This is a genomic window from Stenotrophomonas sp. YJH_SMC_48-3 (assembly GCF_059369375.1).
On record NZ_JCAFSQ010000004.1, the window covers coordinates 112,302 to 167,631 of the forward strand.

A 55,330-nucleotide genomic window follows, 5' to 3' on the forward strand; every position below is an offset into this window, starting at 1 on the left:
CCGATGCGGCGTTGGCCGATGCCGCTGCGGATCTGGCCCTTCCCGAGCCTCCGCCAACGGTCACCCGCAGCGCCGCACCCGGCAGTCGTCCGGCATGCTGGGCGCGCATCATCGAAGGCACGCTGGACGGTCGCATCATCGCGGTGGACGCGGACAGCGGCCGTCCCTGCGCGAATTTCGGTAACAACGGCCAGGTCGACATCACCCTGGGCATGGGCGAGGTGCCACCGGGCTATGTTTCGATCACCTCGCCACCGGCCATCGTGCGTGGGGTGATCGTCACGGGTCACCAGGTGCTGGATGGGCAGCGCCGCGATGCGCCGTCGGGCGTGATCCAGGCCTACGACGCGGTCACCGGCAAGCTGCGCTGGGCGTGGGACATGGACCAGCCCGAGCGCAGCGGACTGCCGCCACGCGAGCAGACCTATACGCGTGGCACCCCGAACATGTGGACCACGGCCACCGGTGATGAGGCGCTCGGGCTGGTCTACCTGCCGCTGGGCAATTCAGCCGGTGACTACTGGAGTGGCTCACGCACTGAAAACCAGAACCGCTACTCGACCTCGCTGGTGGCGATCGAGGTTAGCACTGGCAAGCCGGCCTGGCATTTCCAGGCCGTGCGCAAGGATGTGTGGGACTACGACCTCGGTTCGCAGGCCAGCCTGATCGACTACCCGACGGCTGCAGGCAAGGTGCCGGCGATCCTGCTGCCGACCAAGCAGGGTGACATCTACATTCTCGACCGCCGCAACGGCCAGCTGCTGACTGCTGCCGAAGAGCGCAAGGTACCGGTGGGTGGCGTCGAGCCCGAGCAGCGTTCACCCACCCAGCTGTTCTCGCTGTACCACACGCTGCGTCGCGAGCATGACCTGACCGAGCGTGACATGTGGGGCATCACCCCGATCGACCAGCTGGTCTGCCGCATCCAGTTCCGCAAGGCGTACTACGAAGGCTTCTACACGCCGCCGAGCAGCGAGCGCCATTCCATCGAATACCCCGGCTACAACGGCGGCTCGGACTGGGGCAGCGTGTCCATCGACACGCGACGCGGCGTGATCGTAGCCAACTACAACGACATGCCCAACTACAACCGGCTGGTGCCACGCGCGGAGGCCGACCGGCTGGGCTGGTTGCCGCGCGAGAAGATCCGCGCCGACAAGGGCGGTGGCGAGGGCGCCGGCGATCCGCAGGTCGGCACGCCGTATGCCATCGACGTCAACGCCGGTTGGCGCCTGCCATTCACCGGCCTGCTGTGCAAGCAGCCGCCCTATGGCGGCATCCGTGCCATCGACCTGCGCACCGGCAAGCTGCTGTGGGACCGCCCGTTCGGCAGTGCGCGCGGCAATGGTCCGTTCGGCATCCGTTCCGGCCTGCCGATCGAGATCGGCACGCCGAACAATGGTGGTTCGGTAGTGACCGCCAGCGGCCTGATCTTCATCGCCGCCGCCACAGATGACCTGCTGCGCGCCATCGACCTGAAGACCGGCAAGGAGCTTTGGCATGCCAAGCTGCCTGCCGGCGGCCAGGCCAACCCGATGGTGTACGAGCAGGGTGGGCGCCAGTACGTGGTAATCATGGCCGGGGGCCACCATTTCATGGAAACCCCGAACGGCGATTACGTGATGGCATTTGCGCTGCCCAGGTAGTGCCGACAGGGTATAACCGATTGGGTAGAGTCGACCGGGTAGAGTCGACTGTTAGTCGACTGCTCTTTTCTCCCGCGCTGGAAAGCCCCAGCTTCGCGCGACAGTCGACGCTACCCGGGCGACTCCACATCCCCGGACGCTGTATCGAGATGATCCCTGATCCTGGCGTTGGCAATGAACCGATGTCGGGAATCCATCCTGGCGGGCATTCTCGAACTCATGCCCAGCCCTCAACTGCTTGCCGGCCGCCGATCCATCGTCGGCAACGTCTACACCATCACCATGGTGTGCAGGAACCGCCATCGCGTCTTCGATTGCCCTGCCAATGCCGACCTTGCCATGCAGCTCCTTGGATCGATGGATCGGGAAGGCCTGACTGCGTCGCTTGCCTGGGTGATCATGCCGGATCACATCCACTGGCTGGCTCAACTACGTGGCCATTCGCTGGGCTACTGCGTGCAGCGCTTCAAGGCGCGCAGCAGTTTTCTGATCAACCGGCGGCGAGGGAAGCAGGGTGCAATCTGGCAGGCGGGTTATCACGACCATGCGATCCGCAGTGACGCATCGCTGCAGCGGCACGCCGGCTACATTCTGGCAAATCCCGTTCGAGCGGGTCTTGCCGAGCAGGTGGGTGACCATCCGTACGGATGGTGCCGCTGGCCGCTGAGCGAGCTGGAGTCGCCCTCCGAGGGTGAATGCTGATACAGCCAACCCGGTAGATCCGACCGGATAGGGTCGACTGGTTCTCTCGATCACGCTGGGAGGCCCGCGCTACGCGCGATAGTCGACTAACAGTCGACTCTACCTTGCCGGTCTACCGAGGGGCTACACCGTCACCACCACGTTGTGACGCTTCAGCGAAGAGAGCATGGCGCGGCGATAGCGCAGACATCGGTTAGCATTCCGGCGACTCTCTGCGAAGGATCGCCCCGTGATGTCTAATCCGATGTTCCATCCTGCCCTCTACGTTCTGCTGCTGGCGTCGTTGTCCGGCGACCGCGCTCCTGCGCAGGCGCTGGCCGACTGGGAGCTGCAGGGTCGTGCCGACGGCCTGGCGCGACCAGACACCCCCTGCCAGGATTTCCTGCAGGCAATGGGGCGGAAGCCGGCAGGGCTGGAATACCTGGGCTGCAGCCAGGACGACGCGTCCTATATCAAGCCCATGCAAGCCCACTACCGCGTCGCCGGCGCACGCGCCGAGCAGGTCGAAGCGTATCTGCACACGACGTTCGGAATGCCGAAGTTACGTTACACCTGCTGTGGCTGGAGCAGTGGCGGGCCCTACAGCTGGCGCGAAGGTGCAGGCACGGTGAGGTACCAGATCGGGATGGGGGTGGAATCGCTGCCGCATCCGCGCAGCGATTGGCGCCGCATCGAAGCATTCAACGTCACCGTGGAGGTGACGCGGCAGAGCCCGTAGCGTGGATGCGGCAGGCGCATGCTTGCTCTAGGATGCGTGCAGGGATCCCTGCAAAGGAACTGCGATGAAGGCTGTTGGACGTCTGCTGCTGTGCGCTGCGCTGGCCTGTCCGCTTCTGACGGCCGTGCCGGTTTCTCCTGCGATTGGCGCAACCACCTCCGAGCCTGCACATCCGCATGCGCAGGACGCCATCGATGACTGGCTTGCGGCCTTCAACGCAGGCAGCCTCGATGCGTTGCAGGCCTTCGCCGACAGGTATGCGAAGAAGGAAGGCAGTGCTCCCAAGGACTATCTTGAGTTCCGCGAGAGTACCGGCCCGATGCGCGTGCTGGAAACGCGCGAGGGCACGCCTGGTCAAGCGAAGCTGCTGGTGATGGGCCAGCTGAACGAGCGTGCGATGTGGGTGACGGCGGAGATGGACCCGGACCACCCAGCGCACTTGAAGCTGTTCCACATCGAAGGCACCGAAACACCGGACAAGTACAAGCCGGAGCGTGTTGCGTTGCCGGCCCTGATGGCTGACGCCAGGACGAAGCTGGACGCGCTGCGTACACAGGACGCGCTGTCGGGAGCGCTGCTGGTGGCGCGCAACGGCCAGGTGCTGCTGGATTGGTGGGGCGGCGAGGCGGATCGCGAAGGCGGCATTCCGGTGCGGGCGGATACACGCTTCCGGTTGGCCTCGTCCAACAAGATGTTCACCTCGGTGGCCATCCTGCAGCTGGTGCAGGCCGGCAGGCTGGGGCTGGACGATACGATCGGCAAGCACCTGCCCGACTACCCGAACAAGGCTGTCGCCAATGTGGTGACGGTTCGCCAGTTGTTGACCCACACCAGTGGCCTTGGCGATTTTTTCGGCGATGATTTCGATCAGTATTCGGCCTCGCTGAAGACGCTGGATGACTACGTGCAGCGCTTCGCCAAGGATGCACCGCAGTTCGCGCCCGGTAGCCAGGACAGCTACTCCAACTACGGTTTCATCGTGCTTGGGCGCATCATCGAGGCCGTTTCAGGGCAGTCGTACTACGCCTACGTGGACGACCACATCCTGCGACCGGCTGGCATGACCGGCACCGGCTTCGAACCGGAAACGGTGAAGGTGCCACAGCGTGCCGTTGCCTACACGAAGACGAACGGGCAATGGACGCGTGAAACGAAGTCGCTGCCCTGGCGCGGCATGTCTGCCGGAGGCGGCTACAGCACGGCCACCGACATGCTGAGGTTTGCCGAGGCGTTGCGCGGCGGAAAGCTGGTCTCGCCGGCAGTGCTGCAGCAGGCCACCACGGCACAGAATCACAAGCGATGGTATGGCTTTGGCTTCGTGGTGCAAGGCGAGGGCAGGGAACACCAGTACGGCCACGAGGGCGGTGCGCCGGGGTCGAACAGTGCCATCGTGGTGATGCCTGCGCAGGGGTATGTGATCGTTGGCTTGGCCAATGTTGATCCGGACGGAATTGGCAACGTGGTCAATTACATCGCGCGGCGGTTGCCGTTGCAGTGAGCGCGGGGCGATACGTGTAGAGTCGACCGTTGGTCGACTATCGCGCGAAGCGCGGGCGTTTCGATCTTTCCGCGAACGGCAGTCGACTAACAGTCGACTCTACCCAGTCGACGTCACCCAATCGACGTCACCCGGTCGCTGCCGGCACCCGCACCATCTTCGTCATCAGATGCTCCACCACACCGGCCGGATCGGCGGTACGACCCACATGCGTGCTCGACATCTGCACGATCGAGCTGCGCTTGGCGGTGAGGAAGTGGAACCGTGCACGCGCGGGCAGCTGTGCGATCGGCCCGGCGCTGGCGTCGCCGCGGCAGATCGCCACGATCGCATCCAGCCACGGCTGCAGCGCCTCCTGGTCCAGCGCCGGCGCGAAGGCGCGCAGGCGCGCAGGATCGATCTCGATGGCCGCCTCCAGATGACGCGCGCCAGGACAGGAGACGATCACCCCGACGTTGATGAATTCCTCGCGTTCCACCCGCGGTACCACGCGGATGACCGCGTAGTCATACGTGTGCAGCGTGGGCACGGATGGCCTCCTGCACGAACACCGCACGCACTTTCAGGCGATGATTGAGATAGTCGATGTAGCCTTGGCGATAGGCCTGCGGGCTGTCGAATGCCGGCTCGTTGACCAGCCAGCTGTCCGGCACCAGGCCGACGATGCGCTCGATCTCGGCATCGGTCAGGCGCGCGGCCAGTTCGGCATCCACCTCGGCGATGCGGCTGGCGAACGACAGCAGCACGTGGTCGCGGATCAGCACGAACGGCTTTTCGCAGGCATCGCCGGCGTTGGCCCAGTCGTGATGGAAGTACATGGCCGCACCGTGATCGATCAGGTACAGCTTTCGATGCCACACCATCAGGTTCGGATTGCGCGTGGTGCGATCGACATTGCTGGTGAGCGCATCGAACCAGACGATGCGCGAGGCCAGATCGGCATCCACCGGCATCGCCGCCGGGTCGTAGTTGATCGCACCGGGCAGGTAGTCCAAGCCCAGGTTCAGGCCCTCGCTGGCACGGATCAGTTCCTGGATTTCCGGGTCCGGCTCGGTGCGGGCGAATTCGCGGTCCAGTTCCACGAAAAGGATCTCCGGAATCGGCAGGCCCAGCGTGCGCGCCATCTCGCCAGCGATCAGCTCGGCGATCAACGCCTTCGGTCCCTGGCCGGCACCACGGAATTTCAGCACGGCCATGCCGTCGTCGTCGGTCTCGACCACGGCGGGCAGGGAGCCACCTTCCCGCAGCGGGGTGATGTAGCGGAGGGCATGTACGGTGCGCATGCGTGCATTCTAGCGTGGGTGCAGGTGCAACCCTCTGATCGGCGGGGACCGATTTCGGCCTTCACCTGTCCCTTCTGCCTGCGATGGCAGCATCGTGCTCCAGGAACCCTTGGGTTCATGGGCGTACTGGCACTCTCGATGCAGAGGCTCCAGGCTGGGTACCTGCTCGGCTGCCAGCGACGCGCACTGCGAAGCGGAAACCTCATCCACGATGTCCTGCAGGCTACGGAGGTGCACCGATGAGCGACGAATTCACTCCCATTCTGCCGGCCTTGGACGATGCCAAGGCGGAAGAAATGATCGGCAAGGTCGTACTGGTCGGGGTCACCCGCTATGGTGGCGACGGCCAGGTGAAGGGGCTGGAGCAGTACGCCGGCACGGTGTTGCGCATCAGCGCCGACGAGGGCGTGGTGCTGGCCGACGAGAATGATGGCCACGAGCGCTACCTGCCGCCGATGCTGGACCAGTACCAGCCAGCCGAGCCTGGGGAATACCGCATGCGCACCAGCGGCATGATCGTGGTCGATCCCGATTACCTGGCCACCTGGGACCTGCACGCGCAGCAGTAGTGCCAGGCCACGCCCGGCAGGTGCCGGCAGTTCCGCGGCACCTGCCGGGGCTGCACTTTGCCCCATCCGGCCACTAGCCCTTCCGGCCCATTCACGACAACCCCTGCGGTGCTAGATTCGGGTTCATGCCCGATTCCGGGTACCCATTCACACCCAGGGGATAAGGATGCTCATCCGTCGAACCTCTCTGGCGGCGGCCGTTGCCGTTGCCACCGTCGGCCTGCTGGCCGCTGGCCCGGCGCTTGCCGATTACGCGAAGCCGCCGGAACACCTGCTCAAGGTGTTGAAGGCACCGCCGCCGCCGGCGCCGAACGTGGCCCCGGGCGGCCAGCGCCTGCTGCTGACCACCGCGCAGACCTACCCTTCGATCAGCCGTGTCGCCCAGCCGTATCTGAAGCTGGCCGGCGTGCGCCTGGAGCCGAAGAACCGCAGTCGCCATGACACCCCCGGTGGCTACGGCATTCCGGCCTGCGTGGCCGACTTCACCCTGGTCGACATCGGCAGCGGCAAGGAGACCAAGGTCAACCTGCCGCAGGGCTGCGCCACCGGCGCGTTGTGGTCGGCCGATGGCAGCCACTTCGCCTTCCAGAATGCGGTCGATACCAGCGTGCAGCTGTGGGTGGGCGATGCGGCCACCGGCCAGGTGAAGCAGGTGCCGAACGTGCAGCTGAACCCGATTTTCGGCTATACCGTGCAGTGGCTGGGCGGCAGCCAGAACCTGCTGGTGAAGCTGGTGCCGGCCAACCAGGGCCCGGCGCCGTCCAATGGCGGCGTGCCGACCGGTCCGGACGCGCAGGAGTCGCTGGGCAGCAGCGGCGAAAGCAGCACCTACGAAGCCCGCGACACGCTGACCAGCGTCCATGACGAGAAGCTGTTCGCTTATTACGGCGCCTCGCAGCTGGCCGTGGTCGATACCGTCGCCAACAGCGTGCGCCCGGTCGGGCAACCGGCGCTGTTCAACGAAGTCAGCGCCGCGCCCGATGGCGTGCACGTGCTGACCGAATCGATCAAGGCACCGTATTCGCATGCGGTGACCTACCAGCGTTTCGCCAACGACGTGGCCGTGCTGGATATCGCCAGCGGCAAATCCACGCCGATTGCCAGCCTGCCGCTGGCCGACCGCGTGCCGGTGCACGGCGTACCGGAGGGCCCGCGCGGTTTCGACTGGCGTGCCACCGATCCGGCCACCCTGGTCTATGCCGAAGCGCTGGACAAGGGCAACTGGAAGGTCAACGTGCCGCACCGCGACCGCGTGCTGATGCTGAAGGCCCCGTTCAACGGCAAGCCGACCGAAATCACCCGTACCGCGCAGCGATTTGAGGGCTTCGCATGGACTGCCGATCCGGCCGTGGCGTTCCAGTTCGAGAACGACGAGAACCGCCACTGGATGCAGACCCGCATCGTCGATGTGGACCAGCCGAAGAAGGAAGGCCGCCTGCTGTGGGACATGTCCAGCGATGAGCTGTACGGCAATCCCGGCAACCTGGTCTTCACCCGCCTGCCGAATGGCGCGCAGGTCGTGCGCCGTGAGGGCAACCATGTGTTCCTCAGCGGCCGTGGCGCGTCGCCGCAGGGCGACCGTCCGTTCCTGGACCGCCTGGACCTGGGCACGCTGAAGAGCGAGCGCCTGTTCCGCAGCAGTGCCGATGCCTACGAACAGTTCCTCGGTTTCAGCAACACGCCGGGGCGCTACCTGACCTGGCACCAGTCGGTGATCGATCCTCCGAACGCCTTCATCCGCCAGCAGGGTGAGGCAGTGGCTGATGCGAAGACCGGCGAGGCGCAGTTCGCGTCCACCGCGACCGCGCTGACCAAGCTGGTCGACCCGACCCCGGAGGTGCGCCAGATCAAGAAGCAGCTGGTGACCTACAAGCGTGCCGACGGCGTGGACCTGTCGTTCACCCTGTACACGCCGCCGGGCTACAAGGAAGGCCAGCGCGTGCCGGCGATCCTGTATGCGTACCCGGCCGACTTCGCCAATGCCGCGCAGGCCGGCCAGGTGTCCGGTTCGCAGCAGACCTTCACCCGCCTGCAGCCGTACCGCCTGATGCTGCTGGCCGGCTACGCGATCATCGACAACGCCTCGTTCCCGATCGTGGGTGACCCGAAGAACGCCTACGACACCTACCTGGAGCAGCTGGAAGCCGACGCCAAGGCGGCGGTGGACAAGGCCGTGGACATGGGCGTGGTCGACCGCAACCGCATCGGCGTGACCGGTCACAGCCATGGTGGCCTGATGACCGCCAACCTGATTGCGCACACCAACCTGTTCAAGGCCGGCGTGGCGACCAGCGGTTCGTACAACAAGACCTTTACCCCGTTCGGCTTCCAGAACGAACGCCGCTCGGTCTGGCAGGCGCAGGACGTGTACCTGAAGGCCTCGCCGTTCTTCTATGCCGACAAGATCAAGCTGCCGCTGCTGCTGGTCCACGGCGAGGACGACGCCAACCCGGGCACCGAGCCGTTCCAGTCGCGCAAGCTGTACCAGGCGATCCGCGGCAACGGCGGCACCACCCGCCTGGTGATGCTGCCGAACGAACCGCACTGGTACACCGCATTGGAATCGAACGAGCAGCTGGTGGCGGAAATGCTGAACTGGTTCGACACCTACGTGAAGAACGCCAAGTAAGGGAACAGAAAGGCCACCTCCGGGTGGCCTTTCTGTCTCGGGATGTGAGTGGGCAGACGGCCTGGATCCGGATGCGCAATCGGGAATCGGGAAGCCACCTGCCATGCGGCATGCGGGGCCACCCGGGCTGCTAAGCTGGGAATGGAAACGGACCAGGAGACATCGATGCATCGCAATGGAATGCGCGCCATCACTTTTGTCATCGCGACGCTGTTGGCCGGGATGACACACGGAGTGGAAGCGCAGGCTCTGCGGGCAGATGACCGCAGCTACTTTGGCAGCGCCTCCCTTGAACGTGAGGCATGGCAGAACCTCGAGCGCAGCACCGATGCCCTCAAGGCCCTTCAGGCGCCGCCAGACGTGCGGTTCCAGCAGGCCGAGCAGCTGTATGGCGAGTGCCTCCGGCACCATGGCTACCTGCATCTTCAGGCAGCGCGCAATGCTGATGATGCCCGGCTGGCCAACACCCAGGGCGAAGTGGCCGGCACATGTGGACGCATCGCGGCGATTGCCAAGCAGGCATTACGTGATGCGCCCGCGCAGGCTGCCTGGATCGAGCCGCATGCCGACCTGCGTGAACGGGCGTTGCGGGAGGGTGTGCAGCCGGCCAATGCCGCGCTGGTGGATGCGGTCGACACGTTGGCCGACCCGGCGCTGGACAGCTTCGGGCGACTGCACCGGCAGCTGCTGCAATCGGCGCCCTTTGCGCGCTTCGAACATGAAGGCGGCACGTTTGACAGCCGCACCGATGCGCGAGCCCTTTCCCGCCTGCCGGACCGTTCACTGCGCGAAGCGGCATGGCGTGCTTACTGGCAGGGAATGGCGTCGCGGCGCCGCGAAATGGCAACGGTGCTGCTGGGCCTGGTCCGCCTCAACGAGCAAGCGTCGGAACTGCAGGGCGATGGAACTGCGCCTGACCGCAGCTACCGGCACATGGGCCTGGATCAGGCCGCCGTCGACGCGACACTGGCGGCAGTAGCGCGCCACGCGCCGCTGCGACGCAACTATCAACAGATGCAGTTGACCCATCTTGAGCGCATGGGCCAGGCCTCCCCAAGGATCTGGGACATGGGCCTGCCTGATGCGGGCTATATCCCTCCGCCGCTTGACCTGGCGCAATTGCGTGATGCGGCAGCGGCATCGATGCAGGTGCTGGGGCCGGACTACGTGACAGGGCTGCGCGGGCTGCTCGATCCTGCGGGCGGACACATGGATCTGGGTGGATCGGCAGGGCGGCGCGCGATGGATGCGTTTTCGATCAGCGCCCCTGGCGCGCCTTCGCTGCTGTTCGTTGGTCATCGACAGGGCGATCTGGAGGGGGATGTCCAGATCGCTCACGAAGCCGGCCATGCCATGCATGGGCAGTGGATGCAGCGCGGTGGCGCATCCTCGTTCCAGCGCAACGGCAACAAGTGGTTGACCGAGGCCTTCGCCATCTACAACGAACTGAAGTTCCGCGATCAGCTCTATCGGCAGGCCAGCGATCCACGTGCCAAGGCGTATTACCTGAAGTCGTTGCTCGATGACATCATCCTGCAGCTGTTCGTATCGTCTGAAGAGGCCGATCTGGAACAGTCCATCTATCAGCAAGTGGCCGCCGATGAGGTTGGCAACGCAGACGCGCTTGATGCGATGACGGTGAAGGTACTGGGCCGGTATGGCGGCGCATCGGAGCAGTATCCCGAGCTGCGCAGCACCTGGGTATCCAAGCGGCTGATGTATGAGGATCCGCTTTACCTGGCCAATTACCTGTATGCCGGATTGATTGCGGTGCAGCTCTTCGCACAGGACCAGCAGGATCCGGAGGGATTCAGGGAGCGCTACCTGGCCGTCCTGGGCGAAGGGTTTGATCGCCCGCCGCAGCAGCAGGTCGAGCAGTTGCTGAATGCGAAGCCCGACTGGCCACGCCTGGTCGAGGAGGATCTGGGCCTCTTCCAGCAGTACCTGGCGCAGCTGCAGGTACTGCACGCGGAAATCGAGCGCCAGCGCGGTCGCTGAACAGGCGACAGCCTGCTGCTGACCGGCACCCGGGTGATGTACGCGGTGCGCAGCGAGCCGGACGCGCTTTCCGCGGTCCTCGACTCGGCCAGCAATGCGCCGGCCGCGCGCGAAGCGAACCGGATGGTGCCCCAGGGTGACCTCGTGTCATTGGCCGTTGCGATCGCGTAACCGTATGTGATGCGGGTGCAATGGCGTGCGGAAGCTGCGATACGCTGCAGGCCTGTTGCTGTCTGCCAGGGGTTTCACCAATGAAGTCCAAACGTATAGCCGCAGTGTTGGCGCTGGTGATGACGCCGATCCTGCATGCGCAATCACTCCCCTCCGAACTGGCGCAGCTGGGCATTGTTGCCGGCATGCCTTATGCCAAGGCCAAGCGCTTGATGGATGCGGCAGGGTGGCAGGCGAGTCCGGTCCAGGGCGCGCCTGAGTCACTCGAGGGCTTTCCGGAAGTTGGATGCCAGAAGGGCGCCAAGCAATGCGCAACAACCTTCGAAAAGGGCGGGCAGCAGGTCGCGATGCGGCTGGGCACTACCCTGGCAGGGCAGCCGTTCGTACAGGGCGCTGATTGAGCGCCTGCTGCGCTCACGCCAGCGGCAGACGGTCCTGCGCGTGCGACAGGCGGTCGTGCAGCGCACGCACGTGCTCGGCCTTGGCATGGATGCGCGCGGTATCACCGAAACTGCGCAGGTAGGTGCACGCGGCAAAGCCAGCGCTCTTCTTTTCGTATTCGGCAATCCAGGCCAGACGGTCCGGGTTGTTGGCCTGTTCGGCTGACCACGCGGCCACCGGTGGGCGGATGCGGTATTTCAGGCCGACGCGCCAGGGCTTCGGTGTCAGTCGCGCACGGAAGCAATGCTGCAGCCGGCACATGCGCGCGTACAGGGCGTCGGTACCCAGCGCCTTGAAGAAGGCCTGCAGTTGCTCGTCCTCGGGCGAGAACGTGGCATGCATGACCAGCACGCGTAGTCCGGCTGGCGTGCGGTAGGCGCGCAGATGCCAGTCCGGATGCTGTTCGCTGAAGGCCGCGACCCGCTGCAGCGCCACACCTTCGGCGCCACCGGCGGCGGCCAGCCGCCGCCTGCGCTGCATCAGCATCGCGGCATTCACCAGCACTACGGCCGCCACGCCCAATACCAGTCCCACCAGCCAGTGCCACAGCAGGGTGCCGACGATAGCGCCAGCAAACAGCAGCGCTGCGGCGATGACAGCGGGCATCACGCAACCCGCCGGTGGCTGCGCATGGTCGATGTCGGCGAACAGCACGTCCGGGCTGTTGAGGCACAGTGCGCCATAGCTGTTGCGGGTGATGATGACGTCGCCGTCGCGCTGCACGATCTGCTCGCGGATCGGCACGCCCTCCACGCCGTAGTTGCTGCGCACTTCGCGGCGCGGCAGCGCCTGCCCGGCGAGGATGGCATTGAGGGCTTCGTTGGCGCGGCGGTCGGCGTGCACCTGCGCCTCTGCAGGGCCTTCGTCGGACCAGCCGAAGCGGCGCACCACCACCGGCCGGCCACGGAAACGGGCCTGCAGGCGGGCTTCGGCCCAGTACGCGGGAACGATCATCATCGTGCGGTGCTCCATCTTCCATGGCAGGTGCCGAAGCGAGTCTGGCACAGCGCCGGTGCGCCCGCATCCGCCTGCTGCAGTGGGCCGGGCGGAGTGATAGATTGCGCGCTTCGCATGCACTCCACCAAGGACGGAGCGATGTTCATGATCCTGCGCGGCCTGTTGGCCCTGGCCTGTGCCGGGGCGGTAGGCGTGGCCACCGCAGCGGTACCGGCAGGGCCGCAGATCCTCACCGAGGATGTCAGCCGTTTCTATGCACTTTATGACAGCGCTGGCGGCAAGCCCAGCGTTGCGCAGCTGCGTGGATACCTGGCCGAGGGTTCGGCGGGCCTGGCCGAACTGGCGAAGGTGCGCCGGGTCACCCCCGAGCGCATTGCCGAGTCCATCGCCAAGCAGCCGGAACTGTATGCGCAGGGACGAAGCTGCCTGGCCGAACTGCCAGCGGTGAAGCAACGCCTGACGCAGGTGTTTTCCAACCTGCAGGCGATCTACCCACAGGCCGCGTTTCCGCCGGTGACCATCGCGGTGGGCCGTGGCCGTCCGGTCGGGCTGACCTCGAAAAGCGGGGTGATCATCGGCCTGGAAGCGCTGTGCGCAGCCGATTTCATGAATCCCAATGTGCAGGACCGCTTCGTGCATGTGATCGCACACGAATACGTGCACATCCAGCAGACCGGCCTGATCGACTTCGAGCCGGGTGACCCGCGCGCGACAGTGCTGCGTGTTTCGCTGGGCGAGGGCATCGCCGAGTTCATCGCCGAACTGATTTCCGGCAACGTCGGCAATGGGCGTCACGCGGCCTGGACCCGTGGCCGGGAAGTGCATATCGAAAGCGCCTTCGCGCTGGATCTGGACAGCACCGATCTGTCGCCATGGCTGTACAACTACAAGCCGGGCTCGCAGGAGCCCTATGACCTGGGCTACTGGGTGGGCTACCGCATCGCCAAAGCCTACTACCTGCAGGCCAAGGACAAGCGTGATGCGGTGCGTGCGCTGATCCAGCAGGACAACCCGAAGCCGATCCTGGCTGCCAGTGGCTGGACGCCCGGCATGTGGATGCCGGCGAAAGTCACGGGTGTAGCGGCGCGTACGGCTGCACGCTGAGCACAGGGCAGGGCGTTAGACTGCGCAAGATGATTTCAGGAGTACCCGCATGCGTGGACCTGTTGAGCTTGCCGCTGCAACCGTCGTGACGTTGGGCCTCGCGTTGGCTTCTCCGCTGGGTGCCGCCGAAGTCGTCGCAGTCAATCCGCTGCTGCAGACGCCCATCGACCAGTTGCGCCCAGACGAGGTTCGTTTCATGCAGCAGCGCCTGGCCGATTTTCCGCAGCTGCAGCACTATCGTGATGCCAACGCGCGACTGCCCGCGGCGGCGCCGGGCCAGCCACGCGTGGTCTTCTTCGGCGACTCCATCACCGAAGGCTGGGGCAGGGAAGGCAGCGCGGCTTTCTTCCCCGGCAAGGGCTGGCTCAACCGCGGTATCAGCGGCCAGACCACGGCACAGATGCTGGTGCGCTTCCCGCAAGACGTGCTGGCGCTGAAGCCACAGGTGGTGGTGATCCTGGCCGGTACCAACGATATTGCAGGCAACACCGGTCCATCCACGCAGGCGATGATCGAAGACAACCTGCACGCGATGGTGGACCTGGCGCGTGCACATGGCATCGCCGTGGTGCTGGCATCGGTGCTGCCAGTCAGCGATTACCCATGGATGCCCGGGATCGCGCCTGCGCCCAAGGTGCGTGCGCTGAACACGGCGTTGAAGCGCCATGCCGATGCACAGCAGCTGGTCTATCTGGACTACCACACGCCGATGGCCAATGCCGCCGGAGGGCTCGATCCGCAGCTGGCCGAGGATGGCGTGCATCCCACGGCGAAGGGCTATGCGGTGATGGCGCCGTTGGCCGAGGCGGCGATTGGCCGAGCTCTCAAGGACATGAATGCTGGAGCACGATAGTCAGGCTGGAACGTCAGACACTGACGCATACGCCGCAATGGCTGGCGCTTGTTTGCTGCAGAATGGCTGATTTGGATCGGGAGGGACGATGGGTGCTGTTTCGCTCACGGTAGTAGAGATTGTGGCGCGCGCAATTTTCAAGCGCGCACCGTCGTTGGTTACCGAAATCTACTCCACACCGGGCGAGACCCTCCAGCGATTCGGTAGCGCAGAGGATCTATGCAGCTACGCGGAATTGCTCCGGCAGGTAAAAGGAGGAGCGGTTTTTGTCGGAGTGAGATATCCCGATATGGACGGTGACGTCACCATCCGAGAATTTGAGCTGACCAAGGGGCCAGATCGCGGGAAGATGCGCTCGAGCGTTGCAGGATGGGGGCTAATACACGTTTTTCTGCCGGTGAATCAAGACGCCAGTAGCTTGGCAAGTATCTATCGCATGTCCGAACGCGGCGCCTTCGCCAGAGAGCGCGGTGGAATCGATCTTCCTCCCGTGAGGGATTGGAATTGGAAAGCGGTTGAATCGCACTCGCGCAGATTGAAGCGTGTTCTGAAGGATGCAATCTAAAGTCGCGTGAAGTCTGTGCTTACAGGTGGCGGGGTACTACTTGAGCGACATTGTTGCCAGCAGCCACTTACAGAAACTGATCACCAGCGGATCGGCTGCGCTGTCCTCATGCACCAGCCAGCTCCAGCGCGGGCCGCGCACGCGTGCCTCATCCAGCGGCTGCAGCAGCCCCTGATCGCAGGCGCGTGCCGCCAGCAGCTCGCTGACCAGGGCGATACCCAGCCCTTGGCAGGCAGCATCCAGCAGCTGCCCGGGTTCGGAGAAGTTCATGCCTTCGCGGCGCTGGCCGACATCGGCGCCCCCCTGCACCTGCCACTGGCTCCAGTCCATTTCGCGCTCGCCATGCAGGGTGAGGCGTTCGTGCACAGGCGTGGCGAGCAGGGCCGGATGGCAGGCCGGAAAGAGGCGATCCTGCAGCAGCACGCGATGCTGGCACTGCGCCTGTGAGTCGAGGTCATCGCGTACCGCCACGTCCAGCGTCTGCGTGGTCATATCCGGTGCCTCCTCGCTGGTCAGCAGCCACAGGTCGGCGTCGGGATGCAGGCGGTGGAAGCTGGCCAGGCGCGGCACCAGCCAATGCCGGGCAAAGGCTGGACTGGTGTTGACGATCAGTTGATTCGGCTTGCAGTACTGATCGAGCCGGCGGATGCCGCTGGCCAGCTGCCGCAGCAGGGACTGGGTGGTTTCCAGCAGGTCGATGCCGGCGTCGGTGAGGGTGACGCTGCGGCCCTGCCGGAAGAACAACGGCTGCTGCAGCGAGGCTTCCAGGCCCCGGATCTGCTGGCTGATGGCCGACTGGTCAGATGCAGTTCCTCGGCCGCCCTGTGGAAACTACCCAGGCGGGCGGCGGCCTCGAAACCACGCAGCGCGTTCAGCGGTGGCCAATGCTTCAGCATTTCAGATAAGTAAAACTGTTCAATTGATGGCTGAATCTATCGTTTGTTCTTATCGATACGCAAGCGCAGCATAGGTCCATCCCACACCGGCCCTGGAGCCCGTCATGAGCAGCCGTCGTCGCTTCCTCACCCAGCTGGCGGGCGCCGCTGGCCTTGGCGGCCTGGCCGCCCTCGGGCTGGCGGGGCTGCCGACGCGCGTATCCGCAGCGGGGCCGGGTGCGGGTATCTGGCGCATGCCGGACGAGCACGGGCCGCAGGAACGCGTTTTCCTGGCCTTCGCCGCGCAACCGCGGGTGTGGGGCGCGCAGGCCGATGCGGTGAACACCGCCGTGGCACGCCTGGCCCGCACCATCGCCCGCCACCAGCCCGTTAGTGTGCTGTGCCGGCCGGCGCAGCGGAAGCAGGCGCAGGACCGCTGCGGCCGCGACAACATCGAGTTCCTCGAGGCGCCGCTGGATGACATCTGGGTGCGCGATTACGGCGGTTGCTTCGTCACCGATGGCCAGGGCGGACTGGGGCTGGTCGACTTCAACTTCAATGGCTGGGGCGGCAAGCAGAGCGCGCGCAACGATGGTGCGGTGGCACCGTGGCTGGCGCAGGTGACCGGTGCCACGCTGCTGGAAAGCGATCTGGTGGGCGAGGGTGGCGGCATCGAAGTCGATGGCCATGGCACGGCCATCCTCACCGAAAGCTGCTGGGTGAACCGCAATCGCAATCCCGGCTGGTCGCGCGCGGATATCGAGGCCGAGCTGATGCACCACCTCGGCCTGCGCAAGGTGATCTGGCTGCCCGGCATCGCCGGCGAGGACATCACTGACGCACACGTGGATTTCTATGCGCGCTTCGTGCGTCCGGGCGTGGTGATCGCCAATCTGGACGACGATCCGCAGTCCTACGACTACGATCTGACCCGCGAGCACCTGGAGATTCTGCGCGTCGCCACCGATGCCGATGGCCGTCGTCTGCAGGTGCACACGCTGCCGCCGCCGCTGGACGGGCGCGACAACGTGCATACCCGCGACAACGACGATCTGGCGACGGGCTATATCAACTACCTGCCGATCAACGGCGCGGTGGTTGCGCCGCAGTTCGGTGACGACGCAGCCGATGGCTACTGCCGTGAACTGCTGGAGGACATGTATCCCGGCCGCGTGATCGAACAGGTGGATATCGATGCGATCGCCGGCGGCGGAGGTGGCATCCATTGCGTGACCAAGAACATGCCGAACGTAGGGTGACGTGCCTCAGGCATCGTCCTGCTTCAACGCCGCATCGGCCGCCAGCAGCGCCTCGGCGGCTGCACTGAGCGACGGCGACGGTGGGGCGACCACGCCGATCGCTTCCATCATCTTCGGCATGCCCAGGAACTGGCGCGCGCGACGGTCGTAGATGCCGGTGACCAGCAGCGCACGTGTGGCGATCTTCTGCTCGGGCCCGATCAGCACGCGCTGCTCCATGATGCCGCGCGAGCCGACCCAGCCCACCAGGCGCGTTTCCAGGGTGAAGCGCTGGAACGGCTTGAGTTCGCGGCGGAACTGGATGGTGCCGGCACCAACAATCGGCGCCCACTTCTCGCGCAGCGCCACCCGCCCCAGGCCCATGCGCAGGATCAGGTCCAGCCGGCCCAGATCGAAGATGTTCCAGTAGCGGCCGTTGGTCATGTGCAGGTTGCTGTCCAGATCGTTGGGCAGCACACGGAGCTGCAGGCGCGAGACCCCGAACGGGGCCTCCAGCTTCGGCCGGGACAGGCTGCAAAGCAGCAGATGGAGCAGGCGGAACCAGAGATTCATGGCTATGACGACTGTTATAGAACGGCCGGTACGCTAATCTATGACGACTGTCTTAGCAAGGCGATCGCCGTGAGTCCACGACCCTCTGATGCCCCGCAACGGGTGATTGATGCCGCAGCACTGATGCTGGCGCGGGTAGGCCTCAATGCCACCAGCATCCGTGAGGTGACCAAGCTGGCCGAGGCCCCATTGGGCTCGACCTACCACCATTTTCCCGGCGGCAAGCAGGAGCTGCTGGCGCGTGCCACTCACATGGCTGGCGACAAGGTGGAAGCGCTGCTGGTGGAGTTGCTGAAGGGCGGGGCGGTGCAGGGTCTGCAGCAGTTTCTGGCAATGTGGCGCGAGCGCCTGCTGCGCTCCGGGTTCCGCGCCGGCTGCCCGGTGCTGGCCGCCGCGGTCGAGGAACCGGTCGAGGCGGTTCCCAGCCAACCGCGCGCGGCCGCCGCAGAGGTGTTCATGCGCTGGCAGGGGCATCTGGCCGCAGCCTTCATTGCCGACGGCCACCAACCTGCTGTGGCGGATGGGTTGGCCAGCCTGGTGATCGCCAGCGTGGAAGGCGCCGTGGCGATGTGCCGCGCACTGCAGGACATCGCCCCGTTCGACCAGGTCGCAGCGCAGTTGCTGAAGGCCGCCGCGCCACCTGAGCGCTAGAATGCACCCAAACGCGCTACTGCGTGCCCGGCAAGGATGTCCGCATGTTGCACCACCTTTCCCTCGGCGTTCGTGACCTTGATATCGCAGGCCGCTTTTATGACGCCGCGCTCGCCGCACTCGGGTACCGCCGGGTGTTCGAGGACGAGACCGCGATCGGCTATGGGGTGGCCGATGATGAAGACGCGTTGTGCCTGAAGCTGCGTGATGACGCCGCAGCGCCGGGCCCCGGCTTCCACCTGGCGTTCGCTGCAGCGTCCGCAGCGGCGGTGGATGCCTTCCACGCAGCAGCCATCGCCAACGGAGGCGCTGACAATGGAGCGCCCGGACTGCGCCCCGATTACGGTGACTTCTACTACGCCGCGTTCGTGGTCGACCCCGAGGGCCATCGCATCGAGGCGGTGACCAAGGCGCGGCCGGCGTGAAGCAGCCGGGCATTCCGGCGCCAGCCCGCTGAAGCTGCCAATCGCATGCCGTAGCCCGGCATGGCCCATACCAGGCCGACGATCGGCCAGCGCCCGTCCGCCCCTGGTACTCCCCAAGCCGTAGAGGCACGCGCAGTTTTCGATCCTGCCCGACTCTGCGCTATTATCCGCCGGGGGCCTCGGAACGTGGCCCGGCTTCAACCAACCCTGACAAGGACAAGCGCATGGATGTCGCTGCACGCAGGAACAGGACGTTGTTTCGTTGGATCATGGTGGCACTGCTGGCGGTACTGATGCCGTTTGCAGCGCTGGCGCAGCCCGCAGCCGGGCAGGCCGATGGCGCCGAAGCCGCCACTGCCACGGAAGAGGCGCAATGCCGCGCCTGCAGCTATGAACGCATCGGGCCCAAAGTCGATATCGGGCTGGTTGCATTAGTGTCGCTGCTGGTGGTGGGTCTGCTGATCGCAGCGTCGCGGGAATGGGGCAGCACGTCGCAGCGCTGGACCTGCCGCACGCTGGCTCTGTTGCTGGTGGGCATCGGCCTGGCGTTGTTGTGGTGGGCTGGCAGCGTCGTCTACCTGGGCTACAACCCGTGGCAGGAAATGGCCGCCCCCGTCGGTGGCTCGCTCACCTCGACACTGCTCACTACCTCACCGAAGTGGCTGGCGGCGCTGGTGTTGATTGGTTTCGCGCCTTCCATCTGGAAGCGCAGCGAACGCCTGCCGGCCTGGCGTATCGGCTGACCCTGGAACGACGGCGCCGGGTCAGACCCGGCGCCGCCTGCGGCCATCAGTCAAAGCGCCAGTGCACGCCCGCATAGACGCCACGGCCTTCGCCTGGCGTCGAGCGCGCGACATCCTTGCCGGCGTCGTCGTAGCCCGGCGTGACCGTGGCCGCGTAGTGGCGGTTGCCGATGTTGCGCATCTCCGCCCAGGCCTGCCAGCGACCACCGGGTGCCTCGTAGCCGATGCGGCTGCCGAAGATCACGTGGCTATCGGCCCAGTAGCTGTTGGCGTAGTCCACCGCGATGCGCGAGGCGTATTCGCTGTTCAGCGCGGCGTACAGGCCGGAGGCATGATCGAAGCGCAGCTCGGCCTGGTAGCTGTGGCGCGGCAGGCCCGGCAGGCGGTTGCTGCCGAAGCGCGCATCGTGGCGGTAACCGAAATCACTGAAGGTGTACGCCTGGCGCAACGACAGGCGCCCCGGCGCGGCCCGCCACAGTGTGCTGTCCAATCCGGCTTCGATGCCACGGTGCACGGTGGGGCTGGCGTTGTTCTCTGCGATGAACAGGTTCGGTACCGGCTGCAGCTCCACGCTCAACAATTCATGGTTCACGTGGGCGTAGTAGCCGGTCAGTTCCCAGCGACCCAGCGCCGCGTCACCGCGCGCGCCCAGTTCCAGCGTGGTGGCGGTCTGGTTCTGCATCGGCACCGGCGCGCGCTGGCGGCCGCTGGACGGGCCATTGCCTGGCCCGAAGTACTGGTTCGAGCCCCAGATCATCGACCACGGGTGCGGCGCCTCCACCGAGCGGCTGAGGTTGCCGAACCACTGCGTCTGCGCGCTGTGCTGCCAGGTGAAGCCCAGTCGCGGCGCGTAGTCCCAGTCGTGGTCGCGCAGGCGGCCGCCGCTGCTCGGCCAGGTCACCTGCACGTCGCGGCGGGTGCTGATCAGTGCCAGCCCGGTCTGCATGCGCAGGCGGTCGTTGAAGGTGAGGGTATTGCCGACGTGCAGCGTGCTGTCGGTGCCGTGGTGGCGGAAGTCACGCGTGCGCGTACCGGCGGCATAGCCGTTGCTGGCAAAGCGCAGCGACTCGCGCACATCGGCGTCCAGATCGTGGGTGACGCGCAGACCGATCGTGGTTTGGCTGTCCAGGCCGAACAGCCGGTGGCGGTGGTGGTAGTCCAGCGTGGCGTTGAGGTTGGCGTAGTCCAGCTGCTGGCGGTACAGGCTCTCGTTCAAGTCCATCGGGTACGTGTGGTAGACCAGCCCGGCCTGCAGCGAAGAATCCTCGTCGATCTGCAGCGTGGTGACATTGCCCACCCAGGTACTGCCCGGCTGCGGGCGGCGCGCATCGATGGCCAGGTTGGCCGCGTTTGCCGCATGCGGATCGTTGCGGATCTGATCGCGGGTCAAGCGACCGGGCGTTTCGTGATTGGTTTCGCGGTAGCGCACGAAGAAACGTGTCTGCAGGTCGGGCGTGATCTGCCAGCCGATGTTGGCCATCGCGCCCTTGCCGTCGCCGCGCGCATGGCGCTGATAACCATCGAACTCGGTATCGGTGTAAGCCAGGAAGTAGTCGACATCACCACTGGCGCCGCCCCAACTGATGCCGCGCTTCTGGTAGCCACGGCTGCCGGCTTCGTAGTGCAGCTGCACGCCCGCCGAATCACGTCCGCTGCGGCTGACGTAGTCGATGGCGCCGCCCAACGCGAGCGCGCCGCGTTCGAAGCCGTTGGCGCCGCGGAGCACTTCCACGCGCGACAACCACAGCGGTTCCAGCAGCTCGTAGGGCGTGCCGCCCGGGCCGGTCAGTGGCAGGCCGTCGATCGACACCGCAATGCCTGAGGCATGCGCGCCGGGGCCCCGGTTGATGCCCGAACCGCGGATCGAGATCCTGGTGCCCTCGTTGCCCGGCGACTGCGCGCTGATGCCGGGCTGGTAGGCCAGCACATCGGCGCTGCTGGAAAGGCGGCTGTCGGCCTTGGCCACGTCGATGACGTTGCTGGCGCCGGGTACACGCTTCAATGCCTCGCGCGCCTGGGCACTGGCATCAGTGGCAGCGGTGACGTGCACGGCATCCAGCGTGGTGGCCTGTGGGGCCGCAGCGGCGGTGGAAGCTAGGCCGAGGGAAACGGCCAGGACCAGCGGTGATCGGGTGGGGCGGTACAACGAGAGCGACATGCGGGAATGCTGTAAACCACGAAAGTTGCGCGCAAGTTAACAGGTCGACGGCGCCACGTCACCCATCGGCGGCGTATGGCCGCCCGCCGCGTTCCTGTAGAGCCGAGCCCGCGCTCGGCTAATCGCGCAGCGCCGGTTGTCTGCCATCGCGACGAAGAGCAGCCGAGCATGGGCTCGGCTCTACAGCAGGGTTTATGGCGAGGGTTTCGTCAGCGTCTTCGACTTTGCGTAGAACTGATCAGCTGCTTCCTTCTCGCCCAATGCCGCATGACACTCGGCCAGGCTGTCCCACACATTGGCCGAATCCGGATACAGCTCGGTGTTGAGGGCGAATACCTTCAACGCCCTGCGTGCACCAAGGCTCTCGCGGATGGCATAGCCACTGGCGTTGATCGCACGTTCCAGCTCGCTGCCCGTCACCCGGTTGTCATCGCGCAACCAGCTGCGTATCGCCTGGGCAGCGCCTGCGTCATCGTCCAGCGCATACGCGATCAGCCGCTCGGACAGTACCGCATGCGGAAACTCCTGCGGCGCGGCCACCGCCATCGTGCTTTCCACCAGCGTGCTCGACCAGACATTGCGGGCGCTGCCGTTGGTCAGGTAAACGAATACCCAGTAGCCGCTGGCCAGCGTGCCCTTGTAGGCCAATCGCGTACGTACACGGGTGCCGCCATCATGGCCGACCTGGGTGTAGCCGTCACTGCGGGTGGTGTCCCAGCCGGTGGAGAAGAAATTGCTGCCGCCACCGCTCAGTTTCTGCGGCTGCCAGAGTTCTTCCAAGGTCGCCGTGCGCACCAGCTTGCCGGTGGCCAGTGCTTGCAGGAAGCGGTTCATGTCGCCCACGGTGGTCTGCAGGTCGGCATGGCCCCAGCCGTAGTCCGGCCAAGGGTCTTCATTGGCCGGCTGCAGTTGGCCGTCCTTGCCGATGTACGGCACCGCCGCGCGCGTGGCTGGCACGCTGGTGACACCCCACGAGGTGCTGGCCATCTTCAAAGGCTGCAGGATGCGTTCGCGTGCGATGGCCGGGTAGGGCTTGCGATAGTGCGCTTCCAGCAACGCCGTCAGCACCAGGTAGTTCGCCTGGGTGTACTGCACGCGGCTGCCGGTGGCGGACTGCATCGGTGCCGCGCCGGCCACCTTCAGTGCAGCGCCAAGGTCAGGGGCTACCCCAGGGTAGCCCTTGCTGACCCAACGGTTGTCGACACGATCGTAGTACTCGCCGATGCCCGAGCTGTGGTTGAGAAAGTCGCGTACGTGGATCGCCTGCCATGCGGTCGGCAGGTCCGGCACATAGCGGCTGGCCGGCGCATCAAGATCCACCTTGCCCTGATCGACCAGTTGCATCACCAGCGTGCTGGTCAGCAGCTTGGCCATCGACTGCGCGGCGAAGATGGTCTCGACGGTGGCGGGCGCATGGGTAGCGGGATCACGTTCACCGCTGGCGCCCTGGTACAGCACCTGACTGTTGTGAGCGACCAGTACGGCTTGGCCGGCGATGCCGTAGCGTTCGCGGTTGGCCTGCAGTTGGGCGTCGAGCCGGGTAGAGAGAGCGGTGGGGACGTCACGCGCCGAAGCAGGCGGAATCACCCATAGCGTGCAGAGCAATGCGGCAGCGAGCGTGCGGTACATCGCGGTGATCCATCAGCGGTGATGGCGCATGTTGGTCACGACGGAAGAGCGGGTCAAGTCAGGCCGGATCTTTGTTCCACTCAGGCACATAGGTGAGCAGGGATGAAGCAAGGCGGAAGCCTTTGGTAGCAGGTCTGTCGCGATTGCCCCTTCTGGCGCGCGGGGCCTTCAGATACAACGTCGGACCGGAGCGCGGCGATCTTGGATCAGGCCCCAGCCGGATAGACCTGTCCATTGAAGGTCTGTTGACCACGTCGCCACCTCGTAACACTGTGACTGCCGGATCGAGTAAATCTGCGGTCGCCCGCAACTGGAAGCAAATAATGGCCAAGCCCCGTGAATTCAAAAAACTGGTGGCATACCTGCAGAAGATTCCTGCGATGTCCGAGCCCATCCACTGGCAGCGCTGCGACGATGGAACTTGGTCTGTCGGCTTTTCGCTTGCCTTGGAGCACCCGCTGGCGTGGAGCGCGGTGCAGGAGTTGGCGTATGTGCTCAACACGCTTTCTGTGTCTGAGCTTCTCCCCACTCGTTTCCTGCCCACGGCGCCACCGCCCTATCTCAATGGTCCAGCATGCTGGTATCTGGGCTGGCGCATCGAATCGACGCTACCCGGCATCAAGCCTGATGAGGTGCTTGAGTGGCTTGAAGGGCGATTGCCGCAGCCAGTAGACGACGAATCGAAGTGGATCCCATCCATTGTTGAAGACTGCGAATCGCCTGACGATGAGGAGTGAGCCGGGCGTGCCGATCTCTTGCTGCTGTTGGTTCAGTGGGATACTACTCCGCTGATGCACCGGTGCAAGTAATGCCAGGTTCCGCCAACGAAGCTGTGATGAAAGACCAACTTCTGGACGAGCTGCTGCGGGCTTCGCGAATGCTTACTTCAGAAGAGGTTGCCACATTTGACCGGACGGTTCAGGCGCTATCAGGTCTGGAGTTCTCCGGTCGGGAGCTGGGAGTTCTCTTCTCGATGTTCGCCGATGACACTCCGCATCATGAAGTCATGTGGGGCCTTCTTCATCTTGTCGAGGCAAGTGACGGCGACAGCATGGTTTCCGCGCTTGTCCAATCAGCTCCGTACATGCGTCGCGTGGCACCAGAATGGTTGGAGACTTTCGTCTGCAGATTGCTTAATAGTGATCTACACAGAAATATGTTGATTGCTTACTTGAAGAGCATGGCCTCGACGAAGGGTGCAGCAGAAGTCGTCTCCTTGATCGAAGCGCTCAAGGCTGATACGTCGGACAGTATTCGAGCAAAGGCATCGGTGGTCGCTTCGGCACTGATGTAGCGGAGTGAGCGCCGACCAAGGTCGGCATCTACCAGAGCGTCCCCGCACCAGGGGGGAGCGGACGGCGGCCGGCGGCACGGGCAATGCATGGGCGGTGCCGGCCAGCGGCCGGCACTACCCAGACCTTGATCAGCCCAGGATCCCCGGCAGATCCAGTCCCTTTTCCTTCGCGCAGTCGATCGCGATTTCATACCCCGCATCGGCATGGCGCATCACGCCGGTGGCCGGGTCGTTCCACAGCACGCGGCCAATCCGCTTGGCGGCCGCCTCGGTGCCGTCGCAGACGATCACCATGCCGGCGTGCTGCGAGAAGCCCATGCCGACGCCGCCACCGTGGTGCAGCGACACCCAGGTCGCGCCACTGGCGGTGTTGAGCAGGGCGTTCAGCAGCGGCCAGTCGGAGACCGCGTCGGAGCCGTCGGCCATCGCTTCGGTTTCGCGGTTCGGCGAGGCGACGCTGCCACTGTCCAGGTGGTCACGGCCGATCACCACCGGCGCCTTCAGTTCGCCGTTGGCCACCATCTCGTTGAAGGCCAGGCCCAGGCGGTCGCGGTCACCCAGGCCGACCCAGCAGATGCGTGCCGGCAGGCCCTGGAACTTGATCTTCTCGGCCGCCATGTCCAGCCAGCGGTGCAGGTGCGGGTTGTCCGGAATCAGTTCCTTCACCTTGGCATCGGTCCTGGCGATGTCTTCCGGGTCGCCGCTCAGCGCCGCCCAACGGAACGGGCCGATGCCACGGCAGAACAACGGGCGGATGTAGGCCGGCACGAAACCGGGGAAGTCGAAGGCATTGGCCACGCCTTCTTCCAGCGCCATCTGCCGCAGGTTGTTGCCGTAGTCCACGGTCGGCACGCCCAGCGCGTGGAAGCCGAGCATGGCGCGGATGTGGTTGGCCATCGAGGCACGCGCAGCCTTTTCCACTTCCTTGGGGGCGGAGACACGCTTTTCATCCCACTGCTCGACCGTCCAGCCCTGCGGCAGGTAGCCGTTCACCGGGTCATGCGCGGAGGTCTGGTCGGTCAGCAGGTCCGGCTTCACGCCGCGCTTGAGCAGTTCAGCCAGCACGTCGGCGACGTTGCCGAGCAGGCCCACCGACTTCGGCGTACCGGCCTTGCACGACTCGTCGATCAGGCGCAGGGCTTCGTCCAGATTGTCGGTCCAGGTATCCAGATAGCCGGTGCGCAGGCGCATGTCGATGCTGCTCTTGCGGCACTCGACGGCCAGGCAGGAGGCGCCGGCCATCACGGCAGCCAGCGGCTGTGCACCACCCATGCCGCCGAGGCCACCGGTGAACAGCCACTTCCCGGTCAGGTCGCCGCCGAAATGCTGGCGCCCCATTTCCACGAACGTCTCGTAGGTGCCCTGCACGATGCCCTGCGCACCGATGTAGATCCAGCTGCCGGCGGTCATCTGGCCGTACATGGCCAGGCCCTTCTTATCCAGCTCGTTGAAGTGGTCCCAGTTGGCCCAGCGCGGCACCAGGTTGGAATTGGCGATCAGCACGCGCGGTGCATCGGCGTGGGTGCGGAACACGCCCACCGGCTTGCCGGACTGCACCAGCAGAGTCTGGTCGTCGTCCAGGCGCTTGAGCGTTTCGACGATGGCATCGAAGCTCTCCCAGTCACGCGCGGCGCGGCCGATGCCGCCGTACACCACCAGCTCCTGCGGCCGCTCGGCCACGTCCGGGTGCAGGTTGTTCATCAGCATGCGCAGCGGCGCTTCGGTCAGCCAGCTTTTGGCGTTGAGCGTGGTGCCGGTCGGCGCGGCAATGGTGCGGGACGGGTCGTTGCGGGTCATGCGGCGCTCCGGTTCGTAGCGAATTCAAGGCAGGCGTTGAGCACCTGCGCCAGGGTGTGGCGCAGCGGTGCGGCGTGGGCGGGGTCGAGCGGGGTGGGCCAGCTGTGTTCGTCTACCTGGTCGGGCAGCGGCTCGTGCATGTAGCCGCGGCAGGCAAGTTCCATCTGCAGGCTGTGCACGCCGCCGGCGATGTTGCTGTAGTGGCGGGTGATCCAGCCGCCCTTGAAGCGGCCGTTGCGCACCTGGCTCATGCCGCTGATCTTCAGCAGGTTTTCCACAACATCGCTCAAGCCGTTGTCGCAGGACGTGTCGGGTGCGCCGGACGGCCCGGCGGTACCGAGGTTGAACTGCGGCAGCTCGCCATCGAACAGGTGCGGAATATGCGAGCGGATCGAATGCGCGTCGTACACCACCACCGTACCGTGCTGCGCGCGCAGGCGGGTGATCTGTGCGGCCAGCGCATCGTGGTAGGGCAGGAAATATGTGTCGCGGCGCCGCGCGATCTCGGCGTCATCCGGCTCGCGGCCCGCGTGGTACAGCGGCTGGTTGTCGAAGGTGGTCAGCGGGCACAGGCCGGTGGTGTTCTGGCCCGGGTACAGCGACACACCGCTGGGATCGCGGTTGAGGTCGATCACCGAACGTGAGATCGCCGAGCGCACCGTGGTCGCGCCCATGCCGCGCACGAAGTCGTACAGCTCGTGCACCCACCAGTCGGCATCGCGGCGCGCCAGCCACGGCGAGTGGTAGTCGCCGATCAGGTCGTGCGGCAGCTCGCTGCCGGTATGCGGGAAGCTGACGATGAGGGGGGCGTCGCCTTCGTGCACCGTCAGCCATTCGGGACGGGTATTCATGCGTGGGGTTCCACGGTTGGCAGCAGGTCGGTCAGGCCCTGCGCCAGCGCGCCACTGCGCACCAGATTCGTGGCTGTCACCATGTCCGGATGGAAGTAGCGGTCTTCTTCCAGCGTCGGCACCTGCGCGCGCAGGGCGGCGCGCACGGTTTCCAGCGCGGCACTGGAGCGCAGCGGCGCATGGAAGTCGCAGCCCTGCGCCGCGGCCAGCAGTTCGATGCCGATCACGTTGGCCGCGTTCTCGGCCATCTGCATCAGGCGCCGCGCACCGTGCGCGGCCATCGACACGTGGTCTTCCTGGTTGGCCGAGGTCGGGATCGAATCAACACTGGCCGGGTAGGCGCGCTGCTTGTTCTCTGAGACCAGCGCGGCGGCGGTCACCTGCGGAATCATGAAGCCGGAATTCAGGCCCGGGCGCGGGGTCAGGAACGCCGGCAGGCCGGACAGCGCCGGGTCCACCAGCATCGCCAGGCGGCGCTCGCTGATCGAACCGATCTCGCACACCGCCATCGCCAGCATGTCGGCGGCGAAGGCTACCGGCTCGGCGTGGAAGTTGCCACCGGACAACGCTTCGCCGGTATCGGTGAACACCAGTGGATTGTCGGACACGCCGTTGGCTTCGATTTCCAGCGTGGTCGCGGCCTGGCGCAGGATATCCAGCGCCGCCCCCATCACCTGCGGCTGGCAGCGCAGGCAGTACGGGTCCTGCACGCGCACGTCGTTGTCGCGGTGCGATTCGCGGATGCCTGAGCCGTGCATCAGCGTGCGCAGGGTGGCGGCGGTGGCGATCTGCCCGCGCTGGCCACGGATGGCATGGATGCGCGGATCGAACGGCGTGTCCGAACCCTTGGCCGCTTCCACCGACAACGCGCCGGTGACCAATGCCGCCTGGAACACGGTTTCGATTTCGAACAGGCCGGCCAGCGCATAGGCGGTGGAGAACTGGGTGCCGTTGAGCAGCGCCAGGCCTTCCTTCGCGCCCAGTTCGATCGGCTGCAGGCCAGCACGCGCCAGCGCGTCGGTTGCGGGCAGGCGTTCGTCACCGATGTAGGCTTCGCCCACGCCCAGCATCACGCTGGCCAGGTGCGAAAGCGGTGCCAGATCGCCGGAAGCACCCACCGAGCCTTGTGCCGGCACCACGGGCAACACGCCCTTGACCAGCATCGCTTCGAGCAGCAGCAGGGTTTCCTCGCGAATGCCCGATGCGCCTTGCGCCAGGCTGACCAGCTTCAGCGCCATCATCAACCGCACCACGTTGGCCGGCATCGGTTCGCCCACGCCAGCAGCGTGCGAGAGCACGATATTGCGCTGCAGGGTGGCCAGGTCTTCGCGCTCGATGCGCACGCTGGCCAGCTTGCCGAAGCCGGTGTTGATGCCATACACCGGCGCACCCTTGGCGACGATGGCGGCGACTGCAGCAGCACTGGCGCGCACTACCGGCAGCGCGGCCGGATCCAGTGCAAGCGGTGCACCGCGATAGACCTGCCGCCACTGGGCGAGAGTGACATGGCCGGGGCGAAGAACCAGGGTGTTGCTCATGCGTTGCTCCAGGAGGCAGGCAGGTCGGGCTGCCCGCGCACCACGCGCGCGTGCAGCGGGTTGAATCCAATGCGATAGACCAGGTCGGCGGGCGCATCGATGTCCCAGATCGCCAGGTCGCAGTCCAGGCCCACGGCCAGGCGGCCGATGCGCTCGCCGTGGCCCAGTGCGCGCGCCGCTTCACGGGTGAAGCCGGCGATGCACTCATCCACGGTCAGGCGGAACAGGGTGGCACCCATGTTCATCGCCAGCAGCGGGCTGGTCAGCGGCGAAGTGCCCGGGTTGCTGTCGGTGGCCAGCGCCAGCGGCACGCCGGCCGCACGCAGCGCGGCGATCGGCGGCAGGGTGGTATCGCGGGTGAAATAGAAAGCACCGGGCAGCAGTACGGCGACGGTACCGGCAGCGGCCATCGCGGCGATCCCGGCATCGTCCAGATGTTCGATATGGTCGGCCGACAGTGCACCGAAGCTGGCCGCCAGTTCGGCACCGTGCTGGTTGCTCAGCTGTTCGGCGTGGATCTTCACCGCCAGTCCGTTCGCGCGGGCGGCCTCGAACACCTGCCGCGCCTGCGCGGGCGAGAACGCGATGTTCTCGCAGAACACGTCCACCGCTTCGGCCAGGCCTTCGGCGGCGATGGCCGGAATCATCACCTCGCACACCTCGTCGATGTATTCCTGTGCCTCGCGGCCCGGCGGAGTCGCGTGCGCGCCAAGGAAGGTGGTGACCACGTTGACCCGGCATTGCTCGCCCAGCGCGCGCGCAACCTGCAGTTGCTTGCGTTCGTCGGCCAGGGTCAGGCCGTAGCCGGACTTGATCTCGAGGGTGGTTACGCCCTCGGCGCGCATCGCCAGCAACCGTGGCCGGCTTTCGCGGGCCAGCTGTTCCGGCGTCGCGGCGCGGGTGGCGCGCACGGTGGAGACGATGCCGCCGCCGGCACGGGCGATCTCGGCATAGCTGACGCCCTGCAGGCGCTGCTCGAATTCGTTGGCGCGGTTGCCGGCGTAGACCAGGTGGGTGTGGCAGTCGATCAGGCCTGGCGAAATCCAGCGGCCTTCGCCATCGATGCGGGTGGTCGGCTGCAGGTGGGCATCGCTGCCGGCCCGGCCGACGTGGATGATGCGGCCGTCGGCGCAGGCCAGTACGCCATCGCGGATGACACCCAGGCCCTCGCCGTCGAGGGTGATCAGGTGGACGTTGGACCAGAGGGTATCGACGTGCATGGCATCCACAACGCGGCTGTGCGTATATGTCTATACAATATAGGCGTCCATTTCGGGTTGTCCAGCCATGTCCGATTCGCGTTCCCCGCACTGCTTCCATGCCGCCCATGCCCTGCTGGCCGACGGCTGGGCCCGTGATGTCCGCCTGCAGGTGCAGGACGGTCGTATTGCGGCGATCGGTACGGGGCAGGGCGCCCAGCACGGCGACACCCGCGTCGGCATCTTGGTGCCGGGCCTGCCCAACCTGCACAGCCACGCGTTTCAGCGTGGCATGGCCGGCCTGACCGAGATCGGCGGCGGTGACGGTGACAGCTTCTGGAGCTGGCGCGAGCTGATGTACCGCTTCCTGGCCCATCTGCGCCCGGACGCGGTGCAGGCCATCGCCGCCCAGGCCTATATGGAAATGCTGGAAGGCGGCTTCACTCGCGTCGGCGAGTTCCATTACCTGCACCACGATTCCGACGGCCGCGCCTATGCCAATCGTGCCGAGATGAGTGCACGGATTGCCGCCGCCGCCGACCAGACCGGTATCGGCCTGACCCTGCTGCCGGTGTTCTATGCCCATGCCGATTTCGGCGGGGCACCGCCGAACCCCGCGCAGCGACGCCTGATCCACGACGTGGACGGCTTCGCGCAGCTGCTGGATGCCGCAAAGCCGGCATTGGCCACGCTGCCTGACGCGGTGCTCGGCATCGCCCCGCACAGCCTGCGCGCGGTCACCGGCGAAGAACTGAGTGCGTTGCTGCCGCTCACCGATGGCCCGGTGCACATCCATATCGCCGAGCAGGTGCGCGAAGTCGAGGCCTGCCTGGCCTGGAGCGGCCAGCGCCCGGTGCAGTGGCTGTACGACCACGCGCCGGTGGATGCGCGCTGGTGCCTGGTGCATGCCACCCACATCACCGATGACGAGCGCGCGGCCATCGCCGCCAGCCAGGCCGTGGCCGGTCTGTGCCCGATCACCGAGGCCAACCTGGGCGACGGCCTGTTCCCGATGCAGGCGTTCTCGCGCGAGGGCGGTCGCTTCGGTGTCGGTTCCGATTCCAATGTGCTGATCGATGCGGCCGAAGAACTGCGCCTGCTTGAGTACGGCCAACGCCTGACCCTGCGCGGGCGCAATGTGCTGGCCCCGGATGCCACCCGCAGCACCGGTCGCTTCCTGTTTGAAGGCGCCCTGCACGGTGGCGCACAAGCCCTGGGCGTGGCCGCTGGCCTGCAGATCGGTGCCAGTGCCGACCTGGTCGAACTGGACGCCGCGCACCCGGCGCTGCGGGCGCGACAGGACGACGCATGGCTTGACAGCTGGGTGTTCGCCGCACGTAATGGCGCGCTGCGATCGGTCTGGCGCCATGGCCGCCAATGCGTGGCCGAGGGCCGCCACCTGCAGCGCGAGGCGATCACCACCGCCTTCGCCGCCGCCCTGCGCGGCGTGCTGGGCTGATCGCCTCCCGCTACCGAGACCCCATTACGTGAAGGCCAGCAAGTCCGCCACGCTCAACCAGCGTATCCGCAGCGATCTGGAAAGCCGCATCCTCAGTGGAGAGTGGGCGCCGGGCTTCCGGATTCCATACGAGCACGAGCTGATGGAGCAGTACGGCTGCTCGCGGATGACCGTGAACAAGGTGCTGACTGCACTGGCCGAGAGCGGCATGATCGAGCGCCGCCGTCGCGCCGGTTCATTCGTGGCGCGGCAGCCGCCGCACCTGGAACAGGTGGCGCTGGAGATTCCCGATATCGCGATGGAGGTGGGCTCGCGCGGCCATCAGTACGCCTATCGCCTGCTGCAACGGGAACTGCGCCTGGCCGATCCCGGCAATGCTGGTGAAGTCGAGCTGGCTGGGCAGGAGAACCTGCTGGCGATGCGTTGCCTGCACCTGGCCGATGGCCGTCCGCTGGCACTTGAGCATCGCCTGATCAGCCCCGTCGGCGTGCCCGAGGTGCTGGACGTCGATTTCAGTACCACCGCGCCGGGCAGCTGGCTGCTGCAGAACGTGTCGTGGACCCGCGCCCAGCACCGCATCAGTGCCTGGGGGGCAGATACCGCCACCGCCAGGCTGCTGGACGTGAAGCCCGGTACCGCCTGCCTGGTGATCGAACGCCTGACCTGGCGTGGCGAACAGCCGATCACCCGCGTGCGCCAGGTGTTCCTGGGGGATGCCTGGGACCTGGTCGCGCGCTTCGCGCCGGGCGCGCGATAGGGATTCCATCCACGCGTGGCTGGATCTACTGGGCCGGAACGACGTCGCCTCGAACTCTGTCGGGGCGTGTGTACGATGTGTATCGTCCTGCGTGAAGAGCAGGGACCTCATCCGGGATCTGGAAGCGGCAGGTTGGATCTGTCGCCGGATCCGCGGATCCCATCATGTATTCGTGCACCCGCAGCACCCTCACATCATCACCGTTCCTCACGCAAAGGAAGGATCCGGGGAAAGGGCTGGTGCAGGCGTTGCGGAAGCTCGCAGGACTGACGCAGGAGGGCCCATGCGATATCCAGTCTTGATCGAGGCGGGCGATGAGCGCACCGCGTGGGGTGTGGTCGTTCCAGATCTGCCGGGGTGCTTCTCGGCGGCCAACACGCTTTATGATGCGCTCAGCGCTGCCGAGGAAGCTGCACTCGCCTGGATTGATGCGGCCCTGGATGAGGGGCGCTCGATTCCGACACCTTCCGCGCCGCAGAAGATCGCCGCCGAGGCATCCAAGGACATCCGTTGGATTCTTGCGTACATCTGCATTGATCCGGCTCTGCTGGACGATACCATCGAGCGGGTCAATATCAGCCTGCCACGCCGGATCCTGGCGAGGCTGGATGCGCAGGCCAGAGCGGCGGGTGAATCGCGCTCCAGTTACATCGCCCATCTCGCGGCATTGGGCTGAGCTGGCGCCATGTGGCGCCGAGCCGATGCTCGGCTGCTGTTCGCGTGTGGCTCAACTCTGCAAAGGCATCCACGCGTGGCGTGGATCTACCAAGGGGTCGCGCATCGGGGTTCAGTAAATCCACGCCACGCGTGGATGCGGCCCCATCAGTACGTGGCGCATTGGCGCCAGCGCACCGGCTCATCCACGCCGGGGCGGGCGTTGAGCTGGATGCGCACGTTGCGCAGGGCGGGGTAGTGCAGCACTTCCTCGCAGACCTGCGGCCACACCGCGTCCAGCTCGCCCGTGCGGTTGATCGCCAGCGTCTGCCGGGTCAGCCAGACCCCGCTGGCGATACCGGGCTTGCCGGCCAAGGCGCGGGACAGATCGGCCTGGAAACGCTCCAGCGTGGCGGCATCCGGGTTGGGGTTGCTGCGCGCGTCGGCTGAGGGCGTGGCCGGTGCAGGCGCAGCGGCCGGCGGCGTGGTGGCGGGGGCCGGCGCCGGTTCGGGCGCCGCTTCAACCGCAGGCGCAACCGGCGCGGGGGTGTCCGCCACCTCGGCAACAGGCGGGGTGTCCTGCACATGCAAGCCTTGCAGGCTCAATCCCACCAGCAGGCCCAGCGTGACCGCGCCGAGCGCGGCAATGGCGATCCGGCGCAGGGCTTCATGGCGGGCGCTGGCGCGCACACGGGTTTCGATTTCTGCCGGCAGGTAGGGCTGCAGCAACGGCCACAGGCGCGGACCGTCCAGTACTTCTACCGCCTGCTTCTCGGCAGCGCTGCGCCCGTCGCGTTCCATCCGGCCTTCGGTCAGCAGCACGCCGCCCTTGGCGCCGGCCAGGCGCGCAGCAGCCCCCAGCTCGTTCACTGCGGCGGTGCCGATACGGTAGGCAAGGCCATGCTTGCAGGACACCAGCCACTGGTTGGGGCCGTCGCTGAGCAGGAAGTCGCTGCTCGGCTCGCGGGATTCCTCCGCCGGGTCATTCAGTTCACGCAGGCCGCGCTGTTCGCGCAGCATGCGCTTGACCAGTACCGAGAACTCGCGCCAGTGCATGCCGGCCAGGGCCTGCAGGCCGAGTTGCATCTCCTTCTGCCGCCGCTTGATCCACCACAGATAGACAACAGCCAGGGAACAGGTAAGCAGGGCCGACAGCAGGGCCAGGATCCAGGGGAGCATGCAGGAGTAGGGCGGAAGGGGCGAAAGCGGAGAACGACAGTGTAAAGGTCGCGGTACCTGGCCGGGTCAGGAGGTTCCTGACAGGAAGCGTGATGGAACGCCCAGTTCGGAATACAGCAGGCACGAAAAACCCGCCAATCCTGAAGCCGTGAGGGGAGGGAACAAACGGCAGCCGAAGCGATTGGCGGGTTGCTCGCGATTGTCAATCAAAGTTTATTGCATTGCAACAATGAGCCGGTCAGGGCAGGCCGCCTGGCGACTGATGGCTGCCCGGAGCAGGGGCGTCGGTACCCGACGCTGCCCGGTTTTCCAGCCTGGCCAGGCGCGCGTGCAGGGCATCGATGCGGGCTTCGAGCGCCGTCACTTCGTCGGCGGTGGGTACATGCAACCGCTTGAGCACGCCCTGCACCTGGTCATCAAAGGCCTTCTCGACCTTGTTCCAGGTGCCCGAGGCCTTCTCGCGGGCTCCGTCCAGCGAGCTCTCGACGTTATCACGCCAGCCCGGGCCCTGTTCGCTGCTGCGCTCACGGCGGCGGGCTTCCCAGGCTTCGCCTTCCTTCACCAGGCCGTCAAAGAAGCGGCTGCCTTCGGCCTGTGCACGGCCGAGAGCGCCAAGACCGGCCAGCCACACCTGCTGCGCCGAGTCACTCAGCTTGCGCGAAAAGCGCTCGGCCTGGTCACCGAAAGAGGCGTCGTCGTTGCGGCGGTCGTCGTTCTCGTAGTGGTTCATCGCAGTTCCCGTGGGAGTTGGGCCTGCCCCGAGAGTAGCGCGCCGTGGCGTTGCACGGCCGTGATGGCCGCGGCCGGGGTTCAGCCCAGCTTTTCCTTCAGAACGCGCTGTATCTCGCCTTCGACCATGCCCTTCATCGCCGACAGCAGGAAGCCCAGCTTGGCCGTCACGCGCACGGCGCCTGGCTGCAGTTCGATCGCGCCGTCCACGCCGCTGCCGGAGAAGTTCAGTACATCGGCGGTCCACGACGACTTCAGGCCGAAGCGCTCGGACAGCTTGGCGGCGACCTGCTCGATCGCGGCGCGCGCCTGCGCGTCGGGCAGGCCGTGGGCGTGGCGGACATCGATGGTGGACATGCAGGCTCCTGGCGCAGGGCGGGGATGATCAATGAGGGCGAGCATTGTGCGCATCGAGGGCCTCCGCGCCAAGCACTCATCCTGGGTTCTTCTTCGTTGGCGACCAACCTGCTAGGCTGCGCCGCGTGCAGAACCTGCTTGTTCACTTCAGCCAACAACAACAGCCCGACCAGCCGCTGCGGCCCGGGGTGCAACGCATCGTGCGCCAGGCCAACGGCAGTGTGCGGCTCGGCGATGCCGGCCATGGTGCCCTGTTGCTGGCGCAGTTCTGCCTGGATGATCGCGGCCTGTGGCTGCAGGTCGGCAACGGGATCCGCGGCATTCATGTGAACGGTCGACCGGTGCGGCGCATGGCGCTGCTGCGTGCGGGCGATGCGGTGTATGTGGACGGCGTGGAGATGGTCCTGCAAGGTGAAGTCGAGAGCCTGCTGCAGGCGCCTGCGCCGAAGAACGAGGAAGGCAGCGACGAGCAGCAGCGGCTGTTGCGCGGAGTTGGCGGCCTGCACCACGGCCGCAGCTTCACCCTGTCGCGGGCCCGCCTGATCGGCCGCGGCGGCGACGCTGACATCGCTATTGACGATCCGGCCTTCGCCGAACGACACGCCCGCGTGGAAGTGCATGGTGATCGCGTGCTGCTGCGCGATCTGGGCAGTGCCGACGGCACCTGCGTCAATGGCGTGGCCGTGCGCCATTGCTGGCTGCAGGCCGGCGACCAGGTGGTGTTTGATGGCCAGCACCGGTTTGTGCTGGAAGTGCCGCATGACCCGCGCCGGCGCCCGCTGCCGGATGAAGACGAGTCCAGCCAGGACGCCGAGCAGGCGCCGGTGCTGCCGGCCGTGCCGCGCAAGGTCCGGCGCTGGCCGTGGCTGCTGGTCAGTGCGCTGCTGCTGGCCGCGCTGCTCAGCCTGCTGCTCTGGTTCGGCGCGCGCTGACCCCGTATCGGCCGGGCATGGCCCGACGCTACCCACGTGGCGTGTGTCCACCCGCTTCCGGTAGGTGCCGACCTTGGTCGGCACGCTCCTTCGGCGGGAATGACGGCTGACGGCGTACGCCGACCAAGGTCGGCGACTACCGGCGCCATGCGGGCGGCCAATGGATTCCAATGAAACCAAATTTCCCTTGCGCCACAAGGCCGCAAGGCTGGTGCACTGCGGCATACTAGGGGTCTTGCCCCACAGGTGTGACATGACGCGCGCGTTCAACTTCAGTGCCGGCCCTGCAACCTTGCCGGAATCGGTCCTGCGCCAAGCGCAGGCGGAAATGCTGGACTGGCACGGGTCCGGTGCTTCGATCGTGGAAATGAGCCATCGCGGCGCGGAATTCATGTCCGTGGCCGCCGAGGCCGAAGCCGATCTGCGTCGCCTGCTCGACATCCCCGACGACTATGCGGTGCTGTTCCTGTCCGGTGGCGCCACCACCCAGCAGGCGCTGATCCCGCTCAATTTCGCCGCCCCGGGCCAGCGTGCCGACTACGTGGTCAGTGGCCACTGGGGCAAGACCGCGGTCAAGCAGGCCGGTGTCTACGTCGACGTCAACATCGCCGCCAGCAGCGAGGCCAACGGCTACCGCACGCTGCCGGCGCGTGCCGACTGGCAGCTGTCGCCCGATGCCGCCTACGTGCACATCACCGCCAACGAGACCATCCACGGCGTCGAGTTCCGTGATGTGCCCGATACCGGCAACGTTCCGCTGATCGCCGACTTCAGCTCGTCCATCGCCAGCGAGCCGCTGGACGTGCGCCGCTACGGCGTGATCTATGCCGGTGCCCAGAAGAACCTGGGCCCGGTCGGCATCGCGGTGATGATCATCCGCCGCGACCTGCTCGAGCGCAGTGGCCAGCCGCGCGCGGACATCTTCGATTACCGTTCGCATGTCGCCCGCGATTCGATGCTCAACACCCCGCCGACCTGGAACTGGTACCTGGCCGGCCTGGTGTTCAAGTGGATGCTGGCCGAGGGCGGCGTGGCCGAGTTCGCCAGGCGCAATGCCGCCAAGGCCGCGCTGGTGTACAGAGCCATCGACGGCTCCGGCGGCTTCTACCGCAATGAAGTTGCACATGCGGCCCGTTCGCGGATGAACATCCCGTTCTTCCTGCCCAACGCCGACCTCGATGCCCGCTTCGTGGCCGAGGCCAAGGCGGCCGGCCTGCTGGCGCTGAAGGGCCACAAGGTCGTCGGTGGCATCCGTGCCTCGCTGTACAACGCCATGCCGCTGGCCGGGGCCGAGGCGCTGGTCGCCTTCATGGCCGATTTCCAGCAGCGTCACGGCTGAGCAATGAACGGCGCGCACCGTCGGGTGCGGGCCCCGCAACAAGGAATTCCGATGGCAAGCAGCAAATCCAGCAAGAAGGCGCCGAAGAAGGCCGAACCGGCCAAGGACAGTGCGCCCGCCAAGGCGAAGGGCAAGGCCAAGGCCGCCTCGAACCCGGCACCCACCCTGGCGCCGCTGGCGCTGGCCGATGTGCGCTCGAAGATCGACCAGATCGACCGCGACATCCAGAGCCTGATCGCCGAGCGCGCGCGCTTCGCCCATCAGGTCGGCAAGGCCAAGGGCAAGCTCGCCGCCGCCGTCGACTACTACCGCCCCGAGCGCGAAGCGCAGGTGCTGCGCATGGTGGTGGATCGCAACGAAGGCCCGCTCAGCGATGAGCTGCTGGTGCACGTCTACCGCGAGATCATGTCGGCCTGCCTGGCCCAGCAGGAGCCGCTGAAAATCGGCTACCTGGGCCCGGAAGGTACCTTCAGCCAGCAGGCCGTGCTCAAGCACTTCGGCCGCTCCGCGCTGGGCCTGCCGATGGCCAGCATCGAGGAAGTGTTCCAGGAAGTGGAAGCGGGCAACGCCGATTTCGGCGTGGTGCCGGTGGAGAACTCGGGGCAGGGCACCATCCAGATCACCCTGGACATGTTCCTGACCTCCAACCTGAAGATCTGCGGCGAAGTGGAACTGCGCGTGCAGCAGTACCTGATGTCGCGCAGCGGCCGCATCGAGGACATCGAGCGCATCTACGCACATCCGCAGTCGTTCATGCAGACCTCGGCGTGGCTGCGCGCCAACCTGCCGAAGGCCGAGAAGATTCCGGTGTCGAGCAACGCCGAGGGTGCGCGCCGTGCGCGCAACGCCGACGACGCGGCGGCCATCGGCGGCGAGAGTGCCGGCCACGTGTACGGCCTGAAGAAGGTGGTCACCAAGCCGATCCAGAACGATGCCGACAACACCACCCGCTTCCTGGTGGTGGGCCGCAACATCTTCCCGACCTCCGGCCACGACCGCACCTCGGTGCTGGTGTTCATCCATGACAAGCCCGGTGCGCTGTTCGACGTGCTCAGCCCGTTCGCCCGCCACGGCATCAGCATGAACCGCATCGAGTCGCGGCCGTCGCACCATGGCAAGTGGGAGTACGGCTTCTTCATCGACCTGGCCGGCCACATCGACGACGCGCCGATGCAGGCGGCGCTGGCCGAACTTGAAGCGCACTCGGCGCAGATCAAGGTGCTGGGCTCCTATCCTGTGGCCGTGCCCTGAGTGCTGCTTGGGCGGCCCCGGCCGCCACCCCCTGATGCATCGCCGGCGGGCTGCCGGCGTTTACGGAATTATCGAACGATGAGCAACGCGCAACACTGGATCGCCCGCAAGGGCCAGCCCCTGCAGGGCAGCCTGACCATTCCCGGCGACAAGTCGGTCTCGCATCGCTCGGTGATGTTCGCCGCGCTGGCCGATGGCACCTCGCATATCGAGGGCTTCCTGGAAGGCGAAGACACCCGCGCCACGGCGCGCATCTTCAGCCAGCTCGGCGTGCACATCGAAACCCCCAGCCCGTCGCAGCGCATCGTGCACGGCGTCGGCATCGACGGCCTGAAAGCGCCGGATGCACCGCTGGACTGCGGCAATGCCGGCACCGGCATGCGCCTGCTGGCCGGGTTGCTGGCGGGCCAAGCGTTCGACTGCACGCTGATCGGCGATGAATCGTTGTCGGGCCGCCCGATGCGCCGCGTCACTGGCCCGCTGTCGCAGATGGGCGCGAAGATCGACACCCAGGATGACGGCACGCCGCCGTTGCATGTGCATGGCGGCCAGTCGCTGCACGGCATCGACTTCGCCTCGCCGGTGGCCAGCGCACAGATCAAGTCCGCAGTGCTGCTGGCCGGCCTGTACGCGCAGGGCGAAACCAGCGTGCTGGAACCGCATCCGACCCGTGACTACACCGAGCGCATGCTGTCGGCGTTCGGCGTGGACATCGAATTTTCACCGGGCAAGGCCCGCCTGCGTGGCGGCCAGCGCCTGCGCGCCACGGACATCGTGGTGCCGGCCGACTTCTCGTCTGCGGCGTTCTACCTGGTGGCCGCCAGCATCATTCCTGGTTCACAGCTGCGCCTGAAGCAGGTCGGCCTGAACCCGCGCCGCACTGGCCTGCTGCACGCGCTGCGCCTGATGGGGGCGGACATCACCGAAGAGAATCCGGCCGAGCAGGGCGGTGAGCCGGTGGCGGACCTGGTAGTGCGCTACGCGCCGCTCAAGGGCGCGCGCATTCCGGAAGCGTTGGTGCCGGACATGATCGACGAGTTCCCGGCGCTGTTCGTGGCGGCTGCAGCCGCCGAAGGCCGGACCGTGGTCAGTGGCGCCGCCGAGCTGCGGGTGAAGGAATCCGATCGCCTTGCGGCGATGGCCACCGGCCTGCGCGCGCTGGGCATGCAGGTGGACGAGACCGAGGATGGGGCCACCCTGCACGGCGGTGTGCGCCTGGGCAGCGGCACCATCGAAAGCCACGGTGACCACCGCATCGCCATGGCATTCGCCATTGCCGGCCAGATCAGCGATGGCGAAGTGCGGATCAACGATATCGCCAACGTCGCCACGTCCTTCCCGGACTTCGATGGTCTGGCCCGCAGCGCCGGGTTCAACCTGGCCTGATCGGCATCGCGCGCACCGGGCCATGCCCGGCGGATCGCATTGCCCGGCAGGTGCCAATCTTGGTTGGCACGCTCACATCTCCCGGTAGGTGCCAACCTTGGTTGGCACGCTTTCCGCATAAAAGGACGGAGGCCGAAGCCTCCGTCTAAACATCACGAACCCCTCGTCCGCGATCAACGCTGCTCGGTACGGAAATCCACCGGGACCCGCACCACGCTGGCTACTGCGCGGCCATCCTGCACCGCGGGTTGGAACTTCCAGTTCTGCACGGTGCTGAGCACCGCACGATCCAGATCGCGACTGCGCTCGCCGCTGCGCGAGACGATCGCAGCGTTGGCGACATTGCCGCGGGTATCCACATTCAGGCTGGCGATCACGCTGCCCTGCACGCCGCTACGCAGCGCGGCGGCGGGGTAGGTGGGCATGCGGTTGCTGGCCAGCGGGCGGGCTTCACGATTGCGCACTACCGGCGCGGCCTTCCGCGAAGCAGTAGCCGGGGTTGCCTGGCGCGCGGCAGGCGTCGCTGCGTCCGTCACCGCCGCCTGCTCGGGGGCCGGCAGCATGCGCTCGCCGATCGGCGCAGGTGCCACCTCTTCCTGGCTGGAATGACGCAGCCAGAGCAGGGCGGCAGCAAACATCGCCACGATCAGTGCGATCCACATCCAGGGCGACGCGTTCTTGTGCTGTACGCTTGAGTCCCGCTGCAACCGCGGCGAATAAAGGTCTTCGTGGGTGGTGACAGCCATCGCAAACTCCTTCCGTCAATGGACGACATGGGCAGTGTTGCCCGAGCCACAGACGGAAAGTGTCAGCGTTGCGTCAACATCACCGGCAGGGTTCAGCTTGCCTGCTGGGGAGCGTTCAGTTACTGCGTCTTGAAGTCGAACGGCACTTCAATGCTGCCAGGCACGGCCTGGCCGTTGCTCTGGGCCGGAGTGAATCGCCAACGGCGCACGGCGTCGGTCGCGGCACGGTCGAGGTCGCGTGAACCGCTGCGCTGGATCACCGTGGCGTTGTTCGGATAGCCGGTGGCGTCTACATCCACGCGTACCACCACGGTGCCGGTTTCACCGGCGCGCAGGGCGGCGGCGGGATAGGACGGTGGCGGCGACTGACCGGCAATCGGCATCGGCTGGCTGTTGCCGGTGGCCGCCGGCGCAGGGCCCGGCGCGGCCGGGGCTGCTTCAGCGATCGGGGCGGGCGGTGGCGGGGCGGTTTCGACCAGCTTCGGCGCTTCTTCCTCGACCGGGGCCGGCTTGGCATCGGGCATGTCGCTGGAACCGGCCGCAGCGGCCAACGGTTCCGGGAGGGGCTCGACCTGGGCGGTTTCCTGCGGGGTCTGCGCGGCCGGGTCGGCGCGGAAGAACTCCTTGTCGCGGCCGGTCAGCCAGACCAGCACGAACAGCAGTACGCCCACGCCGAAGGCGATGCCGGCGATCTTCAGGGCGTTGCGCGGGATATGCACAGTGAACGACTTGGCGGACGACGAGCGGGGTGCAGACATGGACCGGACCAGTACGGAATGGCTCGATTCTGCCACGGCGGGAATGAACCGGGCGGCAGAAATCCGTATAACAAGCGATAATCCCGTTCCTGATACCCACCACGACACCTGCCATGCTTGATCCAGCCCTGCTCCGCCACCAGCCCGCCGACCTCGCTGAACGCCTGCGCACCAGCCGCGGCTTCGAGCTCGACGTGTCTGCCCTGGAGGCCCTGGAGACTGATCGCAAGCGCATCCAGGTACGTACCCAGGAACTGCAGAGCCTGCGCAACAGCCGTTCCAAGGCCATCGGCCAGGCCAAGGCCAAGGGCGAGGACGTTTCGGCCATCATGGCCGAGGTTGCTGCCTTCGCCGACGAGTTGAAGGCCTCGGAAGTGGCGCTGGACGAACTGCGCGAGAAGATCGAAGCGATCTCGATGGGCATTCCGAACCTGCCGGCCGATGACGTGCCGGCCGGTGCTGACGAGAACGACAACGTCGAGCAGGCGCGCTGGGGAACCCCGCGCCAGTTCGATTTCAAGGTGCTCGACCACGTCGAACTGGGCGCCCGCAACGGCTGGCTGGACGGCGAGACTGCGGCCAAGCTGTCCGGCTCGCGCTTCACCGTGCTGCGCGGCCCGATCGCGCGCCTGCACCGTGCGCTGGCCCAGTTCATGGTCGACCTGCATACCGGCGAGCACGGTTATGAGGAAACCAACGTGCCGCTGCTGGTCAACGCCGATTCGCTGCGCGGCACCAGCCAGCTGCCGAAGTTCGAGGACGACCTGTTCAAGACCGCCGTGGGCGATTCCACGCGCTACCTGATCCCGACCTCGGAAGTGCCGCTGACCAACATCGTGCGCGACGAGATCGTCGATGCCGAGCGCCTGCCGTTGCGCATGACCGCCCACTCGATGTGCTTCCGTGCCGAGGCCGGCAGCGGCGGGCGCGACGTGCGCGGCATGATCCGCCAGCACCAGTTCGAGAAGGTCGAGCTGGTCTCGATCTGTCGCCCGGAAGAGAGCGATGCCGAACACCAGCGCATGACCCGCTGCGCTGAAGTGGTGCTGGAAAAGCTGGGCCTGCCGTACCGCAAGGTGCTGCTGTGCACCGGCGACATGGGCTTCTCGGCCATCAAGACCTACGACCTGGAAGTCTGGCTGCCGTCGCAGGAAACCTACCGCGAGATTTCCTCGTGCTCGAACTGTGGTGATTTCCAGGCCCGCCGCATGCAGGCGCGCTGGCGCAACCCGGCCACCGGCAAGCCGGAGCTGGCGCACACGCTGAATGGCTCGGGCGTGGCCGTCGGCCGCGCGATGATCGCGGTGATGGAGAACTACCAGAACGCCGATGGCAGCATCACCGTGCCGGAGGCCCTGCGCCCGTACATGGGTGGCCTGGAAACCATCGCCTGACAGCCGGCGATTCGCGCCGCCGCCCGAAGCTTAGGCTCGGACGCTACAGATCCATGTAGAGCCGAGCCTATGCTCGGCTGCTCCTGCCCCTCGCGGGCCGCATTGATTATCGGCGCTTCGCGCCGCCGCCCGAGCATAGGCTCGGGCGCTACCGGGTTTCTGCTGCCCTCAGCTTCTCCAGCGGCACCCATCCCGGTTCGCCGGTCTCCGGCACGCACCATGCCCATCCATTGAGCGTGCGCATTCCTCGCAGCAGCTGCCCCGGATCCACATCCAACTCCCGCGCGCAGTAATCCTCCGTGGCATAGGCGTCACCCTGCGCATTGCGACCGATCACCGGCGCCGGCACGAAACCGGGCTGCTGCCCCTTGGCCTCGCACAGGAACCAGTCTTCCCAGCCCTCCGGGCCTTCATAACGTTCGCCCACCACCAGCGCCTGGCCACGGCGCAGGGTGATCGGGTGCGGAAATTCGCTGCGGTGCGCAGCCGTCACGGTGTAGTCCATGGCCCCAGCCTAACGCGCCCACAAAAAAACGGCCCCGCAAAGCGGGGCCGCCAGGGTGGGCCGGGATGGGGGAGGGGATCCCGGCCCGCGTTCAGCGCCCAGACGAGGAGAGAGGGGCGCCGAACGCTGGGACGCGTTATGCAGCTACGGCTTCGGCCGCTTCGTGCGACGGCAGCGCCGCCAGCGCACCGGCAATGGCGTCTTCACGGTGCTGCGGCGAGTAGGCGATGCCCTCGGCGCGCACGAACTCGACCTCGTTGATGCCCATGAAGGCGAACACCTGGCGCAGGAACGGCTCCTGGAAGTCGGCCGGCGAGTCGGTGTAGATGCCGCCGCGGCTGCTGGCGATGATCACCCGCTTGCCACCGGCCAGGCCCACCGGGCCGTTCTCGGTGTACTTGAAGGTGCGGCCGGCCACGGCCACGCGGTCGATCCAGGCCTTCAGCGTGGACGGAATGCTGAAGTTGTACATCGGCGCGCCGATCACCACGATGTCGGCCTCCAGAAACTGCTGCATCACCTGTTCAGCATCGGTCGCTTCAGCGGCGTCGGTCCTGGCCAGCGAGCTGCTGCGCAGATGCGGTACCGGATTGGCGTCAAGATCGCGATAATCGACCTGCAAGCCGTGGATCTGGCTGGCGAGGCGGGCGACCACGGCGGCCGACAGCTGGCGCGAGACGGAGTTGTCGCCAAGCACGCTGGCGTCGAGATGCAGAAGCTTCATGGCAGTCACCTGTGTTCTGGGAGGAAGGGGCGGGGTGGCCCCGCCGACAGAGAGAACGATAGGTTGTTGCAAAGGCGGAATAAAGGTGGTTGAATGCCACGTATTGTTCTAGATATGGAACTCGGGTATGCATGACCTGAATGACCTGTACTACTTCGCGATGGTGGTCGACCACGGCGGATTCGCCGCCGCCGAGCGCGCACTGGGTATTCCCAAGTCGCGCCTGAGCCGCCGCATCAGCCAGCTGGAAACCGACCTGGGCGTACGCCTGCTGCAGCGCTCCACCCGCCGTTTCGCGGTCACCGATGTCGGCACCAGCGTCCATCGCCATGCGCAGACGATGCTGGCCGAGGCCCAGGCCGCCCGCGAAGTGGTGGACCGCCTCAGCGCGGAGCCGCGCGGCGTGGTGCGCGCCAGCGTGCCGGTGTCACTGGCGCAGATGCAGCTGCCCAAGCTGCTGCCCAAGTTCCTTGAGCAGTACCCGAAGGTGCGGCTGCAGCTGAACATCAGCAACCGCCGCGTGGACATCATCAACGAAGGCTACGACGTGGCCCTGCGCGTGCGTTCGCGCCTGGACGACGACGGCAGCCTGGTGATGCGCAGCTTCGGCCAGGTGCAGGAACTGCTGGTGGCCAGCCCGAAATACCTGGACCGCGCCGGCCGCCCCAAGGACCCGGAAGAGCTGACCCAGCACGTCACCCTCAGCATCAGTGAAGACGAAGCCCGCCAGCGCTGGGAACTGCATGGCCCGGAAGGCGAAGTGCGCCGGGTCGACCTGCAGCCGCGCGTGGCCGGCTTCGACTTCCCGCTGCTGCAGAGCATGGTGAAGGACGGTTTCGGCATCACCATGCTGCCGGAAACCGTGTGCGCCGACGCCGTGCGCAACGGCGAGCTGGAAGTGGTGCTACCGGACTGGTCGCTGCCGCAGGGCGTGTGCCACGCCGTGTTCGCCTCGCGCCGCGGCCTGCTGCCGGCGGTGCGCGTGTTCATCGACTTCCTGGCCGAGCATCTGCCGCCGCAGCTGGAGGCCTCGCGCCTGGATTGCGGTGGCGCCTGTGAAAAGGCCAAGGAGCGGATCAAGGCCAGTGCACTGGGTGCGCTGGCGGTGGATGCCGGCTGAGAGAGCTGAACGGTAGCGCCGGGCCATGCCCGGCGTTGCTGTTTTCCAGCTGATCAGTTCCGGCCGAACAGCCGGTCCCAGAAACTGCGGCGTCGCGCTGCGGCCGGTGGCGGTTCGGCCGCAACGACCGGCGCTTCCAGCACCGCCATCAACTCTGCGCTGCGTGGCTTCTTCAGGAACCGCGCGTAGTCCAGATAGCCGGTCACCTTGCTCATGTGCAGGCGCTCGGGCATCGCCGGTAGCTCGCCGCCCCGTAGCAGCACCCGCAATGCCTGCGGGCGGTCCAGGCGGATCGCCTCGTACACGGCGGTACCGCCGCAGCCCGGTTCGATCTGGTTGGCGCGCTGCGGCGCATCCTTCAGCAGGTCCTGCAATGCCTCCGTGTCGTCTCGTTCGACGGCAGCCACCAGTCGTGCCAGCGCCTCGGCTTCTGCAGCTGGCAGGTTGTCGCGATAGGCCTGGTCGGCAATCTCGCGCTCGTCGCGCCCATCGCCACCCTCGATGCACAGGAAATCGGTGACCAGGGCGACCGGAATGCCGGACGTATCCAGCGCCCAGTAGCTGGGATAGACACCGTCGCCCCAGCCGCTGGTGAAGACCACCAGGCCGTGCGGCGAGTCCTCGCCCCAGGGGCGGTACTCGGCGCCTTCGTCCAGGCCATCGTGGTCGATCAGTGCATCCGACCATTCATTCTCTTCGTCGCCATCGGCCCGTTCGATCAGCGCCAGCAGTGCCTGTTGGGTGTCGGTATCCATGAAGCAGCCGATGCCGGCGTCGACCGGGTAGCCGATGAAGCTGTCCTCATCCAGGCCGGTCAGGTCCTGCGTGGTCCAGCGCGCCATCTGCCAGTGCAGGGCAGACGCAGTGAGGGCTTCGCGGGGCTTGAACCAGACCACGGCCAGCGCCGGACGGCCGCTGTGCACGATGATTTCGACCGGATGCCGGCCCAGCGGGGCGGTGTAGTCGGCCAGCGCTGGTGCTTCGGCCTGGACAAGCGGATCGCAGACCACCAGATGCCCGCTGCTGACCGGCAGATGGCCGGCGAAGGTGCGGTGCAGGGCCAGTGCGGCCAGCTGGGTGTCGTCCAGCAGGGTGGTGCGCAGGTTGGCCAGGTCGAGGTGGGCCATGGGGGCTCCGAGTGAAGTGGAGGCCCCACCGTGCCGGATGCGAAGGGCAGGGGCAAGGTGGTCTTGGGCAAATGGCCTTCACGTGCGAGAATATGCCGCTGCCCGGGCGACCGGGACCCGATTGGAGAGATGGCCGAGCGGTTTAAGGCACCGGTCTTGAAAACCGGCGAAGGGTCAAACCTTCCGTGGGTTCGAATCCCACTCTCTCCGCCAGGATTCCACAAGGCCCCTGGCGACAGGGGCCTTCTTGTTTTCTCAAGCTTCTCTACCCGCGACGCCCATCCTTCGGCTTGTTGTGGCACAACGGATAGCTGGAGCACGACCGGAAGGCCCCATGCGGCCCATTGCGGTCCACGAACACGCCAACCTTGCACGCTGGGCAGCGCTCTTCCGAAATGGCCGCACCTGAAATCGCGGTCACTTCCACTGCTCCGTCCTTCACCAGCTCATCCAGGAATGGCGAGTGCTTGCCCTGCAGGGTGAACATCGCAACCGACCGCCGCGCACGCGTGAGCGCGACATAGAACAACCGCCGTTCTTCGCTCAGTGGATAGGTATCCCCGTCCGGCATTGCCAGCGAAAGCACCGGGTCATCCGCACGCAGGCTCGGGAAGCTGCGGTTGATCATGCCCGGCAGGATCACGTAGTCCGCCTCGCGCCCCTTCGATCGATGGGCGGTCAGGAACTCGACGTCCATCGTGCTGCCAAAGGCCGTCTTCCAATCCGAAGGCACCGCGGCGCGATCCGCGCGATACCGCCCCAGAACAAAGACCGTCACGCGTCCATTGCGGCCCTGCGCCACCGCGCCTGACAACAGTTGCTGGTGCAGCTTCGAAAGGTACTGGCGAACGCCATCCTGCACCTCCTCACGCCGGTTCATCTGGAACGCCTGCAGCACCGGGCCGACTGCCGGCGCAGCAGAGCGGACCTTCTTGGCCATCTGCGCGGGGTTGCGGCTGATGAAGCGGCTGGAAACATCACACAGTGCCTGCGGGCAGCGGAACGTCTGCTCCAGTTTCAGCACCTGGCCATGCCCCATCCACTCGCGGAAACCGGTCATCACCGAAACGTCGGCGCCAGCGAAGCGATTGATCGACTGCCAGTCATCGCCCACCGCAAACAGATGGCGGCCCGGTTGGCTGACCAGCGCACGGCAGAGGCGCGCACGGGCGCGCGAAGCGTCCTGGAATTCGTCGGCCATCACCAGTTCGTAGGGTGATTCATAGTGGCCCTGTTCCAGCAGCCCGGCGGCCATGTTGAGCATGTCTTCGAAATCAATGCTGCGCTCGTCAGCCAGTGCATCGTCCCAGGCCTGGAAAACCGGCCCGGCGATCTCCAGGAAGCGCCGGTAGCGTTCCTTGAACTGATCCTCAGGCATCTGCCGCAGGCGCGCTGCCATATCGTCCAGCGTCAGGCAGTTGCTCTTGGCGTGCGCAATGAAGGTCCGCATCAAGCCGATCAGGTCGGCATCGGGCATCGGCCTGGCACCCTGGTCAGGCAGCTCGCGATCCGGGTTCGGGTCGAGTTCGACACCAGACGCACCCAGCCGCTCGGCCAGATCCTGCAGGGCCAGTCCACTGCGCAGGCCGAACGACGTCGTTTCGACCACTGCGGTGCCGCGTGCCGCATGCTGCGGCCGCTTCCAGTGCATCCCTTCGTTGTAGTTGGGAAAGTGCTTCGGCGGCTGGCCATCGGCATCCAGCGCAAAGTGCTCGTGACAGAGCCGGGCGTCCGGATAGTAGAAGTCCGGGCGATACTGGCGATGGGTATCCGTCGCGGTATCGAACTCGTAGCGCCGCTCGTAGTCATACGCCACGCCGTTGTAGAACAGCCAGTTGGCGATCACGCACTCTTCCAGGCTCTTTACCCGCTCGCCCTGCAGTGTGCGGATGTAGGGCGTGCCATCGCGGTCGTAGCCATCGGCCTCCATTTCCGCGCCGAATGGCGGCAGGTCGCGCCCGAACACCAGGCGGAACATGTCCCACTGGGTGCGGAAGTGGGTCGAGCGATCCTTCAGGTCGTCCACCAGGTCGGCCAGCTTGTTGAAGCCCAGCGCCGCGTCGACCGCCCATTCCGGGATATCCGGCTTGCGCCCCGTGGCCTTGGCGATGATGGACAGGCCCAGGGCGTGAAAGGTCCGGGCCTCCACTACGGTGTCGCCCATGCCGAGCCGGCTGAAGCATCGCTGTGCGCGCTCCTGCAGCTCCTGGGCGGCATCCTTGTTGAAGGCGAGCATCACGATCCGTTCGGGTTCGACAAAGCCGCGATCAATGGCATACGCGGCCTTGGCGACCATCGTGGAGGTCTTCCCGGAGCCGGCCGCGGCCACGACCTGCACGCGGTTGTCGAAGCAGATGACGGCGCGAGCCTGCTCCTCGGTCAGCGGCCTGCTCTCGACCCGGTCCAGGAAGGGCTTGGCCAGACCCAGTTCGCGGGTCGCCATTGCCTCATTGGCGTCCGCCCACACGGCGGGCCAATCCAGCTGCCAGTCGTGCAGTGCGTCCAGCGCGATGCGGTGGCCGGGCGCGTGCAGGTCGTCGTGCAGCTCCTCGTCGAGGAACAGCTGCTCCAGCTTGGCGGGCGGCAGGGGCAGGGCGGGGCGGTCGGCCAGCAACGCCTGCTGCTGTTCGTGCGTGATCCAGCGGCGTCCGGTAGTACCTCGGTCGGCAAGCGCATCTGCCTCGGCCAGCCACGCCTGGATCTGCGCCAGAACGTGCTCAAACAGTGCCTTGCGCCCCCGCCTGGAGCGCGCGAAAAGCACGTGCTGCACGGCAGCGGCAAGCCGGGAGCCCTGGCTGTTGGGCAGCCCATCCACGGACAGTGCTTCACCGCGCTCGGTCGTCAGTTCGACCCGGGACCAGAGTACGCCGCGAACGACCCGCACGCTGTGTTCGTTCGCTACATGCTGGCGGTACTGCCTGCCGTCGATCAAAAGCGCGACCTGTTCGCCATCCAGCCGCAACTGCCAGTCCGGCGAGCGGGTCACACGCTGGCCCCAGCCCGAGGGGCGCCATTCCATAGACATCCAGATACTGCCTTGCGTACGTCACCGGGCGTAAAGCGCCCTTGCCGACCCATGATAAGGCGGCTTGGCATGGCACGCTGCGTTTCCGGTCACTCGCACACGCGAGCCAGCGATGGCATTGCACCCTCGCCAGCGCGACAGGCGTCAGGCGTTCACATCCACGACGGTGCGGCCGCGCACCTTGCCGGGGATGATCTGCTCATAGACATCCAGCACCTCTGCCAGGCCGATCTGCTGCACGGTGCTTTCCAGCTTCCGCGGATCCAGGTCGGTCGCGAGCCGATCCCAGGCGCGCTGGCGAACCTCTTGTGGCGCATTCACCGAATCGATGCCGGCAAGGGTCACATTGCGCAGGATGAAGGGCAGCACCGAGCCGTGCAGCGCATCGCTCTGGGCCAGGCCACAGGCGGCCACGGCACCGCGGTACTTCGTTTCGGCGATGGCATTGACCAGCGTGGTGCCGCCGACCACATCCACCACGCCGGCCCAGCGCTCGGCACTCACCGGCCGCTCGCGCGGCTCCGAAAGCTGCGCACGATCGATGATCTCGGCCGCACCCAGGTTGTGCAGATAGTCGGCGTGCTCCGGTCGCCCGGTGGCGGCCACCACGCGGTAGCCCAGCTTCGAGAGGATCGCCACCGCGATCGAGCCGACGCCGCCGTTGGCGCCGGTGACCAGCACATCGCCCTGTGCAGGCGCCACCCCGGCATGTTCCAGGGCCAGCACGCACAGCATCGCGGTGTAGCCAGCGGTGCCGATGGCCATGGCGTCGCGGGTTGTCAGGTTGTCGGGAATCCGGTTGAGCCACTCGCCCCGCACGCGCGCGCGCTGGGCCAGGCCGCCGTGGTGGCCCATGCTCAGGTCCCAGCCATTGAGCACGACGCGATCGCCTGGCGTGAAGTCGGCCCTGCTGGATTCCAGCACCACGCCTGCCAGATCGATGCCGGGAATGAGCGGAAACGTCCGGATGATCGGACTCTTGCCGGTGAGGGCAAGCGCATCCTTGTAGTTGAGCGTGGAGTACTCGACCTGTACCAGGACGTCGCCGTCCATCAGGTCGGCCTCGTCGAAATCGACCAGCTCGGTCGAAAGCTGGTTGTTCGTCTTGCGGGTCAGCAGTGCTTTGAACGTCATGGATGGCCTCACATTCATGGGATGGGGCCATGCTAGGCTCGCGCCTCTATCGCAACAAGAACGACGATTTTCCGTAGGTACTATGGTTTTCCGGAGTATGCATGCGTAGCAAACGGTGGGACGGCAAGAGTGGTTGCGCGGTGGAAGTCACGCTGTCGGTCATCGGTGGCGTGTGGAAGCCGATCATTCTGTTTCACCTGATGACCGGCAAGCGGCGTTTCATGGAGCTGACCCGGCGGGTGCCCAATGCCACCCAGTCCATGCTCACCAGTCAGCTGCGTGAACTGGAAGCAGATGGCGTTGTGATCCGCCACGTATACCCGGAAGTGCCGCCGAAGGTGGAATACGAGCTGTCCGAGTTCGGCCGCACGCTGGTGCCGGTGCTGCTGGCCATGCGCGAGTGGGGAGAAACCTATCGCGGCCATGGAAGTACGGAAGGCGATTGCCAGGGTTGAAGACACTTCCGGTTCCACTGCGGCGGCGCATTCCGGCCGGATGCGCTCGCGCTTACACGCAATACGGATGGGTTGAATGACACCACCCGTAGCGGCTGGAGCGATGCCCCTGGCAGGAGGGGCACCACGGGTACTACGGAGCAGCTTTCGGTTGACGCGGATCGGCAATGATCCGCGAGGGGGATCCATACAGCACCAAGACCCGCGTGCCGGTGCTGAACACCGGGTCCGGGCCCTGCACAACGGTCATCAGATTGCCGTTCTCCGTCTGCACCACGTACTCCAGGCCCTTGGCCTGGGAGAGTGCGCGTTCAGAGGCCGCACCGGCAATCGCGCCTGCCACCAGGCCGCCAATGGCGCCGATGGCCGCTGCCTGGTCGCTGCCGCCGATGGTGGAGCCGGCCACCCCGCCAGCCGCAGCGCCGGCAACGGCTCCGCCTCCCTGCGAACCGTCGATACTGACCGCGCGAACGCTGATGACCGTACCGCCCACCGTGCGGTTGACCTGTCCCACCGAGCCGATGGAGTAACTGTCGGTGCGCACGTTGGGTGCGCAGGCCGTCAGCATTGCCGCCACCGAAGCGGTCAGCAACGGGCGTCTCACGGCGCTTCCTGCTTGTTGGGGAACATCGGCTTGGTGATGTTCACGGTCTCCAGCGCCTGCAGGAACTGGGCGATGTTGTTCTGCGCCGAGCGGCTGATGGATTCGCGAGCGCGAATGACACCGGCAAATGCATAGTTGAACGGCACCTCGCCGGAAGCGCTGACGTCCTGGGTGTAGACGATGCTGCCGGTGGCACGATCGATCAGCTCATAACGGGCGATCGTCTTTGTGGTCATCGATGCCCCGAAACTGGGAATGTCAATGGCCAGGATCTTCACCGACAGGCTCAGCTTCACCGGTGCATCGTCGCGGAACACCGCCATCTTGTTCAGTGCTTCGGTCAGCGCGTTCTGCCACATCTGCGGCACTTCGTGCTGGGCCTGCGCCGGGATCTTGCCTTTGGCCTCGTCCGGGCGTGCCAGTGTGACCGTCAGCGACTTCAGCTCACCGTCGATCTTCTTGCTGCTGACCCCGACGTTCGGCACCGAGAAATTGAGCGGCGGATTGGTGGTGCAGCCCACCAGCGACACAGCGAGGATCGCTGCGAACAGAAACTTCTTCATCCATTTTCCCCTGTGGTTACGCTGAAACATCCATGGTGTGTGTCGTGCTCGTCCGCAACGTCCGTGCTGCACCGCGTGCTTTGCCGCCGGCGACCTGCTGGTGTGGCTGAACGCGCGAAAGCATACCTGAATCGGGGGCGCATGCGCGGCCCGCCCGCGGCTCGCCTGAATTCCCAAAAGGGGGACCGGATCAATGGCTCAGAAGCGGTAGGCCGCCTGCACATACACCCGTCGCGGCTCGCCCGGGAAATGCCCGTTGCGCTCGATGAAGCCGCTGGCCGCGTACACCTTGTCGAACAGGTTCTTGACGTTGGCCTGGAACTGCCACTGCTTCCACGTGGTCTTCCAGCTCATGTCGAACGCCGTGTAAGCCTTGACCGTCTGCCCATCCAGGCTGACACGCTGGCCCACATGGTCGGCGCCGAAGCCAATGGCCGAATTGATCGACGGCAGGTCGTAGCGCGTCCACAGGCCGAGCTTGTTGCGTGGCGCATTCGCGAAGCGGTCTCCGGAGGCATTGGTGATGCCGTTCGGGCCGGCATCCTTCACCCGTGCGTCGTTGTAGGCGTAGGTCAGGTTCACCACCCAGCGCTCGGTCACGTCGGCCAGCAGGTCCAGTTCCATGCCCGTGCTGCGTACCAGGCCCAGCGCGGCCAGCTGGTTCACGCCGTCCCGCACTTCGCCGGTGGCCTGCACGATCTTGCTGCGGTCGATGCGGTAGGCCGCCATGTTCAGGGTCACACGGTCGGCCAGCAGGGATTTCAGGCCGATTTCCCATTGCCTGCTGCGCTCAGCGTCGAAGGGCCCACCGGCTGCCGGATTCTGGTTGGCGGCACTCTGCGGCACGAACCCGCTGGCGATGTTGGCATACAGGTTCACGCCGTCCCGGACGGTAAAGGTACTGCCCAGCCGCCAGCTGAGGTCGTTGCCATCCACGCTGCCGCCAGTGATGCGATCGTCGTCCTGGAAACCATCCCAACGCAGTCCGGCCAGCACATGCCAACGCGTGCCCAGTGCCAGCTCATCCTGCAGATAGCCACCGTAACGCTTGTTGCGGGTGGCGGTGCTGCGCCAGGGCAGGGCGACCAGGTTGTAGTCGTGCCAGGTGCTGGCGCCATAGACCGGGTTGAACAGATCGATGCCGCGCACCGGACCGGCGCCGCGTGCCAGGTCGGCACTGTTGGCGGTCTGCGCGGTGAAGTCGGCGTCGAGCTGGTAGACGTCGGCGCCGAACAGCACCTTGTGTTCGATACGGCCGGTGTTGATCCGCCATACGGCATTGCCGCTGGCGGTGAACGCCTCGTTGTCGCGGATCTGGTTGCGCAGCTGGCGCGTCATCCACTCGGCCACGCCATCGCGGTCACGGTCGATCAGCCCCATCGGTTCGTGGTACATCTGGTGCTCGTTGTTGCTGAACCAGCGCGCAGCAATATCCACGTCCAGCGTATCGAGCGGTGCGAAGCGATACTGCGCCAGCGCCACCCTGGCGCGCATGTCGAGGAAATCACTGGCCTCGTTGTGGTTCCATCGCCGGTCGGTCAGGAAGGTGCCGGCATCGTTCACTGGGACGCCCCGGAGCCGGTTGCCGCCCAGGTTCTGGGTGATGTCGGTGAACTGCAGCACCAGCTCGCCGGTCTGGCCAACGTCGAAGGCCAGCGAGGCGTCGCCGATCACGCTTTCGCTGTCGGCATTCCAGCGTACGCCCTGCTCGCTGTCGGCATAGAGGCCGGCGCGATAGCGAATGCTGCCGCTGGCATTCAAGGGGCCGGTGCCTTCGATCGACCCGGCGCGGAAGTCCTTGTCGCCTGCCTGCAGCTCGATGCGGTGTTCGGCGCGCGCCTTGGGCTTGCGCGTCACATAGTTGATGACACCGCCCGCGTCACCACCGCCGTACAGCGCACCGGCCGGACCCTTCAGCACTTCCACGCGTTCGATGTTGAACAGCTGCGGTACCGAGAAGCCTGCATAGGGATCACCGCGCAGACCGTCGTAGAGCACGTTTTCCTGGCGGAAACCGCGCAAGGTAACGCCGGCATAGCTGAAGAAGCTGATGCCGCTGATGCTGCGATACAGGTCGGTGACCTGACGCGCGGCCTGGTCGTCGATCAGCTCGCGCGGCACGACCTGGATCGACTGAGGGACCAGTTCCAGAGGCGTGTCAGTGCGAGTGCCGACAGCGGCATCGTTGGCGCGGTATAGCGTCTGCGCGCGGCCGCGGACTTCGACCTTGTCCAGATCCTTCGGGGCGTCGGCTGGGGCTTGGGAGGCCAATGCAGGCGTCGCCAGGGAAAGGGACAGCGCCGCGCAGAGCGCGTTCTTCAGAAGGGCGGGAAGGGGCATGAGGGAGTCAGGATGGGCTGCAAATGAGAAAGATTAGCATTTGCAAAGGTTCGTGGCCCATCCCCCCTGGTGCGCTGTGGACGCAGGCTCGGGTGGGTGTACGGTGTGCCCGGCAAAGCCACCCGCACACCGGTGCGGCCCCGCACGTGCCATCAGCGGTGCGAGGTCGGCGGCAAAGCGTCCGCGCTGGACTCCTCACTGGAACGCGGATTCGGTTTGCTTCAGCAACGCGCCCGCTAGGGCGATGCCACCACGGCCTGCGCGCGGCGCGCGGCCTCGGTCATTACCGAGGCCAGCTGCTTCAACGAGTAAGGCTTGCGCAGCAGGGTAAAGCCGTGGCCCGGATCCCGGGCAAGCAACTCGCTGTAGCCGCTGGTGAGGATGACGGGGAGCTCTGGCAGGCGGTCGCGGATGGTGCGGGCCAGATCCAGGCCGTTCATGCCCGGCATCACGACGTCGCTGAACACCACGTGGAAGCGCGAGGCATCCCGTTCCAGCTCGGCCAGGGCCTCGTCCGCATTACGCGCAAGGACCACGCTGTACTCGAGCTCGCGCAGGGCGCCGACCGCAAATTCGGCCACGTCGACGTTGTCTTCCACCACCAGCACGCAGACGCCATGACCATGCTGCAGGCCCGGTTGCGCCGCCGGCCGTTCCGTCGTTTTTCGTGCCTGCGCCAACGGCAGG

At 66.1% G+C, this 55,330-nt stretch carries 53 protein-coding genes, 1 tRNA gene and 2 pseudogenes (2 of these 56 only partly in view); 30 read left to right on the forward strand and 26 right to left on the reverse strand.

All coding sequences use genetic code 11. From position 1 onward, the window contains the following. The 4 genes from AC5P65_RS07710 to AC5P65_RS07725 form a co-directional block, all read left to right on the forward strand. Positions 1-1,646: the 3' portion of a membrane-bound PQQ-dependent dehydrogenase, glucose/quinate/shikimate family gene (locus tag AC5P65_RS07710; RefSeq protein ID WP_495215484.1), read on the forward strand. 877 nt of this gene lie to the left of the window's left edge; only the last 1,646 of its 2,523 coding nucleotides appear in the window; the start codon falls outside the window, past its left edge; the stop codon is at positions 1,644-1,646. A 219-nt stretch (positions 1,647-1,865) separates the two neighbouring features. Next, on the forward strand, positions 1,866-2,348 hold the full coding sequence (locus AC5P65_RS07715) for an REP-associated tyrosine transposase (RefSeq protein ID WP_021202742.1): 483 nt from the start codon (positions 1,866-1,868) through the stop codon (positions 2,346-2,348). Positions 2,349-2,580: 232 nt separating this feature from the next. Next, a complete protein-coding gene (locus AC5P65_RS07720; RefSeq protein WP_495215485.1) occupies positions 2,581-3,066 on the forward strand; it encodes a DUF4952 domain-containing protein in 486 nt (161 codons plus the stop codon). A 64-nt stretch (positions 3,067-3,130) separates the two neighbouring features. Continuing rightward, a complete protein-coding gene (locus tag AC5P65_RS07725; RefSeq protein WP_207049182.1) occupies positions 3,131-4,564 on the forward strand; it encodes a serine hydrolase domain-containing protein in 1,434 nt (477 codons plus the stop codon). A 127-nt stretch (positions 4,565-4,691) separates the two neighbouring features. Here the strand turns inward: AC5P65_RS07725 and AC5P65_RS07730 are convergent, their stop codons facing one another. Together AC5P65_RS07730 and AC5P65_RS07735 are read right to left on the reverse strand one after the other, a co-directional pair. After that, entirely contained in the window at positions 4,692-5,093 is a 402-nt protein-coding gene (locus AC5P65_RS07730) for a DUF3037 domain-containing protein (RefSeq protein ID WP_021202745.1), read from the reverse strand. Then, positions 5,071-5,847 (reverse strand): HipA family kinase, encoded by a 777-nt coding sequence (locus tag AC5P65_RS07735; RefSeq protein ID WP_308305844.1) that lies wholly within the window; start codon positions 5,845-5,847, stop codon positions 5,071-5,073. The genes AC5P65_RS07730 and AC5P65_RS07735 overlap by 23 nt, the downstream gene beginning before the upstream one ends. Positions 5,848-6,086: 239 nt before the next feature. On the opposite strand from AC5P65_RS07735, the gene AC5P65_RS07740 reads away from it, so the two are divergent. The 5 genes from AC5P65_RS07740 (at position 6,087) to AC5P65_RS07760 (ending at position 11,615) form a co-directional block, all read left to right on the forward strand. Continuing rightward, positions 6,087-6,416 (forward strand): hypothetical protein, encoded by a 330-nt coding sequence (locus tag AC5P65_RS07740; protein WP_021202747.1) that lies wholly within the window; start codon positions 6,087-6,089, stop codon positions 6,414-6,416. A gap of 166 nt (positions 6,417-6,582) precedes the next feature. Further along, a complete protein-coding gene (locus tag AC5P65_RS07745) occupies positions 6,583-9,045 on the forward strand; it encodes a S9 family peptidase (RefSeq protein ID WP_180832406.1) in 2,463 nt (820 codons plus the stop codon). A 165-nt stretch (positions 9,046-9,210) separates the two neighbouring features. Beyond that, positions 9,211-11,043: a M3 family metallopeptidase gene (locus AC5P65_RS07750; RefSeq protein ID WP_206621514.1), complete on the forward strand. Its 1,833-nt coding sequence runs from the start codon at positions 9,211-9,213 to the stop codon at positions 11,041-11,043. Positions 11,044-11,079: 36 nt separating this feature from the next. Further along, the gene (locus AC5P65_RS07755) at positions 11,080-11,214 is read left to right on the forward strand and encodes a hypothetical protein (RefSeq protein ID WP_258009974.1); all 135 of its coding nucleotides are present in this window, start codon (positions 11,080-11,082) and stop codon (positions 11,212-11,214) included. Between the two features lie 80 nt (positions 11,215-11,294). After that, complete coding sequence (locus tag AC5P65_RS07760) at positions 11,295-11,615, forward strand: hypothetical protein (protein ID WP_058981328.1); 321 nt, start codon at positions 11,295-11,297, stop codon at positions 11,613-11,615. A gap of 13 nt (positions 11,616-11,628) precedes the next feature. Here the strand turns inward: AC5P65_RS07760 and AC5P65_RS07765 are convergent, their stop codons facing one another. Next, the gene (locus tag AC5P65_RS07765; RefSeq protein ID WP_206621510.1) at positions 11,629-12,612 is read right to left on the reverse strand and encodes a hypothetical protein; all 984 of its coding nucleotides are present in this window, start codon (positions 12,610-12,612) and stop codon (positions 11,629-11,631) included. 138 nt (positions 12,613-12,750) lie between these two features. Here AC5P65_RS07765 and AC5P65_RS07770 point away from each other — a divergent pair, with 138 nt between their 5' ends. The 3 genes from AC5P65_RS07770 to AC5P65_RS07780 all read left to right on the forward strand — a co-directional run bounded on the left by AC5P65_RS07770 (position 12,751) and on the right by AC5P65_RS07780 (position 15,134). Then, positions 12,751-13,716 carry a DUF2268 domain-containing putative Zn-dependent protease gene (locus AC5P65_RS07770; protein WP_111098190.1) on the forward strand — a complete coding sequence of 322 codons (966 nt, stop codon included), beginning with the start codon at positions 12,751-12,753 and terminating at the stop codon, positions 13,714-13,716. Positions 13,717-13,765: 49 nt separating this feature from the next. Next, positions 13,766-14,569 carry an SGNH/GDSL hydrolase family protein gene (locus AC5P65_RS07775; RefSeq protein ID WP_111098189.1) on the forward strand — a complete coding sequence of 268 codons (804 nt, stop codon included), beginning with the start codon at positions 13,766-13,768 and terminating at the stop codon, positions 14,567-14,569. An 88-nt stretch (positions 14,570-14,657) separates the two neighbouring features. Beyond that, positions 14,658-15,134, forward strand: a complete 477-nt coding sequence (locus tag AC5P65_RS07780; RefSeq protein ID WP_146256794.1) for a hypothetical protein — start codon at positions 14,658-14,660, stop codon at positions 15,132-15,134. A gap of 36 nt (positions 15,135-15,170) precedes the next feature. Here AC5P65_RS07780 and AC5P65_RS07785 read toward each other — a convergent pair whose 3' ends face one another. Together AC5P65_RS07785 and AC5P65_RS07790 are read right to left on the reverse strand one after the other, a co-directional pair. Beyond that, the gene (locus tag AC5P65_RS07785) at positions 15,171-15,878 is read right to left on the reverse strand and encodes a LysR substrate-binding domain-containing protein (RefSeq protein WP_241744943.1); all 708 of its coding nucleotides are present in this window, start codon (positions 15,876-15,878) and stop codon (positions 15,171-15,173) included. Between the two features lie 15 nt (positions 15,879-15,893). Then, positions 15,894-16,030 (reverse strand): annotated as a pseudogene (locus tag AC5P65_RS07790) (LysR family transcriptional regulator); the annotation flags it as partial. A 104-nt stretch (positions 16,031-16,134) separates the two neighbouring features. Here AC5P65_RS07790 and AC5P65_RS07795 point away from each other — a divergent pair. Then, positions 16,135-17,268, forward strand: coding sequence for an agmatine deiminase family protein (locus tag AC5P65_RS07795; protein WP_495215486.1), 1,134 nt, complete (start codon positions 16,135-16,137; stop codon positions 17,266-17,268). 6 nt (positions 17,269-17,274) lie between these two features. Here the strand turns inward: AC5P65_RS07795 and AC5P65_RS07800 are convergent, their stop codons facing one another. Then, the gene (locus AC5P65_RS07800) at positions 17,275-17,820 is read right to left on the reverse strand and encodes a thioesterase family protein (protein WP_111098187.1); all 546 of its coding nucleotides are present in this window, start codon (positions 17,818-17,820) and stop codon (positions 17,275-17,277) included. A 69-nt stretch (positions 17,821-17,889) separates the two neighbouring features. Here AC5P65_RS07800 and AC5P65_RS07805 point away from each other — a divergent pair, with 69 nt between their 5' ends. The 3 genes from AC5P65_RS07805 (at position 17,890) to AC5P65_RS07815 (ending at position 19,639) form a co-directional block, all read left to right on the forward strand. Continuing rightward, positions 17,890-18,471 (forward strand): TetR/AcrR family transcriptional regulator, encoded by a 582-nt coding sequence (locus AC5P65_RS07805; protein ID WP_111098186.1) that lies wholly within the window; start codon positions 17,890-17,892, stop codon positions 18,469-18,471. Between the two features lie 44 nt (positions 18,472-18,515). After that, positions 18,516-18,896, forward strand: a complete 381-nt coding sequence (locus AC5P65_RS07810; protein WP_031269802.1) for a VOC family protein — start codon at positions 18,516-18,518, stop codon at positions 18,894-18,896. Between the two features lie 224 nt (positions 18,897-19,120). Next, entirely contained in the window at positions 19,121-19,639 is a 519-nt protein-coding gene (locus tag AC5P65_RS07815) for a hypothetical protein (protein ID WP_021202757.1), read from the forward strand. A gap of 46 nt (positions 19,640-19,685) precedes the next feature. Here the strand turns inward: AC5P65_RS07815 and AC5P65_RS07820 are convergent, their stop codons facing one another. Then, positions 19,686-21,797, reverse strand: coding sequence for a TonB-dependent receptor family protein (locus AC5P65_RS07820; protein WP_111098185.1), 2,112 nt, complete (start codon positions 21,795-21,797; stop codon positions 19,686-19,688). A gap of 192 nt (positions 21,798-21,989) precedes the next feature. Continuing rightward, positions 21,990-23,426, reverse strand: coding sequence for a serine hydrolase domain-containing protein (locus tag AC5P65_RS07825; protein WP_111098184.1), 1,437 nt, complete (start codon positions 23,424-23,426; stop codon positions 21,990-21,992). A gap of 323 nt (positions 23,427-23,749) precedes the next feature. Here AC5P65_RS07825 and AC5P65_RS07830 point away from each other — a divergent pair, with 323 nt between their 5' ends. Together AC5P65_RS07830 and AC5P65_RS07835 are read left to right on the forward strand one after the other, a co-directional pair. Next, entirely contained in the window at positions 23,750-24,163 is a 414-nt protein-coding gene (locus AC5P65_RS07830; protein ID WP_099486616.1) for a hypothetical protein, read from the forward strand. A 98-nt stretch (positions 24,164-24,261) separates the two neighbouring features. Further along, positions 24,262-24,720 (forward strand): Imm30 family immunity protein, encoded by a 459-nt coding sequence (locus AC5P65_RS07835; protein WP_181451830.1) that lies wholly within the window; start codon positions 24,262-24,264, stop codon positions 24,718-24,720. A 129-nt stretch (positions 24,721-24,849) separates the two neighbouring features. On the opposite strand, the gene hutU is transcribed toward AC5P65_RS07835, so the two are convergent. Genes hutU through hutI form a run of 4 tightly spaced genes read right to left on the reverse strand, consistent with a single transcriptional unit; the run spans position 24,850 to position 30,126 of the window. Next, the gene (gene hutU, locus AC5P65_RS07840) at positions 24,850-26,517 is read right to left on the reverse strand and encodes a urocanate hydratase (protein ID WP_111098182.1); all 1,668 of its coding nucleotides are present in this window, start codon (positions 26,515-26,517) and stop codon (positions 24,850-24,852) included. Next, positions 26,514-27,368 (reverse strand): N-formylglutamate deformylase, encoded by an 855-nt coding sequence (gene hutG, locus AC5P65_RS07845; protein ID WP_495215489.1) that lies wholly within the window; start codon positions 27,366-27,368, stop codon positions 26,514-26,516. The genes hutU and hutG overlap by 4 nt, the downstream gene beginning before the upstream one ends. Continuing rightward, entirely contained in the window at positions 27,365-28,906 is a 1,542-nt protein-coding gene (gene hutH / locus AC5P65_RS07850) for a histidine ammonia-lyase (RefSeq protein ID WP_111098180.1), read from the reverse strand. The genes hutG and hutH overlap by 4 nt, the downstream gene beginning before the upstream one ends. Further along, a complete protein-coding gene (gene hutI, locus AC5P65_RS07855) occupies positions 28,903-30,126 on the reverse strand; it encodes an imidazolonepropionase (RefSeq protein ID WP_495215491.1) in 1,224 nt (407 codons plus the stop codon). The genes hutH and hutI overlap by 4 nt, the downstream gene beginning before the upstream one ends. Before the next feature lie 67 nt (positions 30,127-30,193). On the opposite strand from hutI, the gene AC5P65_RS07860 reads away from it, so the two are divergent. The 4 genes and pseudogenes from AC5P65_RS07860 to AC5P65_RS07875 all read left to right on the forward strand — a co-directional run bounded on the left by AC5P65_RS07860 (position 30,194) and on the right by AC5P65_RS07875 (position 32,997). After that, positions 30,194-31,564, forward strand: a complete 1,371-nt coding sequence (locus AC5P65_RS07860) for a formimidoylglutamate deiminase (RefSeq protein WP_495215493.1) — start codon at positions 30,194-30,196, stop codon at positions 31,562-31,564. Positions 31,565-31,592: 28 nt separating this feature from the next. Continuing rightward, the gene (gene hutC / locus AC5P65_RS07865) at positions 31,593-32,321 is read left to right on the forward strand and encodes a histidine utilization transcriptional repressor HutC (RefSeq protein ID WP_111098178.1); all 729 of its coding nucleotides are present in this window, start codon (positions 31,593-31,595) and stop codon (positions 32,319-32,321) included. Beyond that, positions 32,278-32,481: pseudogene (locus AC5P65_RS07870) on the forward strand (hypothetical protein); the annotation flags it as partial. The gene hutC and the pseudogene AC5P65_RS07870, both read left to right, overlap by 44 nt. Positions 32,482-32,604: 123 nt before the next feature. Then, positions 32,605-32,997, forward strand: coding sequence for a type II toxin-antitoxin system HicB family antitoxin (locus tag AC5P65_RS07875; RefSeq protein ID WP_495215513.1), 393 nt, complete (start codon positions 32,605-32,607; stop codon positions 32,995-32,997). 146 nt (positions 32,998-33,143) lie between these two features. Here the strand turns inward: AC5P65_RS07875 and AC5P65_RS07880 are convergent, their stop codons facing one another. The 3 genes from AC5P65_RS07880 to AC5P65_RS07890 all read right to left on the reverse strand — a co-directional run bounded on the left by AC5P65_RS07880 (position 33,144) and on the right by AC5P65_RS07890 (position 35,240). Then, a complete protein-coding gene (locus tag AC5P65_RS07880) occupies positions 33,144-34,154 on the reverse strand; it encodes a restriction endonuclease (RefSeq protein ID WP_021202769.1) in 1,011 nt (336 codons plus the stop codon). 238 nt (positions 34,155-34,392) lie between these two features. After that, on the reverse strand, positions 34,393-34,884 hold the full coding sequence (locus tag AC5P65_RS07885) for a phasin family protein (protein ID WP_111098176.1): 492 nt from the start codon (positions 34,882-34,884) through the stop codon (positions 34,393-34,395). Between the two features lie 80 nt (positions 34,885-34,964). Then, the gene (locus AC5P65_RS07890) at positions 34,965-35,240 is read right to left on the reverse strand and encodes a polyhydroxyalkanoic acid system family protein (protein WP_019660329.1); all 276 of its coding nucleotides are present in this window, start codon (positions 35,238-35,240) and stop codon (positions 34,965-34,967) included. Between the two features lie 125 nt (positions 35,241-35,365). Here AC5P65_RS07890 and AC5P65_RS07895 point away from each other — a divergent pair, with 125 nt between their 5' ends. The 4 genes from AC5P65_RS07895 to aroA all read left to right on the forward strand — a co-directional run bounded on the left by AC5P65_RS07895 (position 35,366) and on the right by aroA (position 40,148). After that, positions 35,366-36,172 carry an FHA domain-containing protein gene (locus AC5P65_RS07895; RefSeq protein WP_019660328.1) on the forward strand — a complete coding sequence of 269 codons (807 nt, stop codon included), beginning with the start codon at positions 35,366-35,368 and terminating at the stop codon, positions 36,170-36,172. 253 nt (positions 36,173-36,425) lie between these two features. Next, positions 36,426-37,511 (forward strand): 3-phosphoserine/phosphohydroxythreonine transaminase, encoded by a 1,086-nt coding sequence (gene serC / locus AC5P65_RS07900; protein WP_111098175.1) that lies wholly within the window; start codon positions 36,426-36,428, stop codon positions 37,509-37,511. 51 nt (positions 37,512-37,562) lie between these two features. Beyond that, on the forward strand, positions 37,563-38,762 hold the full coding sequence (gene pheA, locus AC5P65_RS07905; RefSeq protein ID WP_019660326.1) for a prephenate dehydratase: 1,200 nt from the start codon (positions 37,563-37,565) through the stop codon (positions 38,760-38,762). A 78-nt stretch (positions 38,763-38,840) separates the two neighbouring features. Beyond that, complete coding sequence (gene aroA, locus AC5P65_RS07910) at positions 38,841-40,148, forward strand: 3-phosphoshikimate 1-carboxyvinyltransferase (RefSeq protein ID WP_111098174.1); 1,308 nt, start codon at positions 38,841-38,843, stop codon at positions 40,146-40,148. 173 nt (positions 40,149-40,321) lie between these two features. On the opposite strand, the gene AC5P65_RS07915 is transcribed toward aroA, so the two are convergent. Beyond that, positions 40,322-40,894 carry an energy transducer TonB gene (locus AC5P65_RS07915; protein ID WP_111098173.1) on the reverse strand — a complete coding sequence of 191 codons (573 nt, stop codon included), beginning with the start codon at positions 40,892-40,894 and terminating at the stop codon, positions 40,322-40,324. 119 nt (positions 40,895-41,013) lie between these two features. After that, complete coding sequence (locus AC5P65_RS07920) at positions 41,014-41,652, reverse strand: energy transducer TonB (RefSeq protein WP_031269809.1); 639 nt, start codon at positions 41,650-41,652, stop codon at positions 41,014-41,016. A 113-nt stretch (positions 41,653-41,765) separates the two neighbouring features. On the opposite strand from AC5P65_RS07920, the gene serS reads away from it, so the two are divergent. Next, complete coding sequence (gene serS / locus AC5P65_RS07925; RefSeq protein ID WP_495215495.1) at positions 41,766-43,046, forward strand: serine--tRNA ligase; 1,281 nt, start codon at positions 41,766-41,768, stop codon at positions 43,044-43,046. A 148-nt stretch (positions 43,047-43,194) separates the two neighbouring features. On the opposite strand, the gene AC5P65_RS07930 is transcribed toward serS, so the two are convergent. Further along, positions 43,195-43,551 carry an SH3 domain-containing protein gene (locus AC5P65_RS07930; RefSeq protein ID WP_021202776.1) on the reverse strand — a complete coding sequence of 119 codons (357 nt, stop codon included), beginning with the start codon at positions 43,549-43,551 and terminating at the stop codon, positions 43,195-43,197. 136 nt (positions 43,552-43,687) lie between these two features. Beyond that, entirely contained in the window at positions 43,688-44,275 is a 588-nt protein-coding gene (locus AC5P65_RS07935; protein ID WP_495215496.1) for an FMN-dependent NADH-azoreductase, read from the reverse strand. Positions 44,276-44,402: 127 nt separating this feature from the next. Here AC5P65_RS07935 and AC5P65_RS07940 point away from each other — a divergent pair, with 127 nt between their 5' ends. Further along, complete coding sequence (locus tag AC5P65_RS07940) at positions 44,403-45,395, forward strand: LysR family transcriptional regulator (protein ID WP_005410175.1); 993 nt, start codon at positions 44,403-44,405, stop codon at positions 45,393-45,395. 53 nt (positions 45,396-45,448) lie between these two features. Here the strand turns inward: AC5P65_RS07940 and AC5P65_RS07945 are convergent, their stop codons facing one another. Then, the gene (locus tag AC5P65_RS07945; RefSeq protein ID WP_111098171.1) at positions 45,449-46,522 is read right to left on the reverse strand and encodes a DUF4241 domain-containing protein; all 1,074 of its coding nucleotides are present in this window, start codon (positions 46,520-46,522) and stop codon (positions 45,449-45,451) included. Positions 46,523-46,645: 123 nt separating this feature from the next. On the opposite strand from AC5P65_RS07945, the gene AC5P65_RS07950 reads away from it, so the two are divergent. Beyond that, positions 46,646-46,735, forward strand: a tRNA-Ser gene (locus tag AC5P65_RS07950). A gap of 52 nt (positions 46,736-46,787) precedes the next feature. Here AC5P65_RS07950 and AC5P65_RS07955 read toward each other — a convergent pair. Continuing rightward, the gene (locus AC5P65_RS07955) at positions 46,788-49,541 is read right to left on the reverse strand and encodes a UvrD-helicase domain-containing protein (protein ID WP_111098170.1); all 2,754 of its coding nucleotides are present in this window, start codon (positions 49,539-49,541) and stop codon (positions 46,788-46,790) included. A gap of 150 nt (positions 49,542-49,691) precedes the next feature. Further along, entirely contained in the window at positions 49,692-50,681 is a 990-nt protein-coding gene (acuI, locus tag AC5P65_RS07960) for an acrylyl-CoA reductase (NADPH) (RefSeq protein ID WP_111098169.1), read from the reverse strand. 101 nt (positions 50,682-50,782) lie between these two features. On the opposite strand from acuI, the gene AC5P65_RS07965 reads away from it, so the two are divergent. Continuing rightward, positions 50,783-51,136: a winged helix-turn-helix transcriptional regulator gene (locus tag AC5P65_RS07965; protein ID WP_019660307.1), complete on the forward strand. Its 354-nt coding sequence runs from the start codon at positions 50,783-50,785 to the stop codon at positions 51,134-51,136. A 133-nt stretch (positions 51,137-51,269) separates the two neighbouring features. On the opposite strand, the gene AC5P65_RS07970 is transcribed toward AC5P65_RS07965, so the two are convergent. The 4 genes from AC5P65_RS07970 to AC5P65_RS07985 form a co-directional block, all read right to left on the reverse strand. Next, positions 51,270-51,740, reverse strand: a complete 471-nt coding sequence (locus AC5P65_RS07970) for an outer membrane lipoprotein (RefSeq protein ID WP_251101753.1) — start codon at positions 51,738-51,740, stop codon at positions 51,270-51,272. Then, complete coding sequence (locus AC5P65_RS07975) at positions 51,737-52,303, reverse strand: putative periplasmic lipoprotein (RefSeq protein ID WP_111098167.1); 567 nt, start codon at positions 52,301-52,303, stop codon at positions 51,737-51,739. Before AC5P65_RS07975 ends, AC5P65_RS07970 begins: the two co-directional genes overlap by 4 nt. A gap of 198 nt (positions 52,304-52,501) precedes the next feature. Further along, positions 52,502-54,643: a TonB-dependent siderophore receptor gene (locus AC5P65_RS07980; protein WP_111098166.1), complete on the reverse strand. Its 2,142-nt coding sequence runs from the start codon at positions 54,641-54,643 to the stop codon at positions 52,502-52,504. A 236-nt stretch (positions 54,644-54,879) separates the two neighbouring features. Next, positions 54,880-55,330 carry the 3' end of an ATP-binding protein gene (locus tag AC5P65_RS07985; RefSeq protein ID WP_031269820.1) on the reverse strand. 1,253 nt of this gene lie beyond the right edge of the window, so only the last 451 of its 1,704 coding nucleotides appear in the window; the start codon falls outside the window, past its right edge; the stop codon is at positions 54,880-54,882.

Excerpts from the sequence above, each read along its gene's own strand:
- AC5P65_RS07715 (WP_021202742.1), top strand. The coding sequence starts at position 1,866 with ATGCCCAGCCCTCAACTGCTTGCCGGCCGCCGATCCATCGTCGGCAAC.
- AC5P65_RS07720 (WP_495215485.1), top strand. The coding sequence starts at position 2,581 with ATGTCTAATCCGATGTTCCATCCTGCCCTCTACGTTCTGCTGCTGGCG.
- AC5P65_RS07725 (WP_207049182.1), top strand. The coding sequence starts at position 3,131 with ATGAAGGCTGTTGGACGTCTGCTGCTGTGCGCTGCGCTGGCCTGTCCG.
- AC5P65_RS07735 (WP_308305844.1), bottom strand. The coding sequence starts at position 5,847 with ATGCGCACCGTACATGCCCTCCGCTACATCACCCCGCTGCGGGAAGGT.
- AC5P65_RS07740 (WP_021202747.1), top strand. The coding sequence starts at position 6,087 with ATGAGCGACGAATTCACTCCCATTCTGCCGGCCTTGGACGATGCCAAG.
- AC5P65_RS07745 (WP_180832406.1), top strand. The coding sequence starts at position 6,583 with ATGCTCATCCGTCGAACCTCTCTGGCGGCGGCCGTTGCCGTTGCCACC.
- AC5P65_RS07750 (WP_206621514.1), top strand. The coding sequence starts at position 9,211 with ATGCATCGCAATGGAATGCGCGCCATCACTTTTGTCATCGCGACGCTG.
- AC5P65_RS07755 (WP_258009974.1), top strand. The coding sequence starts at position 11,080 with ATGTACGCGGTGCGCAGCGAGCCGGACGCGCTTTCCGCGGTCCTCGAC.
- AC5P65_RS07760 (WP_058981328.1), top strand. The coding sequence starts at position 11,295 with ATGAAGTCCAAACGTATAGCCGCAGTGTTGGCGCTGGTGATGACGCCG.
- AC5P65_RS07765 (WP_206621510.1), bottom strand. The coding sequence starts at position 12,612 with ATGATGATCGTTCCCGCGTACTGGGCCGAAGCCCGCCTGCAGGCCCGT.
- AC5P65_RS07770 (WP_111098190.1), top strand. The coding sequence starts at position 12,751 with ATGTTCATGATCCTGCGCGGCCTGTTGGCCCTGGCCTGTGCCGGGGCG.
- AC5P65_RS07775 (WP_111098189.1), top strand. The coding sequence starts at position 13,766 with ATGCGTGGACCTGTTGAGCTTGCCGCTGCAACCGTCGTGACGTTGGGC.
- AC5P65_RS07780 (WP_146256794.1), top strand. The coding sequence starts at position 14,658 with ATGGGTGCTGTTTCGCTCACGGTAGTAGAGATTGTGGCGCGCGCAATT.
- AC5P65_RS07795 (WP_495215486.1), top strand. The coding sequence starts at position 16,135 with ATGAGCAGCCGTCGTCGCTTCCTCACCCAGCTGGCGGGCGCCGCTGGC.
- AC5P65_RS07800 (WP_111098187.1), bottom strand. The coding sequence starts at position 17,820 with ATGAATCTCTGGTTCCGCCTGCTCCATCTGCTGCTTTGCAGCCTGTCC.
- AC5P65_RS07810 (WP_031269802.1), top strand. The coding sequence starts at position 18,516 with ATGTTGCACCACCTTTCCCTCGGCGTTCGTGACCTTGATATCGCAGGC.
- AC5P65_RS07815 (WP_021202757.1), top strand. The coding sequence starts at position 19,121 with ATGGATGTCGCTGCACGCAGGAACAGGACGTTGTTTCGTTGGATCATG.
- AC5P65_RS07820 (WP_111098185.1), bottom strand. The coding sequence starts at position 21,797 with ATGTCGCTCTCGTTGTACCGCCCCACCCGATCACCGCTGGTCCTGGCC.
- AC5P65_RS07825 (WP_111098184.1), bottom strand. The coding sequence starts at position 23,426 with ATGTACCGCACGCTCGCTGCCGCATTGCTCTGCACGCTATGGGTGATT.
- AC5P65_RS07830 (WP_099486616.1), top strand. The coding sequence starts at position 23,750 with ATGGCCAAGCCCCGTGAATTCAAAAAACTGGTGGCATACCTGCAGAAG.
- AC5P65_RS07835 (WP_181451830.1), top strand. The coding sequence starts at position 24,262 with ATGAAAGACCAACTTCTGGACGAGCTGCTGCGGGCTTCGCGAATGCTT.
- hutU (WP_111098182.1), bottom strand. The coding sequence starts at position 26,517 with ATGACCCGCAACGACCCGTCCCGCACCATTGCCGCGCCGACCGGCACC.
- hutG (WP_495215489.1), bottom strand. The coding sequence starts at position 27,368 with ATGAATACCCGTCCCGAATGGCTGACGGTGCACGAAGGCGACGCCCCC.
- hutH (WP_111098180.1), bottom strand. The coding sequence starts at position 28,906 with ATGAGCAACACCCTGGTTCTTCGCCCCGGCCATGTCACTCTCGCCCAG.
- hutI (WP_495215491.1), bottom strand. The coding sequence starts at position 30,126 with ATGCACGTCGATACCCTCTGGTCCAACGTCCACCTGATCACCCTCGAC.
- AC5P65_RS07860 (WP_495215493.1), top strand. The coding sequence starts at position 30,194 with ATGTCCGATTCGCGTTCCCCGCACTGCTTCCATGCCGCCCATGCCCTG.
- AC5P65_RS07875 (WP_495215513.1), top strand. The coding sequence starts at position 32,605 with ATGCGATATCCAGTCTTGATCGAGGCGGGCGATGAGCGCACCGCGTGG.
- AC5P65_RS07880 (WP_021202769.1), bottom strand. The coding sequence starts at position 34,154 with ATGCTCCCCTGGATCCTGGCCCTGCTGTCGGCCCTGCTTACCTGTTCC.
- AC5P65_RS07885 (WP_111098176.1), bottom strand. The coding sequence starts at position 34,884 with ATGAACCACTACGAGAACGACGACCGCCGCAACGACGACGCCTCTTTC.
- AC5P65_RS07890 (WP_019660329.1), bottom strand. The coding sequence starts at position 35,240 with ATGTCCACCATCGATGTCCGCCACGCCCACGGCCTGCCCGACGCGCAG.
- serC (WP_111098175.1), top strand. The coding sequence starts at position 36,426 with ATGACGCGCGCGTTCAACTTCAGTGCCGGCCCTGCAACCTTGCCGGAA.
- pheA (WP_019660326.1), top strand. The coding sequence starts at position 37,563 with ATGGCAAGCAGCAAATCCAGCAAGAAGGCGCCGAAGAAGGCCGAACCG.
- aroA (WP_111098174.1), top strand. The coding sequence starts at position 38,841 with ATGAGCAACGCGCAACACTGGATCGCCCGCAAGGGCCAGCCCCTGCAG.
- AC5P65_RS07915 (WP_111098173.1), bottom strand. The coding sequence starts at position 40,894 with ATGGCTGTCACCACCCACGAAGACCTTTATTCGCCGCGGTTGCAGCGG.
- AC5P65_RS07920 (WP_031269809.1), bottom strand. The coding sequence starts at position 41,652 with ATGTCTGCACCCCGCTCGTCGTCCGCCAAGTCGTTCACTGTGCATATC.
- serS (WP_495215495.1), top strand. The coding sequence starts at position 41,766 with ATGCTTGATCCAGCCCTGCTCCGCCACCAGCCCGCCGACCTCGCTGAA.
- AC5P65_RS07930 (WP_021202776.1), bottom strand. The coding sequence starts at position 43,551 with ATGGACTACACCGTGACGGCTGCGCACCGCAGCGAATTTCCGCACCCG.
- AC5P65_RS07935 (WP_495215496.1), bottom strand. The coding sequence starts at position 44,275 with ATGAAGCTTCTGCATCTCGACGCCAGCGTGCTTGGCGACAACTCCGTC.
- AC5P65_RS07940 (WP_005410175.1), top strand. The coding sequence starts at position 44,403 with ATGCATGACCTGAATGACCTGTACTACTTCGCGATGGTGGTCGACCAC.
- AC5P65_RS07945 (WP_111098171.1), bottom strand. The coding sequence starts at position 46,522 with ATGGCCCACCTCGACCTGGCCAACCTGCGCACCACCCTGCTGGACGAC.
- AC5P65_RS07955 (WP_111098170.1), bottom strand. The coding sequence starts at position 49,541 with ATGGAATGGCGCCCCTCGGGCTGGGGCCAGCGTGTGACCCGCTCGCCG.
- acuI (WP_111098169.1), bottom strand. The coding sequence starts at position 50,681 with ATGACGTTCAAAGCACTGCTGACCCGCAAGACGAACAACCAGCTTTCG.
- AC5P65_RS07965 (WP_019660307.1), top strand. The coding sequence starts at position 50,783 with ATGCGTAGCAAACGGTGGGACGGCAAGAGTGGTTGCGCGGTGGAAGTC.
- AC5P65_RS07975 (WP_111098167.1), bottom strand. The coding sequence starts at position 52,303 with ATGAAGAAGTTTCTGTTCGCAGCGATCCTCGCTGTGTCGCTGGTGGGC.
- AC5P65_RS07980 (WP_111098166.1), bottom strand. The coding sequence starts at position 54,643 with ATGCCCCTTCCCGCCCTTCTGAAGAACGCGCTCTGCGCGGCGCTGTCC.